Below are 56626 nucleotides of genomic sequence, written 5' to 3'. Positions count from 1 at the left end.
TGCCGCCAACTCGCGGGTCGCAGTGCCCTGCAGTTGCTGCATGAACGTCTGCTGCTAGAAGCCAAGCGCCAGCTCACCTATACCAATATGACCATTGGTCAGGTCTCCGACAGCTTAGGCTTCTCTGAACCGGCTTACTTCACGCGCTTTTTTAAACGCAATACAGCGCTTTCGCCGCGTGAATTTCGGCTGCGTCAAACGGTGGCGGTTAACGAGATCACTAAATAGGATAATGCCTTGGCCCTAGCTGCATCGTCATCCAGCGTAACTCTGTGAACTCTTCGATGCCTGCCTTACCGCCAAAGCGTCCGTAGCCGCTGGATTTCACTCCGCCGAAGGGCATTTGCGGTTCATCGTGTACCGTGGGCGCATTGATATGGCAGATACCCGTTTGTAAGCGCCCTGCCACTTTCATGGCGCGTGCGCTATCGCGGCTGAACACCGCTGATGAGAGGCCGTACTCGCTATCGTTAGCGATGCGCACTGCCTCTTCTTCACCATCAACACGGATCACTGCGACGACCGGGCCAAACGACTCTTCGCTATATAGCCGCATAGCACTGGTCACACCATCGATGACCGTGGCCTGCATCACCACGCCCTCGGCTTTACCACCCGCGGCTAAGTGCGCGCCTTGAGTGACTGCGTCATCGATGAGGCTATTTAGTTTTTCACCTGACTGCGCGTTGATTAAAGTGCCCAGGCTGTTGCTTTCATCACGTGGGTCGCCTGCTTTTAGCGCCTGAGCCCGCGCGGCAAACTTCTCCACAAAAGTATCCGCCACTTGGTTATCAACAATAACCCGCTCGGTGGACATGCAGATCTGGCCTTGGTTAAAGAACGCGCCAAAGATTGCCGCGTCCACGGCAGCGTCTATGTCGGCATCATCCAATACCAAAAACGGTGCCTTGCCACCCAGCTCAAGCAGCACGGGCTTTAAATACTTGGCCGCTTGCTCGGCAATGATTTTTCCAACGCCCGTGGAGCCAGTGAAGTTAATCCGCCGCACAGCAGGATGGGCAATTAACGCGCTTACCACGTCAGCGGCATCTTCAGGCGCGTTGGTAATCACGTTGACGATGCCCTCGCCCAACCCCGCTGCTTGTAGCACTTCACCAATTAAATGGTGTGTCGCTGGGCACTGCTCAGAAGCCTTCAAGATCACGCTATTACCACACGCTAAGGGCGTAGCAATGGCTCGCGTACCCAGAATAATCGGCGCATTCCAGGGCGCAACACCCACGACGACGCCACACGGGATGCGCACGCCCATGGCCATGCTGTCAGGCACGTTAGAGGGGATGATATCGCCCTGGATCTGGGTGGTTAACGCCGCCGCCTCACGCAGCACATCAGCCGCCACTTTAACGTTAAAACCTGCCCAGCCAAGGGTAGCGCCAGTCTCTTCTACCATCCGATCAATGAAATCCGCTTGGCGCTGCTCCATTAGTTCGGCGGCTTTCAGCAGCTTGGCGCGCCGCTCCCCAGGGCCCGTTTGTGACCATGCCTCAAACGCCTGGCCTGCGGCGTCGGCGGCCGCGTTAGCGTCACCGACACTTGCCGCCGCAGCAGTGGTCACCACTTCACCGCTTAACGGATTCGCACGGGTAAAGGTGGCTGTATGCTCGGCAGGGGTAGATTGGCCCGCTAACATTAGCTGAGTGGTGAACATGTCATAAGCTCCTGTAGTTGTGGTTGTGATCGCGCTGGCTTGAATAGTGGCAAGCGTACTTGCCGCTAGAGTAGAAACAGCGTGCTTAAAATGGGGAAAGCAATTAATAACGCCAGCCGTATCAGGTCGGAGACGACAAAAGGCGCCACCCCTTTAAATATCTCCCCCAGCCCCACGTGCGGTGCCATCGCTTTAATCACGAACACGTTCATCCCCACCGGCGGGGTCATCAGCCCCAGTTCAACGGTCAGTACGGTCAAAATACCGAACCATACCGGGTCGATACCCATCGCCTGAATAATCGGATAAACCACCGGTACGGTGATTACTAGCATGGCGATGGAGTCCATAAACATACCCAGCACAAAGTAGAGCGCCAGAATGCACAGCACCACGACGATAGGGGTTAGATCCATGCCGTAGAGCAGATCAGTAATCGAAAATGAAATACGCGACACCGAGATGAAATACCCCAGCGTTTCTGCCCCTACCAGCATAAAGAAGACTACCGCGGAAAGCGCCAACGTCTCCTGTACGCTGTGCCATAGCTGGGCACCACGCATGCCTTTTACCAGGGCGTAAATCAGGGTGGCGAACGCCCCGACACTTGCCCCCTCGGTGGGTGTAAAGGCACCAAAATAGATACCTAAAATCATCACCAGGAAAACGCCAAAGAAGGGCACTAAGCCGGTCAGCGAGAGCAGCTTCTCTTTCCAAGCAGTGGGTTCACCCGCCACGGCAAGGGAAGGACGCAGATACATGACTACCGTAATGGTCAGTGAATACATCACCAGCCCCAGCAGACCGGGAATCAGCCCCGCCATGAACATATCGCCAACGGACTGTTCGGTAAGAATGGCATAGATAAGCAGCGCGATACTGGGCGGTATCATAATACCCAGCGTGCCGCCTGCAGCCAGCGCGCCGGTCGCTAAGCCACGGTTATAGCCATAGCGCTCCATCTCCGGCAGCGCCACCCGAGTCATGGTGCTCGCCGTGGCTAACGAAGAGCCGGAGATAGCGGAGAAGATACCGCAAGAGCCCACGGCCGCAATCGCCAGGCCGCCCTTCCAGCCACCGCAAATAACCCGCGTTGAATCAAACAGCTTACCGGCCATGCCCGAATGGGCCGCCAGCACGCCCATTAAGATAAACATGGGTACGGCGCTGAAGCTGTAGTTAGAGAGCACTTCTACCGGCACTGTTTTTAACTGCGCAACGGCTGCGTCCCAACTAATGATTTGCGCAAAGCCCACCACGCCCACGATCAGCATCGTGAGGGCAACGGGCACACGCAGAATCATCAATACCAATAAAAGCCCTAGCCCGATGGCGCCAATCGCTTCACTCCCCATGAGCCGCCTCCTCACCTGTGGCATAGATCATGCCCAGCAGCGCATGCATAAAACTTCGCAACCCCAGCAGTAAGCTGAGCACCGCTGCCAATTGGAAAATGGGCCCCATAGGCAAGCGCAGATCTTGAGTGACTTCTCCGTACTGCGTGGCGGCAGCAGCAGAGTCCAGTAACCCCACAAACAGGATTAGCCCCAGCGCCGTAAAGCCCAGCAAAAATAGCCCTTGGATACGATTTTTTATCGACTGGGGTAAGCGGTGTGAGAACGCTTCCACCACCACTTGGCTTTTCTCGACATTAGCGGCCATTGCCGCCAATAGCGCGAACAGCATCAAATAGCTAACCAACTCAACACTGCCGGAAACACGCAACGCAATGGCACCTTCCGTTAGCCGGGAAAGATAGCGAGTACTGACATCGGCAATGGTCACCGCCAACAGCCCGATCAGTGCGACCCCCGCCACCAGGCGACAAACAAGGGCCAGCCAATGGCTGGCCCGATAGAGGAGTTGTTGAAAAGAGAGACTAGACTGCATGAAAACTTACCCCTCTTGGGTACCACAAGACTCGCTAGCGGCCAGTGCAGCCTCATACACCTCGCGGGCTTGGCTCAAACCACGCTCTTCCAACTGCGTTAGGTAGTTTTCGATACCGGTTTCGAGCGGCTCTTGCCAGTCAGGGTGTTGAAGCGGGTTTTCGATTTCACGAATGGTATGGCCCGCATCAACCGCTTCTTGCTTGCCTTCAACATCTAAGCGGTCGAACACGGCACCGGCGTTTTCAGCCCATTTCATGCCTGAGTTATTATCAATCACCGCTTGCTGCTCTGGGGTCAGGCCGTCATAGGCACGCTGGTTCATGGTGGCGACAAAGATCAGCGTATAGAACGGCACTTCGGTGTGATAACTGACTAGCTCATTAACGCGGAAACCTTTTAAACCTTCCCAAGGAAAGCTTAAGCCATCAATCACGCCGCGCTGCATGGAGGTGTAAATATCGGGCGCTGGCATGCCCACCGGGCTTGCACCCATATTTTCTAGCATCTCACCCGCGACGGCGGTGGGGCGACGAATGCGCAGGCCTTCCAGATCGGCAGGGGTTTGCACATCGGTGTCGATGGTGTGAATACCACCGGGGCCCGTGGTAAACATAAACAGCGGGCGGGTATCTTCGTATTCGCTATCCAAATGGCCGTCGTCATAGAGCGTTTGCAACACACACGCCCCTTGGGTTGCCGTTGAGGCGACACCTGGAAGCTCGACAATTTGCGACAGCGGGAAACGGCCAGCGGTGTAGCCCTGTGCCGTGGCACCAATATCGGCGATGCCGTTGGCAGCGGCTTCATAAATGGAATCCGGTTTGGCCAAGGTGCCGGCGGGGAACATTTGAATGGTGAGATCACCATTGGATTCTTCTTCAATGGTATCGGCCCACGCCTGCAAAACATCTTGGTTAACGCCTGAAGGGCCAGGCCAAAAGTGCGCCATACGCAGCGTCGTCTCTGCCTGGGCAGAGCTAACAGCAAGGCCAGCAATCGCTGCCGCCAACACACAACGGGATAGGGACATTTTCATTGGAGCCTCCAGGACTTTTTGGATTATTGTAAGTTCGTATAGCGAATAGTAGTTCGCTTTAAGTATTCACATTAATTCACTATGGGGCGTAGGGCTAATCGACATTCGTCTATGTTCAGGCTATGTCGCCCGGTCTTTTCAGCTTCCTGCCCCGCATCACCAGTGTTGCTGCTTTCACGCTGTCTCCAAAAGGTACAATGACAGGTAAAAGTTGGATTTTTACAAGATCAATGCCCGACCAAGGTCGAACCCAAACAAAAAAAGCGCTGCTTAAGGATAAGCAACGCCTTTTGGTTTTTATTCACAAACTTGCAGACTAAGGGACTAGAAATCGAAAAACACCGTCTCACCTTCACCTTGCAGGCGGATATCTAAACGATAACGCACCTTGCCATCCACTTCTTCACGCTTGGCGATCAGCGTTTGGCGGCGCGCCGGTGACTCAATGCGCGATAGCACCGGGCATTGGGCGTTCGCTTCTGTCTCGTCTTCAAAGTAGAGCCGCGTTTGCAGGTGAATGTTCACTCCACGGGCAAACAGCGTCAGGTTAATATGCGGTGCCATTAACTGCCCGCTAGGGTGCTCCACCGCGCCGGGCTTGATGGTGGTTAACGACCACTCGCTACCATGATCAAAGGTGGTGGCGGTGCGGCCAAAGCTATTGAAAGGTTTGCTAAGGTCGTAATCGGCTTGATAGTGGCCGTTGGCATCAGCTTGCCACGCCTCGACAAACGTATCGCGCACCAGATCACCGTTGCCGTCGATGACGGTACCGACCACTTCGATATGCTCACCCTCAGCATTGGGTTTGGCCATCTCGTTCCAGATCTCTTCCTCACGGACGGGGTTGCCTGCCGCTGCGAGTGCAAGACCAATATGCACGTAGGGGCCGGCGGTTTGCGAGGCAGTTTCACGTAGCATCAGCGCGCTGGTCGGCTGGCTGTTGGGCTGAATAGAAGGCTGTTTCATGATGTATCCTCGCCCTTATTGGTTTTCAAAGTAGGTTTGCAGCTCGCCGCGCACCACAATGTCAAAGCGATAGGCTAGGCAATCCATTGGCTTGCTGTGGGCCATATCCAACCGTCCGATCATAGTTTCAACGGCGTCAGGGTCCTTCAGCGTATGCACAATCGGGCAGAGAGGAATCAGCGGATCACCCTCAAAATACATCTGGGTAATCAACCGAGTAGAGATTGAAGGGCCGGTGACTGATACGTGGATATGCGCGGGTCGCCAGCTATTCATGTCGTTGGGCCATGGGTAAGGACCAGGCTTGATGGTACGGAAACGGTAAAAGCCTTGGTCATCGGTCAAACAGCGACCTACACCGCCAAAGTTAGGATCCAGCGGTGCCAGATACTTATCGTTTTTGTGGCGGTAGCGACCACCGGCATTGGCCTGCCACATTTCCACCAGCGTGTGCGGTACTGGCTTACTGAACTGGTCGACAACTCGGCCAAACATGATGATCCGTTCACCTTGCGGCAACCCCTGACCTTGGCTGAAATTCATCAGTAGGTCGTTGTCATGCGGCCCCATGCGCAGATGACTAAAATTGGGACCAGTCAACTCAGATACGGTCGGCTGCTGCATGCTCACTAGCGCTTGCTGCGGCGAGCGTGCCACCGAAGTTTTGTAGCCCGGCGCGTAGGCAGGCGGGTGCCAGTTGCGGTCACGGGTCACAAAGCGGTTATGATTATTTTGCATGGCAAAATGCTCTTTATGGCTACAGGGGCAGAGGGGCATTGCCCCTTTACACTTTTACTCGCAAAGTGTGACCTGCGGCTCAGCCCTTGCCAATTGAAGAGTCATCTTCGCCCATAACTCATAGGTTATGGCTTTTACGACCTTAGTTGAATGCGCTCAGCTGCCACCTGGCGTAGGGTTTCGCAAAACGCTTCACGGGGCAGCGACGTTTCCATGCTCGCATTCGTACAAATGCCCACCGAGCCACCATGGGCTTCAAACGGCAGCGCGACCTTCACCAGCTGACCTTTTTCCAATTCTTCGGCCACCGCTTCCCGAGGGGCTATCCAGAGCGCATCACTCTCCAGAGTGTAGCGATAGCTAACGGGCAGCGAGAGAGTTTCCAGCAGCCGCGGCGGCAGCTTAATGGCATGGCGCACGCAGAAACTGTCCACCTGCTGTCGCAGCGTGGTCTGCGGCGGCGGTAGCGCCCAGGGATAGGCAACCAGTTGATCCGCCGTGACCGGCGTGACGTGGGCAAGCGGGTGCTCTTTTCGCGCGACGATAACCAAAGGCTCATAATAGAGGTGTTCAAAGTAGAGATCGCCAATCTCTCGCGCCTCGGTCATCCGCCCAACCACCATATCCAGCTCGCCCAGGCGCAGGCGCGACAGTAAATAGGCGCTGGCCCCGGTCACCACCGATACACTGGTATCGCCCTGGCCCGGCGGCGCGGCGGTATGCCAGCGCTGTATCGCCACTGGCAGCAGGCGGCTCTCAACAGTGGAAAGCGCCCCGACGCGCAGCCAACGTCCGCCCCGGTGGGCATCGCCAATAGCGCTGACGCCTTCATCCAGCGCCCGTATGGCAGGGCCAGCATGTCGGAGCAGCGTCAACCCCGCTTGGGTAAGCGACACGCCTTGCGACGTGCGTTCGAAAAGCGGCGCTTCAAGAATCTCCTCAAGCTCGCGTATTGCCTTGGAAATGCCCGGTTGAGTAATCGCCAGCGCCTCGGCAGCACGCGCAAAGCTGCGCCGCTTGGCCACTTCGAGAAACGCCATCAAGTGACGTAGTTTGATTCGAGCGTTCAGCATGGCGTTCTATATCAGCGAAAAAAGATGCCCTACTTTCGCCGATTAGCGCAAACAATGAAAACGCTAAATTGACGCGAGTACGGTAAGCCGTGTGTCAGCCTGCACGCAGCTGGATATAACCAAGCTGCAAGCAAAGAGTAGCTCTTTTGCGATGGGGCATTTCATCACTTAACCCTCTTGTTGTCTTTGTTGAGGGGTACAGCACCGTCACACTGCTTTTGGCTATGCCGGGGGTATTGGTACTTCGATCAGCAATGGCTCACTCACTTTGCAAATGCATTGTTCTTAAAAAAAACAACCGTTCATGGAGCCACTAATCTACTCACCCCAGCCCAACTCCTTAGCGAGGGCAAAGGCGTGATTGGCGGCCGGAACGCCACCGTAAATCGCCACGTGCATCAGTACCTGGCGCAGTTCAGCTTCTGTCAGCCCAATCCGCTTAGCCGTTTTTAGGTGCAGCGTTAACTCTTCACGGCCAAGCGCGGCGAGAATACCGGTGGTAATCATGCTGCGCTCGCGGCGGGTTAGGTCGTCATTGGTCCAAAGCTCGCCCCAGGCCAGGCGGGTAATCATCTGCTGGAAGGGGGCGTCCAGGCTGTTGGCGTTGGCGGTAGAGCGCGCTACATGCTCGTCTCCCAGTACCTGCTTGCGGGTCTCCAGGCCTGTGGCGTAAGCCACGCCGTGGTTCGCCACGTCGCCCAAATCGGCGGCGAGCACCGTGAGTAACTTTTGTGCGAAGTGCGCCGGGGCTTCTACCGAGGGCACGTGGCCCACGCCGTCAAAAATCTCCAGTGGGACGCCGCCGAGTTCCTCAGACAGCGCTTCCAGCGTCGCGGGCGGGGTGGCCATATCTTCGCTGCCGCCAAATAGCTGCACTTCTACGTGCTTCGACGCCAACTTACCGGCAAACGTATCGCGGCCAAGCATTTCGCACAGCTGAGCGTAGGACTCATCGTCGCCACGGCCCATTTGTACGCACCATCCCGCTTGCAGCGCCGGGCTTGCCTCAAAGGCCTTTGGTGCAAACCAGCGCGGCACGATCTCTTCAGACATCGCCGCCAAGCCTTCCTGCCGCACGCGGCCTGCGCGGGTATTCCATAAGTCCGGGTTGCCGATCACTGCGCCGGTGTTGGTCAGCGTCGCAGTAAGCAGGCGGTCAGGGTGCGCCGCAATCAACTGCTGGCCGACCACGCCACCAATTGAGGTACCGGCGAAGTGAAAGCGCTCAGCGCCAGCAATATCTGCCAGCGCCAACGCTTCAGTGGCCAGGTCAGCGGGCGTAATCTGCTCACCGCTGACCGCTTGGCTTGCGCCGTGGCCGGGTAGATCCCAGGTCAGCACTCGGTAGCGGGGCAGCAGCGCGGGGATCACGTCGTCCCATACCGCTTGGCTCATGCCCAGCGGATGCGCCAGCACGATAAGTGGATTCACTTCCAAGCCGAGCAATCGGTAAGCGACGCTGCGGCCATTGATGCTATGAAATGCCATGATGGTCTCCGTTAAACGCGTTCAATCAGCGTGGCGATACCCTGCCCCACACCTACACACATGGTACACAGTGCGTAGCGCTTGCCGCTGTTTTGCAACTCATGGGCGGCGGTCAACAACAGGCGGGCTCCGGACATACCCAACGGGTGCCCCAGCGCAATCGCGCCACCGTTCGGGTTGACGCGAGGGTCGTCGTCTTTAAGACCCAGGTCGCGCATACAGGCTAACGCCTGGGCGGCGAACGCTTCGTTAAACTCAAACACATCGATCTCATCCATCGAGATACCCGTGCGCTTGAGTAGTTTCTGCACTGCCGGTACCGGGCCATAGCCCATAATCCGCGGCTCAACGCCTGCCGTGGCCATGCCGATGATTTTCGCCATCGGCTTAAGACCATGCTGTTTGACCGCCGCTTCGCTGGCCACCAGCATCGCCGCCGCACCGTCGTTGACGCCAGAAGCGTTGCCCGCGGTAACGCTGCCGCCTTCACGGAAAGGCGTGGGCAAACCTGCCAGTTTTTCCAACGTGGTTTCCCGCAGATGCTCATCCTGGTCAAAGATCAGCGGCTCCTGCTTGCGGCGCGGGATCTCGATGGCGGTGATCTCCAGGGCAAAGCGCCCGGCTTTTTGAGCGGCAGCGGCCTTCTGCTGGGAGCGCAGGGCAAAGGCATCCTGGTCTTCGCGAGAGATATTGAACTGCTCGGCGACGTTCTCTGCGGTCTCCGGCATGGAATCAATGCCGTAGGTTTTCTTCATCAGCGGGTTGATCAGGCGCCAGCCAATGGTGGTGTCTTCGAGTTTTTGACTGCGGGCGAAAGCGCTATCGGCCTTGCCCATCACGTAGGGCGCGCGAGACATGGACTCCACGCCGCCGGCCAGCGCCAGCTCCATCTCACCGGCTTTAATGGCGCGAAACGCGGTGCCCACCGCGTCCATACCCGAGCCGCACAGGCGGTTCATGGTCGTGCCGGGTACCGAAGTGGGAATGCCCGCCAGCAGCGACGACATGCGCGCCACGTTACGGTTATCTTCCCCGGCCTGATTAGCACAGCCCATGAAGACTTCTTCAATGGCGGCAGGGTCGAGATCCGGCGCTTCTGCCAGTACGGCTTTAAAAATCGTCGAGGCAAAATCATCCGGGCGTACGCTGGCCAGGGTGCCACCAAAACGTCCCACGGCGGTGCGGCGGGGATGACATAGAAAGACGTCTTGCATAATAACATTGCTCATAACAGACTCCTTATTCGCCGGCGTGGGCCCGCTCGGTGCGTGCTTTCAATTCACGCAAAATCGTCAGCTCTTTTTCGCTGGGCTCAGGGGTACACTCAAGCTGCCCAGCAAAGCGCACTTCCCAACCGGTGGCTTCAATGACGTCTTCGCGACTCACGCCGGGGTGCAGCGACACCACGACCAGCTCTTTGCTGTCCGGGTCGGGCTTCATCACGCACAGGTCAGTGATGACCCGAGTAGGACCCTTGCCGATATTGGGCACGTTATCGCGCCCTTTGCCGTCGCGGCCAAAGCCTAGCGTGGTGACGAAATCGACGTCTTTCACAAAGGCCCGCTTGGAGTGCTTCAAGGTGATAAACACTTCACCGGCATTGGTGGCGATTTCTGGTGCGCCACCGCCGCCCGGCAGGCGTACCTTAGGCGCTTTGTAATCGCCGATCAGCGTGGTGTTAAGGTTAGCAAAGCGGTCGATTTGCGCGGTGCCTAAAAAGCCCACGCTCACTTTGCCGCCCTGTAGCCAGTAGCGGAACATTTCGGGCACTGCCACGGTGGTCAGCGCTGACTCACACAGTTCGCCATCGCCGATGGAGAGCGGCAGCGTATCGGGCTTGGTTTGCAGCGTGCCGGACTCATAAATCAGCACCACATCAGGGGCGTGAGTCAGCCGCGCCAGGTTGGCGGCTTCCGAGGGCAGGCCGATGCCCACAAAGCAGGTCATGCCATTTTCAAGTGCCCGCGCAGCGGTCACCGACATCATTTCAGAAGAGGTATATTCCAGACTCATTAGGCTTTCTCCCCTGCATGATGTTGGGCAACGTTATAGACGTTGTCATCGAGCCACTGGGTGAAGGTGTCGCGGTCGCGAGCAATCGCATCCCACTCTTTATAAAAGCGGTTGCTGCGGCCGTAGTAGCCGTGGGTGTAGGAAGGCAGCGCGCCTTTCTCCGCTACCGCAACGGCGCTGATGGCCCAGCTGGGGATCACGCAGGCGTTGGGGGTAGCCCCCAGGTCATCAACAATCTCTTCCACCGTGACAATACTGTGCTTGGCGGCGAGTACGGCTTCTTTCTGTACGCCAACGATACCCTCTACCAGCACGTTTCCCTGACGATCCGCCCGTTGGGCGTGGATAATTGAGACGTCCGGACGCACCGAAGGTACAGCCGCCAGGCGCTCGCCGGTAAACGGGCACTCGATGAATTTGATTTGGTCGTTGACGCTGGGTAGCTCGCTACCGATGTAGCCGCGAAATACCGCCATCGGTAATCCCGCCGCACCTGCCTCAAAGGCGCAGGCCATGGCGGCATGGCTATGCTCAAGAATCTCGATCTTGCACGGCCAGCCTTTCTCAACCGCATCACGCAGGCGGTGTAGCGATCCCACACCAGGGTTACCACCCCATGAGAAGATCACTTTTTTAGCACAACCCGCGCCAATCATCTGATCATAGATGATATCGGGGGTCATGCGGATCAGCGTCAGGTCACGTTTTTTCTGACGGATCACTTCGTGACCGGCAGCAAACGGAATCAGGTGGGTAAAGCCTTCCATGGCCACGGTGGCGCCGTCTTGGACGTAGCGCGCTACCGCGTCATGCAAGCTGAGAAACTCGGCCATGATGGGTGCCTCTTAGCGGGTCGTTGGCGTATTTGTTAGTGAACTACAGCATATTGTTCGTTGAGCGAACATAGATCCTCTATACGAACAATCTACCGCTGAACATTCATTGGGTCAAACCCAACGGCGTCCACCTAACGGCCTACCGAATCCATCACCCCTTTCACAATCGAACTTAACGTTTTGTTTTTAAATACGCTTATTGGATTTCTAGCCATTTTCTGGCGCGCATGACCTGGACCGCGCTGCTACCAAGGTATAAAGCGGGGTCGCAGGCATTACGCAGCGCCTCGGGGTCTACGGCCCCTTTCACATCAGGATGATGGGCGAGCACATCAGAATAGGTGCGTGCTTCCCGGCGTGCGGTCTCTGCCGCTTCCGCGCTAATCGCTTTGGCTCTCTCAACGCCTAGTTTAGGCGCCAGCAAACGTGCGACAGGCTCGGCCATAATGCCACCGCCGGTAGCGGCTAAGTTGCGCTGCATTTTTCCGGGATAGACCTCAAGCCCTTCGAGCAGCACGGCCACTTGCTCCAAGGCACCCTCCACCAGCAAAGCACTCTCCATTAGCGGTGCCCACTCCGCATGCCACTCACCTAAACCGCGCTCAAGGGGTTGGGCGGCAGCGTTGATCAACACGCTGGTGTGGCCATGCACTTGCCGCGCCGCGCCGCGAATCAGCGCGCTGCGTACTGGATTACGCTTATGGGGCATGGAGGAGGACTCCCCCATCCCGGGTGCCGAGGGTTCCGCGACTTCGCCGACCTCGGTCTGGGTGAGTAGCGCCACATCCAGGGCGATTTTTTCAGCGGCACCGGCGACCGCGTCTAACCCCGTACCGATGGCATGAATGGGGTAGCGGTCGGTATGCCAAGGCAGCACCGGCACCGCCAAGCCTAACCGCTCGGCCAATGCGTCCATCCACTCAAGCCCAAGGTTATCCCAACCCGAGTGCACGCCCACCGCGCCACCAAACTGAACGGGTAGCTCAACAGCGCTTAAACGGCGGCGCGCCTGCTCCAGGCCAATTGCCCAGTGAGCCACCTTCACCCCAAAAGTAACGGGGAGTGCCTGCTGCATTAACGTTCGACCCACCATGGGCGTATCAGCGTGAGCGTTCATCAACGTGAGCGCCGCTGAACGACAGCGCACCAACAGTTCATCCAGCGCTGCCAAGCGTGGTTTAAGTAGGAGCATCAGCGCGGAGTCGACGACATCCTGGCTGGTCGCCCCTTGATGCCAGTAACGCTTGATGTCATCGGAAAGCAGCGAGCGGCTCTGCTTTACAAACGGAATCGCCACATTGCCACCGCTGGCGATGCCCGCTGCGATCTCTTCGCTATTGAAAGCCGCATTTTCCAACTGTTCGTGCATTTGCTGGCTAACCCCAGCAGGTACCGCGCCGCTGGTTTCCTGTACCTCGGCCAGGGCTAATTCAAAGGCCAGCATGGCATTCACCATGGCGTCATCGTCACACTCAGCGACGGCGCGCTGGCTCATAAAAGGATGCTTTAAAAATCCAGCAGGCATGGGCGTTACGCCTCCTATTAACGTTGTTCAGAACCAGCAAAACAGTTCATAAAGGCACGACTTAGAACAGAATTGTACATATGTTCGTCATTCGAACCATACGCTAAATAGGCCGGTACTTACGATTGCGACAGCGTGGCGTCAGTGCCCACGTAGCGCAGTACCATCTCGGTAACGTGATCTTCTAGTTTGCGCTGGTTCTCAGGCGCGGCTTGTTGCCAATCAAAAATCCGCGAAAAGGTGTGCTGGTTTGAGACATTGAAAAACGACAGCGCGCTAATCAGCCAGTGCAGTTCCCGTGGATCCAAGCCTTCGCGAAAACAGCCCACCTCTAAACCGCGAGCATAGACGTTGGTGAGCGCATCAATCACCCCGGCGTTGAGTGATTGAATCAACTCTGACTGCGCCAAAAAGCGGCCATGATGAATATTTTCGATCATTACTAGGCGAATAAAATCGGGGTTTTTGGCGTGATGGCAGAAGGTAAACCGCACTAGTCGGCTAAGCGCCTCAAGGGGGGCTAAGTGGTCAAGATCAAGCTCGGCTTCCTGAAGGCGCACTTTCTGATAGGCGGCTTCCAGGGTGTGCAGGTAGAGCGTCTCTTTATCATTAAAGTAGTAGTAAATCATGCGCTTGGAGGCGCGGGTTTTTTCGGCGATCTCATCAATCCGGGCCCCTGAGAGGCCTTTTTCGGAAAACTCTCGAGTGGCCACCGCAAGAATATCGGCGCGTACGGATTCGGGGTCATTTTTACGCCGTCGCCCCGCGGCAGGGGGACTGGCCTTGGTAGAAGGAGCTGTCATAGAGCATGCCTTTTATTGTCGTGGTCGTCTTTGGTCTAGTATGCCATAGCTTGACTGAACGTACCATTTCGTACATTGTTGATTGTGACAGGATGGAACGGCTAAACACGCCACTGCTTTAGGCTTTTCCAGACCTTATAACAACGGCCCGACAAGAGGACAACAACAATGTCTCTGACCCCTATGTTTACAAGCCCTATGTTTACAAGCCCTATGTTTACAAGCCCTATGTTTACCAACCCCAAGTTTATGGCCCCAAGGTTTACATTGAAGCAACTGCCTTTGAAACGCGCGCTGACGGCGGCCCTCGCGACGGCAACGCTGGTTGCCGCAGCGAATGCTTCTGCCCAAACGCTACGCTTTGCCCACGTCGACCCCGATGACTGGACCACCTCCAAAAAAGGCGCGGCGGGTCAGGTGTTTAAAAATCTGGTAGAAGCCGAAACAGATCTCACCGTAGAGCTCTACCCCGCCGGAGCACTAGGTGGCGAAACCGAGCTGATTGAAGGCGCTCAGGATGGCACTATCAGCATTGCGATGGTCTCCGGCGCCTATGCCAACTTCTGCCCGGCGGTCGCTGTCACGGATATCCCGTACACCTTCCCGTCTGCGCCAGTGGCGTGGCAAGTGATGGATGGCGAGTTTGGTACAGCGTTGGCCGAGCACTGCTTGCAGGAAACCGGCCTACGCACGCTGGCTTACGGCGAAACGGGCTTCCGCCACTTCACCAACTCCGTGCGCCCGATCAACTCGCCTGAGGATATGGAAGGCCTGAAGTTCCGCGTTCAAACCATTCCGCTCTACCTGGAAATGGTTAGCGCTTTGGGTGGCGAGCCCCAGGGTATTGCCTGGGGTGAAGTACCCACAGCGCTGGCTACCGGCGTAGTCGATGGCCAGGAGAACCCGATCTCCGTGATCTACGGCAATAATTTCTATGAGTTTCAGGATTATTTGACCCTGGATCGCCACGTTTACGGCGTCGATCACCTGCTGATCAACGATGAGATATTCCAGTCGCTTAGCGAAGAGGAGCAAGCTGCGGTGAAGCGCGCCGCTGTAGTCGCGGGTACCACCGGCCGTGCCATTCAGCAGTTCAACTCAGCTGAGGGGATCACCAAACTGGAAGCAGAGGGCATAGAGATCACCCAGCCCACCGCTGAGCAGATGGAGGCCTTCCGCGAAGCCGCCCAGCCGCCGGTTCAGGCGTACCTGACCGAAGAGCTTGGCGATGATGCAGAGTGGATCGAGCGTCTCTCTTCCGCTGTGGAAGAGGCGTCCGCGCGTTTCTAACCCCTGCCTAAACAAAGCGCGTTGCGAGTGGGCCTTAGGTGGCCCACTCGCGACCCTGCGTGCCTGACTATCGATCGAAGGTGCTCTTATGTCTCATCTTCTCGCCCGGCTACACCGCGGCCTGATCCTGTTCAATGGCAGCTTGGCAGGGCTTGCCATGGTGCTTATTTTCCTGCTGGTCGCGGGCAATGCCTTTGCGCGCTACACCTATGGCGGCTCCATTACCTGGGGAGAAGATACCGCCATCTATTTGATGATTTACGGCCTAATGTTTGGCATGTCCTGGGCGTACTTGCAGGACAAACATATCGGCTTTGACCTTATTCGTCGTCTACTGCCGCCGCGCTGGGTGCGCTGGCAGGCCGTGGCCGTTGACCTAGTGGTGCTTGTGGTGGGCATTGGCTTGATGTGGTCAGCCGTTGAATTTATCGCCGCGCGCGGTGGGCGCACCTCATCAAGCACGGGTATGCCGATGTGGCTTTTTCAAGCCTCCATGCTGATTGGAGGTGGGCTGCTCAGCCTCTCTGCACTGGTGATGGCGGGCCTGCGTCTGAGCAATCAACAGGACGAGGAGACATCCGCATGATCTTTATACTGCTTCTAGCCCTTATTCTGCTCGGTGTGCCGTTTGCCTTTGCCATCCTCGGTTCGCTAACGGTGCTGATGAGCACCGGCGATTTGCCCTACCACATCCGTATCGTCTCTCAGCAGTTTTTTGGCGGCATGGAGTCCTTTCCACTGCTGGCGATACCGCTGTTCATTCTGGCCGGCGAGCTGATGAACGAAGCGGGTATCACCCACCGGATTATTAATCTCGCCACCGCCATTGTCGGCCGTCTGAAAGCCGGGTTGGCACACGTCAATATCTGGGCCTCGGTGATTTTTGCTGGCCTTTCCGGCTCGGCGATTGCCGATACCTCCGCGCTTGGGCGGGTGTTTATACCGTCAATGGAGAAAGAGGGCTATCCCCGGGATTTTGCCGCTGCGCTCACCGCGGCCTCTTCGGTCATTGGCCCGATTATTCCACCCAGTATTCCGGTGATTATCTACGCGCTGACGGTGTCGGGGGTGTCGGTACCGGGGCTGTTTTTGGCTGGTATCGTGCCGGGCTTTTTGCTGGCATTGGGGCTTTCCATCTACGTCTACTTTTTTGCCGGTGACCTGGGCGCTGCACAAACCAAGAAACAGTCACGCCGCCATGCCCTTTTGCATGGTTTGCTGCCCGCCCTCATGCCGGTATTTGTGGTCGGGGCGATTCTTGCCGGTATTGTCACGCCTACTGAAGCGGCGGCCTTTGCCGTGGTCTACGCGCTGCTTCTGGGTGTGGTGCTCTACCGCAATATCAAACTGGTTAATCTGCCCGCTATCTTCGCCCGCGCCATGCGCGATAGCGCGGTGATTATGGTCATCATGGGCGCGGTCGCTGCGGCCAACTGGGTGTTAACGTTCGAGCGCGTGCCCAACATGCTCACCGAGTGGGCGCTGATGAGCATCGATACCCAGTGGACCTTCCTGATCGCCGTGATTCTGCTCCTGCTGGTGGTGGGACTGTTTTTAGAGGGTATAGCGGCCATCTTGGTGCTCGTGCCGATCCTCCACCCCATTGCCATGGCGCTGGGTATCGACCCGCTGCACTTCGGCATCGTGGTGATCTTCAATCTGATGATGGGGCTGATCACGCCGCCCATGGGACTCTGCCTATTTGTCGCCGACTCCGTCTCCGGCGTGGGTATGGGGCCGATTATCCGCCGCATTCTGCCGATGCTGGGCGTGCAGTTTTTGATCCTGCTGCTGATTACCTTCGTCCCCGCGCTGGTCACCTTCCTGCCGCGTCTGGCGGGTTACTGATATTCCTCAATGCAAGGAGCGTGATGCCATGTACTCATCCATTGCTACGGTTTGCCTAAGCGGCTCGCTGGAAGAGAAGGTAGACGCCATCGCCCAGGCTGGTTTTGAGGGGCTTGAGCTATTTGAAAACGACCTAACGGCATTTACTGGCACTCCACGGGAGGCCGGCGAGCTGATTCGCTCCCGCGGCCTTAAGCTGGTCACCCTACAGCCGTTTCGCGACTTCGAAGGCCTGCAGGGGCGCGCTCGGGAGCGGGCGCTCGACCGAGCCGAGCATAAGTTTGACCTGATGGAGGAGCTCGGCACGGATCTGCTGATGGCATGCAGTACCGTCCACCCTGATTCACTCCCGGGTTTAAGCCGCGCCGCCGATGACTACTATGAGCTCGGCGAGCGTGCCGCGCGGCGTAACCTTCGTGTGGCCTATGAGGCGCTGGCCTGGGGCCGCCACATTCACGACTACCGCGACAGCTGGGAAGTGGTGCGCCGCGCTGCCCACCCCAATGTGGGGCTGGTACTGGATACTTTCCATATTTTCTCCCGCCAGACGGAGCTGGGCACCATTGGCCGCATCCCCGGGGATCGCATCTTTCTGGTTCAGACCGCTGATGCGCCGCGTCTCTCTATGGATCACCTGTCGTGGAGCCGCCATTACCGCTGCTTCCCCGGCCAGGGCGAGCTGCAGATGGATAAGTTTATGACCATGCTGGAGGAGACCCGTTACGACGGCCCGCTCTCCCACGAAATCTTTAACGATGTCTTCCGCATGGGCCACAGCGACCAGACCGCCCGCGACGGTCTGCGCTCGTACAATTTGCTGCGCAGCATGCAGAGTGAAAGCGGCATTCCCGCGCCCCAGCCGATTGAGTCGGTCGCCTTTCTGGAAATCGCCGTTGAGCCTGCCGATTTAGCACCGCTGCGCGAGTTGCTCAGCGCACTGGGTATGGCCTGCGTGGGGCGCCACCATACGCTCAACGCCGAGCGTTGGGCCGCGGGCGACGTTAATCTGGTGCTCAACACCGAGGCGAACTTCACTGGCCGAGTACCGGGTCGCGATGCCACTGCCATCACCGCCATTGGCCTGCGTGTGGGCAACGCCTATGAAGCGTTTAAGCGGGCAGACAAGCTGGGCTACGATATTGTCGAGCCCGAAGAGGTGGGTGCCAGCCACCGTATGAGTGCACTGCGCAATGTGGATGGCAGCCTCTCCTATATTATTGACGACTCACAAATAAGCCGTACCTGGGATCGTGAGTTCACTGTCGATGTTCAGCCCGTCCCCCAGGGGGCGTTGGTGGATATCGACCATATCAGCGTAGCGCTCTCTTACCACGACTACCTCTCGCTGATGCTGCAGTACCGCGCTATTTTTCAGCTGGCGCCAACGCCCTCCTTCGATGTCACCGACCCCCGCGGGTTGATCCAGAGCCAGGTGCTGCAAAACTACAATGGCCGCTTTCGCTTGGCACTTAACGCCAGTGCCTCGCCGGATACTGCCAGTAACCGTTTCGTGCGCCAGTACGGCGGCTCGGGAATTCACCATGTCGCCCTGCGCACCAACTCCATGCGCGACACCAGTGCAGCGCTTCAGCAGGCGGGCACACCGGTGCTGCCGATTCCCGGTAACTACTACCGTGACCTGGCCGCACGCGTTGACCTTCCTGCGCAAACCCAAGCGTGGATGCAGGAGCACCACATACTCTTTGATCAAGACAGCAACGGCGACTTCTATCAGTTATATACCCAGCCCGGCCGCCAGGCGTTCTTCTTTGAGCTAGTGCAGCGTGATGGCTACCAAGGGCTTGGCGCGCCAAATGCCTTTGTGCGTGTCACCGCGCAGCAGCGTCTAGAAGCAGAAATTGATGGCATTGCTCAAAAAACGCCAAACCATGACACAGGAGAGAGCCAAGCATGATCAAACTCGGACTGGTAGGGGAAGGCATTGCCAAATCGCAATCCCCGGATTTGCACGAACGCCTGGGAGCCTCGTTGGGCGAGCCAGTACGCTACGATTTAGTTGATAGCCTGGGGGTAGCAGATTTTGACTTTCCCAACGCCATACAAAAGCTGCGTACCGAGGGCTACCGGGGAACCAACGTTACGTTTCCCTTCAAGGAACAAGCCGCGCAGTTGGCTGATATTCGCGGCGAAGGCGTACGACGGGTAGGCACCGCCAACACACTGCTGTTTGACGCTGACGGTCTGCGCGCTGAAAACACCGATTACACCGGTTTCATCAGCGCCTACCGTCACTCCTTCGGCAGTCAGTCCGCAGGCGATGTGCTGTTGATCGGCGCCGGGGGCGTGGGCCGCGCAGTGGCGTGTGCGCTGGGGGAGCTTGCCGTGAGTCACATCCACATTCTCGAACACGATGCCTCGCGGGCAGAAAGCCTTTGCCATGATCTTAACGCCATGGGTATTAACGCGGCATGCGTAACGGCTGAACAGGCACAGCGAGAACTGCCGCATTGGCAGGGCGTGGTCAACTGCTCACCCATTGGCCACATCAACCACCCTGGCTGCCCCATTGATACCAGAGGGCTTAGCGATCAGCACTGGGTCTTTGATGCGGTTTACATCCCCGCTCACACCGAGCTGTTAAACGCCGCCTACCAGGCGGGCGCCAAAACGCTTTCGGGTGTTGATCTTTTTGTGTTTCAGGGCGTGGATGCATTTCGCTTTTTCACCGCGGATTGTATCGCCCCTGAACAGATCGACCCGCATGTGATACCGCTACGTACACACTACATAGAACAGCTCGTCACGCCTTCTGCTCGCTCCGTATCATAACGTTCGGGCCTCGAAGCGCTTGTCGTGAAGTTCTGATCGTGAAGCTCTTATCGTAAAGTTCTGGCAAAATAACGTACAGTTATTCGCCATTCGAACATAACTATTTGTCTTCATGCGCTGAAGAGGCACAGATGCTCGCTATTCTTAGCATTACCACCCCCATATTCCTACTGATTGGTTTAGGGTATATAGCGAGATGGAGCGGCATTATCCAGCGCGAGCAGATGCAGGGAGTCGGCGTATTCGTGCTCTACTGCGCACTACCTGCGCTAGTGATTCGTGCGTTAAACCAGCAACCACTGGAAGAGATTTTCAAGCTCAACTACCTGGTGGCTTACGGCCTGGGCTCTATCGCCGTGTTCAGTGGGGGGTTGCTGCTCTGCTTAAAACGACAGCGCCAACCACTTAACGCCAGTGCTATGCAGGCATTAGGCATGGCCGCTTCAAACAGCGGTTTTGTCGGGTACCCCGTGGCGGCTATGGTCATCGGCTCACCTGCGGCGGTGCTTATGGCACTCAATATGGTGATTGAGACACTGATTATTATTCCCGCAGCGCTGATTCTGGCCGAAATGGGTAGCCATCAAGGTTCCAGCGTATGGATAACGGTAAAAAAGACGGCGCTTAGCCTCATCAAAAACCCGGTGCTGGTAGGCTTGCTGATCGGTATTTGCCTGGCCGTTTCTGGCATTAAAATTCCCGCGCCGCTGTTTAAAGCCATTGATATGCTGGCTGAAGCAGCGGGCCCAGCGGCGCTATTTGTGATCGGCGGCGCACTGTTTGGCTTGCAGGTTAAAGGCATGGCGAGCGACGTCGGTCAAATTGTAATCGGCAAACTACTTATTCACCCGCTAGCCATTTTCATTGCCTTCTATTTTGTTCCCGGCATTGATCCGCTCTATATGGCCGGTGCACTGCTGTTTGCTGCTGCGCCAATGATCAGCATTTACCCTCTGTTTGGCCAGCGTTATGGGTTAGGCGGCGTGAGTGCTGCCGCTATGCTGGTGGCCACTATATCCTCATTTTTTACCCTCAGCCTGTTTATCTGGCTGATGACATTGTCGGGTTTGCTGTCCTTCTAAAAACGCTTTGCTTTTCAGATATGCACGAAACCACCAGAGCTTTCGTCTTGCCAGACAGTAAGAAAAACAAGCAGCAATGGTGTATAACTATAAAGCTATACAGTGGCTACCGGGGTAACGGGTGAGCCGATAGCGCCTGGTAAACGCAGTGGCGGAGCCGTTAGTAGGAACCGCGTGCGTCCACGGCTATGCAACCACTCAGCGACGTCTTTCAGATACCACAGCTCTGCCAGTGGCAGGCCAAGTTTAAAAAGACAGTGATGGTGCAAGGGAAGCTTGGAGCAACAGCCTGGTTCCAATTCACGATCCAGGTTCTCTACGGCGTAATTATCCGCACAGATTGCCGCTATGCCGCTCTCGGTAATCCATTCCAATAAAGCCTGGTCGCTACCGTCGAGCACAGCGCCGGTATTTTTCAGCACATCTGGCTGCGGACAACCCTGCATATCCAGCAACGCTTCAGCGAAGCCCGTGCGTAATACCAGCATATCTCCACGTTCAATCACCACATTCAGATGCTCAAGCGCATCCATCAGCGCAGCATACCCTACCAGCGTTCTTCCCGCGCCGAACACCCTTACCAGATCCACCAGCACGGCCCGACCCTGCATACCGTGGACCGCCAGTGTCTCGATACCCAGTCGCTGAGCATAAGAGTCATGCTGCTGGTTGGGTTTGTGGCTCAAGTTGAGGACATCCTGCCCGGCCAAAAAGCCGTTGTAATAGCGACATTCTGGCTTACCGTCGTCATCACCATCAAACAAAGCGCCGACGTGGGCAAGAGAGTCCCACTGGGTGGAGTACTGCAACGAGATATGAACCTGATCATCACTGATAACGTCACGCAGTGTGGGCGTATGAGTGGCCAAAGGAAAATTGATGTATTGGTCATCACCGAGTGCCGTTGGCGACAGCTTCGGTGGCGAACGGCGAGGATTCAGTACCTTGCCACCTGGGATATCCAATGGCAGTGATAAGCAGAACGTAATGCCTTCGTGGACTTCCTTGACGCCTTTGAGTACCTGCTCAGGTCCGATAAGATTGACCCGCCCCAACTGATCGTCGGCGCCGAAATCTCCCCAGTTGCTCCCTTCGGGACGCTTCTTCCAACGTGGCTGATTCATGACGCGTTTCCCTTAGCATGCTGGGTGGCAATATCGATAATGCGCTGCAGACTTTCCCGTTCCTGGGCTTGGTGTTGCTCACGCGACTCGTCGCTCCAGCGGTAGAAACCTCGTCCTGACTTGGCACCTAAGCGCCCTTGAGCAACGTAGTCTTCAAGAAGTGCCGCTGGTTTATCGCGCGCATCAAGATCCGGGTAGAGGTAACGAGCGATATTGAGGTGGGTATCTAGCCCGTTGAGATCGCGCTGGCACAAGGGGCCGTTTAACGCCATGCGTACACCGATGGAATACTGCACGATGTCATCCAGTGCCTCGGGCTCTACAACGCCTCTCTCTAGCAGGGCGAGACACTCACGCATCACCGCATGCTGGATTCGGTTGGCGACGAAACCGGGCACACAGGTATTTAGAATCGCAGGACGTTTTCCCAACTGCTTCAGCCAACGGCACGCCGTTTCTACTACCGACGCCTTGGTATGGCTACCTGGAACCACCTCAACTGCGGGAACGATGTCTGCTGGGTTGAAGAAATGAGAGCCTAAAAACCGTTGAGGTAAACGCATGTTGGAGGCGATCTCATCGATCAGGATTCCCGAGGTATTCGTCATGATGATGGTGCTATCGGCCACGCTGACCTCGATTTGGGCGATGACCTTCTGCTTGACCGCGACGTCTTCAGTCACGCTCTCGATCACAAAATCGGGACACTGACCCGCCGTTAATTCTGAGGCAAAGCCAACAGCTGCAGCGCTCTCTCCCATACTCAGGCGACTGGTTTCCAACACGTGCGGGTTGGTATCGACCACGATAACGTTGACACCCTGCGCCGCTATCAACTTAGCCAAGGTGGTGCCCATGGTACCAGCGCCCACCACTACGGCGTGTAGTGCATCGTCCTGCATCAGTTTTCCTTCCTATTTCACTTGCCTCGCGCCGTATTTACACCGCCCCTAGACAAATGTCGCATTGAATAAAATCATTCGCGGGTTAACTATCACGGCAATAAACGAACTTGTGTGCGCTATGCGCACATAGTAGACAATGACAACCACGCCGACAATACGAGGCTGCTTCTAATGAATGCGCTGGCAAATTTCTTCACCCGGCTCGTCAATCGCTATATGCCCGACCCATTGGTCATTGCCATCTTTCTGACCATTCTCACCATGATGTTAGCGGTGCTCATGCAGGGTACTAGCCCGCTGAATGCGGTACGTTATTGGGGCGACGGATTCTGGAACTTGCTGGCGTTCAGCATGCAGATGACGATCATCCTTCTGGCGGGCTACATCCTGGCGAAGACCCCCTTGGTAGATGGTGCTCTCAACCGTATCGCTGCACGTGTCAAGACGCCCTTCGTCGCTATTGTGGTTGCTACCCTGGTGGGGGGGATTGGCAGCTGGTTAAATTGGGGCTTTGGCCTCGTCATCGGTGGGATCGTTGCACAGAAGCTGGCGCTCAACGTGAAAGGATTGCATTACCCTTTAGTGATCGCCGCTGCGTATTCAGGGTTTGCTCTTTACGGTATTGGCCTATCGGGCAGTGTGCCGCTATTGATCGCTACCGAAGGGCACTTCCTGCAAGATGCGATTGGGCTAATACCGCTAAGCGACACCATTTTTTCCCCTATTCTTTTGATCACCAGTGCCCTCATTCTTCTCACCTTGCCACTTTTCAATGCTTGGCTTCACCCTAAGAAAGCCGAGGATATAGTCGAAATCGATCCGGCCTCGGTAGCGGTGCCTACTGAAGCTCCCCTTTCCAGCGGCGAAAAAATCACCATTGCCGAGCGTTTGAATCGTAGCCGGTTCGTGGGCATCGCTATTGGCTTGCTCGGCATGCTGTACATCGCGCTATACGCGTTGGACGGTGGCTCACTGAACCTTAATACCGTCAATTTCGCCTTCCTGTTCCTGGGTATCTTGCTATTTGCCTCGCCCTCCCATTACTTGGCCGCCTTGGCAGATGGAATTCGTATTGTCTCCGGTATCGTCGTGCAATATCCCTTCTACGCAGGGATCATGGGAATTCTGGTGAGTTCAGGCTTGGTAGTGTCATTCGCCAATGTCTTTGTTGATATATCCAGCGCGCAAACGCTACCCATCTGGTCGTTCATTAGCGGTGGCATCATCAACCTGTTAGCCCCCTCCGGTGGCGGCCAGTGGGCAGTTCAAGGCCCAGTCATGGTGCAAGCTGCCGCAGAGCTGGGCGCCTCTCAGGCAGCCACGGCGTTAGCAGTGCAGATTGGTGACCAGTGGACCAACATGGTTCAGCCGTTCTGGATACTCCCGGTACTGGCCATCTCCGGCCTGAAGCTGCGCGATGTGATGGGCTACATGGTCCTCATCCTGATATATCTGGGAATTATCTACGGCAGTGCCATGCTGATCTGGGGCTACATCGGTGCCTAACCACGCATATCAACACAGGATGTTTACATGCCTTTTCTGATCGAAACGTTCGACAAGCCCGACCGCCAGGCCCTGCGCCTGGAGGTACGCCCCGCTCACCTGGATTACCTGGACGCCAACGCGAATCTCTTATTGGCTTGTGGCGCCAAACTTTCCGACGACGGCGCCACAGCGTCAGGCGGCATTTACTTGGTCGACCTGGAGAGCCGCGAAGAGGCCGAACGCTTTATTCAAGCCGACCCATTTCATCAGGCAAAGCTATTCGCCGAGGTTCACATTGTGCGCTGGCGGCAGGCCTACCTAAATCGGCAAAACACTTTATAACGTCATCAGATAGGAGCAATGCAATGCTGTTTCAAGTGGAAATGGTAGTGAAACTGCCACCAGACATGCCGGCCGAGCAGGCAGCTGACATCAAGGCGAAGGAGAAAGTCTACGCTCAGGAATTACAGCGGCAGGGCAAATGGCGCCACCTATGGCGAGTCGCTGGCAGTTACGCCAATGTCAGCATATTCGATGTCACTGATAACGCCGAGCTTCAAGACCTTATTAGCGGCTTACCCCTATTTCCTTACATGGATATCCAGGTAAAGCCTCTATGCCGTCACCCTTCTTCAATACGCGAGAATGACGCTTAATAGAAGGCCTTGCTAGCACTTCACGGTGCTTGATTGGTGCAGAGTTGCCCTACCAAAGGGAATGCCTACTCGACCTAAACACGCTAAGGATATCTGAATGAGTCAAGACGCTGCTCAACGCCCTAATACTCAAAAACATGTTGCTGTTGTTACCGGCGGAGCTAGGAACATCGGTCAAGCGATCGCCTTACGTCTTCAGCAGGATGGCTATCAAGTCATTGTGGTGGATATCGTCGAGCCCGAAGCGAAATCTTTGCAAGCAGATGCGCGCCAGGTCGATCTTGCCGATGCCGACGCCACCCAGCGGGTAATGACGGAAATCGCCGAGCACTATACGGTGACCCGGTTGGTCAATAACGTAGGCATTGTTGCCCCTGCGCTGATTGAAGAAGCGCGGCTTGAGGACTTCGACAAGTTAATGCATTTGAACGTACGTTCGGCATTGGTCTGCACCCAGGCGCTGCTACCTGCTATGAAGGCAAATGGCATGGGCCGCATCGTACTGAATACTAGCCGTGTGGTGCTGGGCAAAGAGGCACGCACCATCTATAGCGCTACTAAAGGCGCGCTGCAATCCATGGCCCGAACGTGGGCACTGGAGTTGGCTGAGCACGGCATCACGGTCAACTGCGTTGCCCCTGGGCCTATCGCCACCAGCGCCTTCTGGCAGAACAATCAGCCCGATTCCGAACGCGCTCGGCGCATCATCGATAATATCCCGCTACAGCGCATGGGTCAGCCTGAAGACGTGGCCCAAGCCGTCAGTTTCTTCTGCGACGAACGCAGCGGCTTTATCACTGGTCAGACCCTTTTCGTGTGCGGCGGTGTAACGGTCGGCTAGGCAAACCAACAGCTTATTTCACTACGCCCTTTTGGCGTAAGTTACTAATTTCCCCAGCGCCTTTGTGCAATAAGCGCTCCAACACGCTATCGGTATCTTCACCCAGTCGCGGTGGTGGTTTGTGATACTCCAGCGGAGTTCTGGAGTATTTGATCGGATTGGCCACGCCAGGCACTGCGCCAGTGTTGGTTTCCAGCTCAATTTGCATGTTTCGCGCTTGAACCTGGGGTCATCAAAGACCTGGGCAATATTCTGGATCGGCCCGCAGGGCACACTAATGGCGCCCAGCATCTCTATCCATTCATGGCTGGTACGACTCTGGGTAATCTGCACCATAAGCGGAATCAACTCGAGTCGATGTTTGACCCGCTCGGGGTTGGTGCTGAAACGGGGATCAACGGCTAGCTCGGGCCGCCCCACTGCTTCACAGAAACGCTTGAACTGACCATCGTTGCCCTCTTTATCTTTTAACCAGAAAGGCACCCAATGGCGCGTATCGTCACCCAGCAGCGGGTGCTCAATTTTAATCACTTCGGCGCCCATATCGGCCAGTATCTGCGTACACCAGGGGCCAGCCATTACACGGCTTAAATCCAGTACCCGCAGCCCTGTCAGTGGTCCCGCCATTGCACTTCTCGGAAGAACATCAAACTTCTTGTGATTTGGCGGCAGCATTGCGCGCTTCACGGCGCGCGGAAATAAAGCGGTAGAGTGCCAGGGAAATGGAGCCCACCGTCAATGCAATGAAAGCCCAGGTAATGGGGCCGCGCACGAAGATCGACAGATCGTTATGTCCGATCAATAAAGAGCGGCGCAGATTATCTTCGAACATTGGCCCAAGGATAAACCCGATCAAAAAGGGCGCAGCCGGTATCGCGGCGCGATTGAAGATATAGCCCATGACGCCAAAGGCCATCATCACCCATATGTCAAAGGTGTCGTTATTAACGGCGTAAGCGCCATAAACGCAGAACATCAATACGATGGGAAAGAGGACTGATTTAGGGATATCAGCAATCAAAGAGAAATACTTGATGGCCACATTACCCACCAGCAGCAATACCACCGAGCTAAACATAATGCCCATAAACAGGGCATAGATCAGGGATAGATTCTCTTGGAACATAAGGGGTCCAGGCGTAAGCCCATGAACCATAAAGGCACCAAGGATAATGGCCGTGATGACATCTCCTGGAATACCCAGCGATAACAAGGGAATCATCGTCGCCCCGGCGACACCGTTATTACCAGCCTCGGCGGCAGCAACACCCTCTACCTCGCCTTTACCAAAGTTAGCTCTGTTGGGAGAACGCCTGCGTGCATCGCTATAGGAAATAAAGGCAGCCGCAGTAGCGCCAGTACCTGGGATTGCCCCAATAATCACGCCAATCAAACTGCCCCGCACAATGGTGGTCAGGCAGCGCTTCAGTTCGGAAAAGCTAAGCCCTGCACCGCTGGCCTTCGCCTTAATATGAGGAAGCGCTTTTTTGCGGTAGAACTCGATAATCTCAGGGATGGCAAACAGACCAATCAACAGCGGGATAAAGGAGATGCTGTCCATCAAGTTGTAGTTGCCAAAGGTAAACCGTTGAGAACCGAAAACTTCATCCAGCCCCACCAGGGAAAGCAGAATACCCAATAGCGCAGCCATCAACCCCTTGATCATAGAGCCGCTGGCCAAAGAAATAATGATAGTAAGCGAAAAACAGATCAGCCAGAAAAACTCTGGCGCGCCAAAGTTCAGAGCGATTTTTGCTAAATAGGCGGCAAAAAAGATGAGGGCAATATTAGAAATAAAATCGGCAATCACCGAGGAATAAAGCGCTGCCTTGAGTGCCTTCTTCGCATGCCCCTGTTGCGCCATGGGATAGCCGTCCAACAAGGTACAGGCAGAGGCAGGTGAGCCGGGGGTTCTGATTAAAATGGCCGTAATTGACCCGCCATACATTCCGCCTTTATAGATACCCACAAGCAGCAAGATAGCGGCGACCGGCTGCATAGAGAAGGTGAAGGGCAGCGCCAGCGCCACCGCCATCGTAGCAGTCAATCCGGGAATCGACCCCACGACCACACCGATGACGACTCCAATAGCGATGGCCAGGAAGTTATCTAAACTAAAGAATATCTCTATGACTTCCGAAAAATTTTCCATAGATCACCCAGAAGAATAAGTAGCCAATCAGAAACCGATTGGCGCTATCGGAAGCGGCACATTCATGACTTCTACAAATATGAATGTCACAGCGATAGGAAACACAAATGCCATGCTATAGACCCACCAAGTGCGAACGGGGTGCGCCACAAAAAGCACCAGCGTCGCGAGAATGCCGGTAAACACCGCACCCATGGACTCAAACAAAGCGACATATATCAACAGGGCGACCACCATCAAAACAAAGCGCCGTGTCGAACCCTTCTCAATATTTCGCTCGTCCTCCTCACTGCTTCTGTCTAACAAGAAGCCTTGCAGGATGAGCAGGATAGAAAACAGCAGTATCAACCAGCCAACAATTTCCGGCAGCCAACGAGGCGACATCATGGGGTTTTGCAGGATGGGCGGTTCATTGATGTAGTTCGGCACCAGATAAAAGACCAGCACAATGGAAAAGCAAAGCAGAATAATTCCCGCCACTACGTCACCCGGGTCTTTAACCCTGCGCTTAAAATCCGAGGTAGTCATCACTGCCTTCTCCAAAGAACCAAGTGATATAGAGCAAACAAGAGAGGCGAGGACGCTTGCCCTCGCCTCTCCGTTGGATCAAAGGCTGCCTTGCTTACTGGCTAATACCCGCCTGCTCAGCTACGTCTTCCCAACGCTTCAAGTCTTCAACAATGAACTGCTTGAACTCTTCTCCAGCAACCTGGCCTGGCTCAGCGCCTAACTGCTCGGCGAAATCCAGAAACTCTTCACGCTCCATCACGTTGGCGAGTGCTTCTCGCATTTTACTCTGTGCTTCTTCAGGGAAAGAGCTATGAGCAATCAGGCCAAACCAAGCAGTCGTGATGAACTGGTCTAGGTTGTATTCACCAATTTCTGACAGTGTCGGTACATCGGGAAGATATTCAGAGCGTTCGGCAGAAGTGACCGCGAGCGCGCGGAGATCGCCGGAACGTATATGTGAAAGTACCGTTGGCATGTTCTCGAATGCCACATCAACATCGCCGCCCAGCAACGCCGGAAGCGCCGCGCCACTGCCGGCAAAAGGCACCGCCGTCAGGTTGGTATCAGTCAAGGTCTTGAACAGTTCACCAGACATGTGGATGGAGCTGCCCACGCCACTGTGGCTAAAGGTCATGTTCTCTTCTTTCGCTGCTTCGACGAAATCAATGACATTTTCGTAAGGACTGTCTGCCGGTACCACCATGACATTAGGAATATCGATCATGTTTTGTAGAAAAACGAAATCTTCTACCGGGTCATAAGTGAGATCAGGATAGATCGCGGCCCCGATGGTGTGGCCCGGAGAGGCCATTAAAATCGTGTGATCAGCATCACGCCCACCACGGGAGAGACGACCGGTGCCTACCGTAGAACCAGCGCCGGGGCGATTTTCCACAATGACGTTGGCGTCAAGTTCTTGCTGAAGCAGATCGGCAACGCGACGCGACAACACATCGGTAGTGCCACCGGGGGCATAAGGCACGACTAAGCGCACATCGTTAGTCGGCCATTCATCAGCGCTGGCAGAGGAAACAGTGAGCCCAAGCGCCAGAGCGCTGGTGCAGGCAGCCAAGTAGGCAGAGCTAAGGAGTTTGTTCATTTTTCTTCCTGTGCGTGGTTAAGTTATTATCATGCTTAATTATTGTTCGTAATACGTACAGATATTCGCAATTTGATAGCTGAGATTACTTGGTTGCCAACCTATTAAAAAACACAACTTTAGTAGCAGGGAGTTACAAACTCCATTTTACGGGATGACAACAACCTGTCGTTGCCAGCGCTTTCATGTCGCAGAAGTTCGCAATGCGAACATTTTTGCGTTAATCTTTTCTATCAGACGTCAAGGTAATGGATGATAACAATGCAGGAAGAGAAGTTGAGTGAAGATAGCCGTGATTTTGTAACAGCGTTAGCTAGCGGTTTAGAGGTTATACAGGCATTCGATCACGAACACCCGCGTATGACATTAAGCGAAGTTGCTGCACGAACAGGTATGAACAGAGCAAAGGCTAGGCGTTTCTTACTCACTCTACATTCCCTAGGGTATGTCCGTAAGCAGCAGCGCCATTTTGAATTGGCGCCCCGCGTCCTTCAACTAGGTTATGCTTTTTTATCAGCTAATAATTACAGAGACGTTATTCAACACTATTTAGAAGATATTACCGCTGAAACGGGGGAGTCATCGTCGCTTGGCGTGCTAGATGGTAATGATGTTATCTATGTTGCCCGCTCGGCAGCCAAACATCGCTTAATGGCCATCACACTTTCAGTGGGCACCCGACTGCCAGCAGCTCATACTTCTATGGGGCGCATACTTCTTGCTCAGCTCAACGATCAGGCTCTTGATCATTTTCTATCGTCGATTACTTTAGAGCCCTACACCGATAAAACAGTCACTGATGTCAATGAATTGCGCAGACAAATAGTTAACGCACGGCAACAAGGCTATGCGATTTCTGATCAGGAGTTGGACTCTGGGTTACGCTCTATCGCTGTTCCAGTTTTTGATGCCAAGCAGCATTTAATGGGGGCGATCAATATCAGTACCAACGCGGCTCGGGTCGACCTCGACACGTTGGTTAATATTTACTTACCAGTGCTACAAAACAAAGTCGCGCAAATACGTTCGCATATTAATTGACCATTACCGCGTCTAATGCCGCACGATAACCTTGCACACCTAAGCCGGCAATCACACCATCAGCACGCAGTGAAACGTAGGAATGGTGCCGGAAGGCTTCACGTTTGTGCACATTGGATAGATGCACTTCAATCACTTTGCCATCAAAAGCATTGAGTGCATCCAGGATTGCCACTGAAGTATGGGTGTAAGCAGCGGGATTGATAATGATTGCTTGGGTGCCATCAAGACGCGCGGCGTGAATGGCGTCGATTAACTCACCTTCGTGGTTGCTCTGAAAGCAATGTATATCCCAGTCGGCCATCACCGCTTTCTCTCGCAGAATGTTATTTACATCCTCTAATGTCTCGTAGCCGTATATCTCCGGCTGGCGAGTCCCCAGCAAATTTAGATTGGGCCCATGTAATACCAATACCTTGCCTTGACTCATGACTTCTCCGCTCTGTGTCTTGCTATCTAAATTGGCTAGTTAGCTAAATTGAATAACTGCATTAATCGATCAGCTGTTCTATCACTTAACCCGCCAACTGCGCCAGCGCCTGTTCAAGCGATGCTTGCTGGCGCTGGGCATACAGCTCAATCTCATCGATTACTTTAGCCCCTAAAGCCTGCTCAAATTGCTGTTGACTTGCACTGCTAGCGTAATTTTCATGGCTACTTCCACCCAAGTTGGACTGGAAAATACCGGCCGCGCTAACGGGTAAAAAGTCTTCATAAATCATGGGTGTTATCTTGAGAGCGCCTTGTTCGATCAGGCTTTCCACCTGCTCTAACGTCACTGATCCTGCTACAGATGCACCCTGGGCCGCCTGATAATGAAAAAACGCTAGCCCGTCACGATGTAGCGTAGCGTAATCATCAGGGAAGGCCTTAAACACTTCGGCTAGATGCGCCTGATGGGCGTCGTTATCCGCAGCCGTCGGTGCATTTTCTCGGGCAGCCGCTAGCAGGCGATCATAGAGTGCACGCCCCTTATGGGTTAAGGCGATACCGCGCTGTTCGATTTCACCGAAGCGGGCAGTGTGCTTACCTTCGGCTGCGTCTGCGAAGGCGATCGTCTCCTCCAGCGCTTTAAAGCTGGTTTGACGCAACAGTATCGGGCAATTGCGACGAGGAGGTCCTTCGATAGTCGCTTTAGGGTCAATGCCGACACTGGGCATAAGCCGCTGCACTTCATCAATATCTAACGTCCGCGGCGTTAGGTGATTAATGTGGGGGCCGCGGAAACAGACCACATCGGCAATCAGGCGATGCTCATCATGCAAACGCTCGTAGGTCGTCCAATCGACGGTTGCTTTGTCATGCCAGCGGAACGTTTCCAACGCTTCCTGCACAAACTGCTCGGCATCCTCTGCGTTGAGTCCGCCCTGCTGTTCGAAACGCTCAATCAATATTTTCACGTTAGCGGTGAAGATATCGCGATCACTTAAAATAGCGCTCGCCTGCTCCTGAAGTTCGGTTTTTTCGATCAGCTCAAGGCGCAGTAGCGAGGTAAAGACACGAAAAGGATTCCGTTTGAGTGCACGATCAGCGACCGGCCGAAACGCCGTGGAGTGCACCGGCACGCCCGCCGCCGCCAGATCGTAATAGCCAACCGGCTCCATCCCAATTACCGCGAACATGCGCCTTAGCATGGCAAGCTCGCTCGCACTGCCCACGCGAATCGCGCCGTGGCGTTCAACGTTGATGCGGGCCAGCTCATCGCTCTTCTGCAGCGTACTGTTAAGCGCAGGATTAGCAGCTAACACCTCTTGATTGACGGTCTCAACCAGTGAGAGCAAAGTGCCGTATTGTGGCACTTCCTGCCGATACATCGCTGACATCGCGCTGGAAAATTGGTCGCGGATTTCATCACTGCTAACGTACGCTGAACTCATGGAATTGTCCTATTTATAAACGGCTATATCTGCCCATAAAAGGCTATACCTACATAGTAGCGCTATCGGTGCCTTAACAATTTCACTTTTTCCGCACCTTGCTACACCTAAAAGCCCCCTCACCTTAACGAGTAGGTATTTTAAACTGTTACATTAGCGCTTGACCTTATGAACCTAGGCACGCCATCAATGACGCTTCCGCTTTATTTAGGTTTGCCCATGTGGGCCAATCAAGACTGGCTCGGCAGTCTTTATCCGCGCCATGCCAAAACCGAGCTATTAAGCGATTATGCCGCGGTGTTTTCGAGCGTTGAAGGTAACACTACGTTTTATAGCGGTATTCCAAAACCGGAAACAGTCGCCGCTTGGGCACGCCAGGCGCCACCCCACTTTCGTTTTTGTTTTAAATTACCGGCAACCGTCACTCACGATCAACGGCTTACCCATTTAGAAGACGCATGGGCATTTTTAGCCGCCCTTGAGCCGCTGCACGATCGCCTGGGGCCCACCATGGTGCAACTACCGCGGGATTTCGGCCCCCAAGAGCTTCCTCAGCTGGAAGCGCTGCTCGCGGCTTGGCCTGCCCATCTACCTTGTGCAGTCGAGGTTCGTCACCCTGAGTTTTTCCACAAAGGAGCCGCCGAAACAGCCCTTAACCGCCTGTTGATAACTTATTCGGCTAACCGCGTAATGCTCGACGTGCGCCCGCTCTTCTCAACCCCGGCCAATAGTCATATGGGCCTGGCCCACGCCCAGCAAGAAAAGCCGAAACTCCCGCTACACGTGCTTTCCACGGCAAATTATCCGGTGATTCGCTTTATTGGCCATATTGACAAAACAATAAATAGTGACTACTTCACCGCTTGGAAGGCTCGTCTAGAGCTGTGGATAAATCAGGGGAAAACCCCTTTCTTATTTGTGCATACTGCAGATAACCGTGAGTCTCCCTACATGGCTCGCCTACTTTACAACGCGCTGGGAGAAGTGACGCCATTACCTCCGTTAGCGCCTTTCGCAGGTGAAAAGCAAAGCCAGCTGTTTTAGCGCGTATTTTTAGGTTAGCTAACTGGCATGCAAGCAATTGATCAGATAAATTGCGCTTACTTTTGGAAAAGAACGTCAGCAATGACTCCATTTTCCGAAAACTAGCGTGCTCAACACGCAGTGACTTACACAACAATCGACTTAATGGGTGATGTATGGCGAAGCTTGCGCATGCGCAGTGGTCATCGCGAATGACCTTTGTGCTGGCCGCCGCTGGTTCAGCGGTGGGTCTAGGGAATATCTGGAAATTTCCGTATATGGTGGGTGAAAGCGGCGGCGCTGCTTTCGTCTTTGTGTATTTACTTTGTATCGCGCTGATTGGCTTGCCCATTCTCGTCTCCGAATGGCTACTGGGGCGGCGTGGCCAGAAGAACCCTGCCAGCACGATGTCAGAACTGGCCCGCACCGCGAACAAGCCAAAAGCATGGGCCATTGTCGGCATTAGCGGCATTGTTGGGGCCTTTTTGATTTTGTCGTTTTACAGCGTGATTGGTGGCTGGTCGCTCTACTACACCGTTAACTCCGTGAGCGGTGCCTTTAGCGGCCAAGACGCCGACGGGATTGGCGCCCTCTTTAATGGCATGCTGAGTAACCCAGGCTTACTGCTGCTGGGCCATTCGATCTTTATGCTACTGGTGATTGGCATTGTCGCCCGCGGTGTTACCAAAGGGCTTGAAGGGGCTGTACGCATTCTGATGCCGGTACTCGCGCTGCTGCTCGTTGTGCTGATCGGTTACGGCATGTCGACCGGCCACTTTGGTGAGGCGTTGACGTATATGTTCAACCCGGACTGGAGCAAGCTCAGCGCAGAAACCGTGCTGGCCGCCTTAGGTCACGCCTTCTTCACCCTCTCACTGGGTATGGGCATCATGATGGCTTACGGCTCTTACTTGGGCAAAGAGATCAACCTGCTGCAAACCGCCCGCACGGTCATCATCATGGACACCGTCATTGCCCTAGGCGCCGGTTTAGCCATTTTCCCGATTGTGTTTGCCAACAACCTGGATCTTGCCTCAGGCCCTGGGCTGATTTTCGTCACTCTGCCGCTAGCATTTGGCAATATGGATGGTGGCTTGATCCTAGGCTTGATGTTCTTCTTGCTGCTTACGTTTGCGGCGCTGACTTCGGCGATTTCACTGCTTGAGCCCGTAGTTGAGTTTATTGAAGAGCGCACGCCGCTCAGCCGTGTCATGGCAACTGTTGTGGCCGGCGTGGGGGCTTGGTTGCTCGGCATTGCGGCGCTGCTATCGTTCAACGTATGGAGCGAACCGCTCATGTTTGGGCTGGGCGTGTTCGACCTGCTGGACACGCTGACCAGCAAAATAATGCTGCCGCTAACCGGGCTAGGCGCGATTCTCTTCGCCGCTTGGTGCCTGGATCGCAAAAGTGTCGAAGCTGAGCTTGAACTTTCAGCGACCGGTAAAAGCGTATGGAACATCATCGCGCGCTATGTAGCGCCCGCTGGCGTTATTGCGGTGTTCGTGACAGGGCTTATTTAAGGTAAGCCGTCACTTCCCTGCTGTTTGCTAACCTCAGTGCAATTCGCTCTCTTGCCGATCTTCGTCGGGCAAGGGGGCGATATCCCGCGATAATTTTTGGAACTCCCTGTGCAGCTCAATACCACGGCGCGCTCTCAAGCTACGCTGGGCAGCACTTCGCTGGCGCTGAGCATGCTCATCCACTTGCAAACTCATAAAAATGTCGAGCAATTCGCTTTTAACCGAGGTGATTCGTTCGACGTTTCTCATAATCGACGTTCCTCCAGATGAATATGCCTTCGTCCACCTGCATCCGTGACGACTGTTATGATGCAGTGCGGCACTTCAATTATTACTATAACCTACTTGACAAAATGATGACCAATCTTAAAAAAACTGGCTAACGACCTTTAAACGCTGACGAAACACGGCCCGATAGTTAGTGGCCCTATCCACTCATTGAGGCATACTGTGAACATCAGCATTGAATGTACGCAAAGCATAACAATGAACAGACAGACAGAAACGGCCGTTTCAAACGACCGTATACTGACGTACTGTTGAATATCTGTTGGTTGAGCACCCAAGGAGCTGAACGTGAGTCGCGCCCTGTTCGATGAAATGAGACGCCGCATGGAGCACTTTCGACGCTCCGAGCAAAAAGTGGCGCGGTTTGTACTGCGCAACCCCGAAGAGGTCATCCACATGCGAATTGTGGATCTGGCCACCGAAGCCACCGTTAGCGAACCCACCGTGGTGCGCTTTTGCCGTGCGCTGGGGTGCAATGGCTTTCAGGACTTCAAGCTACAGCTGGCGCAAATGCTCGCCAGCGGCAGTCAGTTTGCCCAGTTCTCCATGAACGATAGCGACTCGGTCGCTGAATTTTCCCACAGCATCTTCGACTCGACCGTGGGTACGCTGCTCTCTGTGCGTGACCGGCTGGATAACGACGCCCTGGGCCGAGCGGTTAATGCGCTAGCGATGGCCAACCGGGTCGAGTTCTATGGCTTTGGGGCTTCCGGAGCCGTGGCCTTTGATGCCCAGCACAAGTTTTTCCGGCTGCAGATCTCCACTTCGGCTTACGCCGACCCGCATATGCAGAATATGTCGGCAGTAACCTTAAACGATGGCGACGTGGTGGTGGCCATTTCGCAAACGGGTCGCACCAAAGCGCTGGTTGCCAGTGTGCGGCTCGCCCGTGAAGCTGGTGCCACAGTGATAGGGCTATGCCCCAGCGGTTCACCGCTCGCTGAAGAGGTCAGCCTGCCACTGTATATCGATGTTCATGAAGACACCGAAATCTATACCCCCCTTAGCTCGCGTATAGCGCATCTGGTGCTGATTGATGTGCTCGCGGTCGGGGTCGCTAAAACCCGCGGCCCAAAACTCGCCGAACAGCTTAAAGCCGTTAAAAAGAGCCTCAACACGCTGCGCTTTCCTGAAGAGTCCTAATCGTTAACCTGTATACACAGCCAGTTTGCTGGCTGTGCTAGACTAGCCGCCTATTTTTTGATCCGGCAGCGGCTACTATGGACGACGTCACGGCGATTCTCGATCAGCTCAACTCCGCCCAGCGCGAAGCAGTGAGCGCCCCCCAAGGTAATCTGTTGGTGCTCGCAGGCGCAGGCTCGGGCAAAACCCGCGTGCTGGTTCATCGCATTGCCTGGCTGATGCAGGCCGAAGGGCTTTCACCCTACGCGCTGCTGGCGGTCACCTTTACCAATAAAGCCGCCAAGGAGATGCGCACCCGCCTCGAGGCGCTGCTGAGCATCTCGATGCGCCATGTATGGGTAGGCACCTTTCACTCCATCGCCCACCGCCTGCTGCGCACCCACTGGCAGGACGCCAAGCTGCCGCAACACTTTCAAATCATCGACTCCGACGATCAGTTACGCCTGGTCAAACGGCTGCTGAAAGATTACGCCATCGACGACGAACGCTACCCGCCCCGCCAAGTGCAGCACTTTATCTCCGGCTGCAAAGAGGAGGGACTGCGCCCGCACCAGGTCAATGTGGATGGCGATGCCTACATGGGCCAGATGGTTGAGCTCTACGAGCGCTACCAGCTCACCTGTGAGCGCGGCGGTCTGGTCGATTTCGGCGAGTTGCTGCTGCGCAGCCTGGAGCTACTGCGCGATAACCCGGCGCTGTTAAATCACTACCAGGAGCGCTTTGGCCACGTGCTGGTTGATGAGTTTCAGGATACCAATACCCTGCAATACGCCTGGCTAAAACTGCTCACCGGCATGAAAACGCCAATGACCGCCGTCGGTGATGACGACCAGTCGATCTACGGCTGGCGCGGCGCCAAGGTGGAGAATATCAGCCGCTTTGAGCAGGAATTCCCGCAAACCCATACCGTGCGTCTAGAGCAGAACTATCGCTCCACCAGCGCGATTCTGGAAGCCGCCAATACGCTGATCAGCCATAACAGCGAGCGGATGGGTAAAAACCTCTGGACCGACGGCATCGAAGGCGAGCCGATCTCGATCTACGCCGGGTTTAACGACCTGGAAGAAGCGCGCTATATCGTTGACACCATCAAAGAAAAGGTCGACGAAGGCTTTAACCGCCGCGATATCGCCATTCTCTACCGCTCAAACGCCCAGTCGCGGCTGATGGAAGAGACGCTGATTCGCCAAGGCATGCCCTACCGTATTTATGGCGGTCACCGCTTCTACGAGCGCCTGGAAATCAAGAATGCCCTGGCCTACCTGCGCCTGATGCTCAACCGCGATGACGACGCCTCGCTAGAGCGGGTGATTAACGTACCCACCCGCGGCATCGGCACGCGCACGGTCGAGATTGTCCGCCTGCGCGCTCGTGAACAAGGCATTCAGCTGTGGCAGGCACTCCACGATGCGATTAACGACGGTACCTTGAAAGGCCGCTCGGCCAATGCCGTACAAACCTTCGCCAACCTGATTGAACAGCTTGATAACGATGCCTCGGGTATGGCGCTGCACGAGATCATCGATCACGTTACCGTTCATACCGGTTTGATAGAGCATCACAAAAGTGAACGCGGCGAGAAAGGCCAGGCACGGGTCGAGAACCTGGAAGAGCTGGTTAACGCTGCCCGCGCCTTTACCCAAGGCGATGTTTTTGAAGCCCCTGAAGCGGGCGAAGGCATGGCCGCACTGGAAGCGTTTCTTTCAGAAGCCGCCCTTAATGCTGGCGACCATGAAGCCGAAGAGTTTGAGGACAGCGTACAGCTGATGACGCTGCACTCCGCCAAAGGCCTGGAGTTTCCCGTGGTGTTTATTGCTGGGGTCGAAGAGGGACTCTTCCCGCACAAGATGTCCCTGGAAGAGCCGGGTAGGCTCGAAGAGGAGCGCCGGCTGTGTTACGTCGGTGTCACCCGCGCCATGCAGAAGCTCTACCTGACCCACGCCGAAACCCGCCGCCTACACGGCAAAGAGGTGTTTCCACGCCCCTCGCGCTTTCTGCGCGAGCTGCCCCCGCACCTACTGGAAGAAGTCCGCCTGCGCGGGCATATTTCCCGCCCGGTGACGGCATCGCGCACTTCCTTTGCTCAGCAAAGCGTCGAAAGCGACGGCGACATACCCAGCCTGCACGTCGGCCAGGGGGTTGAGCACCCGGTATTCGGCGAAGGGATTATCCTTAACGCGGAAGGCGAAGGCGCGCGTGCCCGGGTTCAGGTCAGCTTTGAAGGCGAAGGCGTCAAATGGTTAGTCCTCGGCTTTGCCAAGTTGACGCCGCTTTAAGCCCAACGCTGTCACTCAACAGGTAGACGATCATGAAACAACGCTTTAAACGCCTATTTCCCGAAGTGAGTAATGGCTGGCAAACATTGAGTGGCTATCAGCGCTTTGAACGTTTAATTTCACTGGTGCTCACCCTCGCCATCGGTGGAGCCGTGCTAGTGGCCATGTATTATTTGGTCATTCACGTGATCCAGCTGCTGTTTATTCAAAGCCGTGACCCCTTTGACTACCGCGTATTTCAAGCGCTATTCGACATGATCCTTACCGTCTTGATTGCCATGGAGTTCAATAACTCCATCATCCGCACAATGACCAGTGGCAAAGGCTTTATCCACGTCGAAATAGTGGTGTTAATTGCCATTATGGCGCTGGTACGCAAGTTTATGGTGCTGGATATGGAAGTTATCGACCCTTGGCAAATTGGTGCGCTTTCGATGGCAGTCTTAGCGTTAGGCGGCTGCTATTGGCTGGTGCGCCACGGCAACAGTATGAAAGACGCGGCGGATGATTGATCAGAAGGCTTGCGAGCTAAATTCGCTATAAAGCATACTAACCAGCGAACATGGCGCACTCAGCGCCTTATAACAACAGTATGATTACTTTTGGAGTTTTGCTCACATGCAACGCCGTAACTTTCTCAAAACCGTTGGCCTAGGTGCCGCCGGTGTCGCTGCTGCCCCCTTTGTAACCACCTCTAGCGCACGCGCTCAAGAGACCTTTACCTGGGACATGGTCACCTCGTGGCCGAAAAACTTTCCCGCCCTAGGCACCGGTGCGAATGACTTCGCCCGTCGGGTCGAGCAGCTTTCTAACGGCCGCATGCAAATTCGCGTCCATGGCGCAGGTGAGCTGGTACCTGCGCTTGAAGTATTCGACGCTGTGGCGGCGGGGACCGCTGAGATGGGTCACTCTGCGTCGTATTACTGGCGCGGCAAAGTCGCTGCCTCGCAGTTTTTCACCGCTGTACCGTTCGGCATGACCACCACCGAGATGAACGCCTGGTTGTACCATGGCGGCGGTCAGGAACTGTGGGATGAGATCTACGCTAATCACAACCTGAAACCCTTTGCCGTCGGTAACACCGGTACGCAGATGGCGGGCTGGTTCAAGAAAGAGATCAACTCGTTAGACGATATGCAGGGGTTGAAACTTCGTCTTCCTGGCCTCGCAGGTGAAGCGATGAACGGCATTGGCGTCAGTACCGTTAATATGCCGGGTTCGGAAATCTTCACCTCTCTGCAAACCGGCGCACTGGATGCCGCTGACTGGGTAGGGCCGTATAACGACTTGGCATTTGGTTTGCACCAAGTGGCTGACTATTACTACACCTCGGCGTGGAACGAGCCCTCTGCCGTACTGGAAGGCACGATTAACCTGGATGCCTGGAACTCTCTGCCGGAAGACCTGCAGAACGTAGTCCGTGAAGCGGCACGGGCTTCTAACCTGGCCATGATCAGTGAATTCGCCTTCCGCAACGCCCAGGCCCTGGAAGCGCTGGTCGATGAGCATGGCGTTCAGCTGCGCACCTTCCCTGAAGACGTGATGGCAGCGCTTTACACCTCCTCACAGGAGGCCATTCAGCGCCAAATCGAGGACGATGAAGAGTCCCGCCGCGTGTATGAGTCTTACTTGGCGTTCCAGAAATTACTGCGTCCGTTTAGCGACGTGGGTGAATACGCCTATCTCAAGAACCGCGACAACGTAGGTGCCTGATTATCCAGGCAGGTAAGCAGCAATTACGGCAAAGGGCGCACTGAGCGCCCTTTTGCTATTTTAGGCGGGAACATTGAAAGAGTTGATAAGAAAGAGCTACTCGCTGTGTACCGCTCGGATCCGCCCATTATCGTCTAATGCGACCATTACAAAACGCGCCTCTGTCACCTTTTGACGCTCTTCAATCCGCTGCCCATGGGGCGGGCGTACCCATACTTCTACATCAATTTTGATTGAGCTATGACCGATCTCTTGTACCTGGGTGTAGACACTGACCATTGAGCCGACGCGCACAGGGCTCAAAAAGTCCATGGCTTCAATCGCCACGGTGGCCGTTCGCCCTCCTGCTTCGCGGCAGGCTGCAAGCTCAGCTGCCTGATCCATTTGATTGACTAGCCAACCACCGGGTATATCACCATAAAGATTGGTATCTTGGCGGGAAGCCAGTAATTTTAAAGTAAGCTGCCCTTGAGGGGCCGGTACGTCATCCAAATCGGTTTCCAGAAGAGTCATGGGTTCGTCGCTTAGTCAGTTTATTGTTGTAAAGGTTGCAGTAAGGCACATTGCCAAGGGGCGTTGCTGCGTCGCAACACAAGTGAATGGATTCAGTTAACCATAAGAGGACGCTTGTTTGAATACTCTTTCATCTCATAGAAGCTACCTTTTATCGCTACGGCACACCGTAGGTTGCTGGGTGATGATGGCCCTACTGCTGGTAACGCCGCCTACTTGGGGGCAATCACTGCCGATAACCGGCACGTTAGGTGCCGTCGGTTCTGACACCATGGCTGGGCTCATGCTGCGCTGGGGCGAAACACTGACTTCCCGCTACCCAGAGGTAAAGCTGCAATTTCAAGCCAGCGGCTCGGCCAGCGCGCCAACCGCGCTAATGGCAGGTACCACCCGGCTGGGGCCGATGTCCCGCCCGATGAGCACTGAAGAGCGTGATAACTTCATTGAGCGCTACGGCTACCCGCCGCTGGAGTTAAAGGTCGCCCGTGATGCGCTGATTGTGGTCGTCCACCGCCATAATCCGCTGCGCGCGCTCACCCGCCAGCAGGTCGATGCGATTTTCTCGACTTCGCGTGCCTGTGGCGCCGAGGCGTCGATACGGCGCTGGGATCAGCTCTCGGCAACGCGTGACTGGTCATTTGGCAGTATTGCGCTCCATGGGCGTAACCTTGCCTCCGGCACCCATGGCCTATTTCAACAACGGGCGCTGTGCGGTGGCCTCTTTCGCAACGATATTAGCGAACACCCAGGCTCATCGGCCGTCGTCGCTGCGGTGGGCGAGTCTGCCAATGCAATGGGGTATGCCGGGTTTAACCACCTGACGCCAGCCGTGCGCGCAGTAAGCCTTTATGACGATGACGGCATCGCCATAACACCCGATGAAGCAGCGATACAGAACGGTGATTATCCGCTGTCGCGCTACCTGTACCTATACGTGAACCTGCCGCCCGGGGCATCCTTGCCGCCCGCCGAGCAGGCTCTACTGGCGTTGATCATGTCCGATGAAGGCCAGCAAATTGCACGCGCATCCGGTTTTGTCCCCTTAACCCCAAGCGTCCTTGACGCACAGCAAAGGTGGTAAGCCGCTGTCATCTAATTGACACATAATCGTCTTAGAGTAGGAAGTCATTCTATGCACCGTTTTCACTATAAGCTCTCTTCACGACCCACTCTTTCAATACATGCTGGTCAGTACTGTGATCACCCCGGTTTTGCCATGCCTAGTTTTGTCATGATAGCGACATGACCCCACCTCGGTTAACCTCTTCTCGGCAGCCATTGCGCTTGCTTCAGGATCGTGTGGCCACCGGGTTAATCACCGCTGGTGGTGTCGGGGTGCTGCTGGCGATTCTCGCTATCGGCGTTTTTCTGATATGGGAAACGCTGCCACTACTGGCGATTGGAGAGAGCTTGGCCCTGGCCAAGCTCTCTCCTCTGGCGTGGGGCACCCTTAAAGCTGCGCTGGCTGCGCTGCTGTTTGCGATTCCCGTCGCCTTAGGGGCGGCGATCTACTCTGCGCTGTTTATGTCAGCGCGCTTGCGCACGCGCATCAAACCCGCACTCGAAATGATGGAGGCCATTCCGGGCGTGGTGGTGGGCTTTATTGCCGGGCTCATTTTGGCACCGTGGGTAGAGCGACACTTGGCCAGCGCTTTAGTGCTGATGGTCTGGCTGCCGCTCAGTGCCGGGCTTGCGGGCTTGCTCTGGCAACTGGCCAAAGCCCGCCTCCAGCGCCGTTTGTCGCTCTCCTGGGCAGGTCTCTGGCTAATACCGTGGCTTGCTCTGATGGTGGTGATAGCGCTATGGCTTGCGCCGTGGATGGAACAGCTGTGGCTGGGCGGGGATCTGCGTCAGTTGCTCGACCAGCGCTTTGGGATGGATTACGCCACCCGCAATGCCCTGATTGTCGGCCTGGCGATGGGGTTTGCCGTTATCCCCAGCATCTACTCATTGGCAGAAGATGCCCTTGCCGATGTGCCTTCGACCCTGATAGAGGGCGCCCAGGCGCTGGGTGCCAGCCGTTGGCAGGCGCTGTGGAAGGTGGCACTGGCGGCGGCGGGCCCAGGTATTTTCTCGGCGGTGATGATCGGCGCGGGCCGTGCAGTGGGCGAAACCATGATTGTACTGATGGCCAGTGGCAACACCGCTCTGTTTAGCGCCAGCCCTTTCGAAGGGATGCGCTCCATGGCAGCGGCTATTGCCATCGAGCTTCCTGAAGCGTCACCTGGCGGCCAGACCTATCATCTGCTGATTTTTGCCGCGCTGGTGCTGTTTATCTTCACGTTCCTGGTTAACACCCTAGCCGAGGTTGTCCGCCAGCGCCTGCGCCGCCGTTATCGCCAGATGGGAGGCACTTCATGAAAGCTGGCAAGGTCAACACCGCCTCTCGCCGCCCTCGTTTTAATTGGTTAAATGATTTATGGCCCTGGCTATGCGCGGCCAGCGTAGCGCTCTCCTTGCTGATGCTGGGTGCTCTACTGGCGCTACTATTAGTGCGTGGGCTTGGACACTTCTGGCCCGCAACGCTTGAAGAGGTCACTCTGCGTTCGGGTGACACCTTTGCTGGCCATGCCGTGCGCGAGGTCGAGCTCCCCCAGCAAGCGGGAGATGAACGGCTGTACTTTACCGGCAATCAGGACATAGAGGGCGCTCGCTGGCGCTGGGTGACGATTGAGGAGATTGCCGAACGCGCACAGCCAACCGACTTGATTCGCCTGGAGCGAAGCCCTTGGGGGGATTTTATTGGCCGCTTGTCGGCCATTGAGCAAGACGGCCAGCGCTGGGAGGGTGACGCTGCCTGGCACCGGTTAGCGACTTTATTGGCGCTCCCCGCCAGCCAACGCCAAGAGAGCCAGCTACTGCTCACCACCGTGGATGGCCAAACCTTGCGCCAGCCGTTGGCCAGTGTCGTCAGCGCTCAAGCCCCAAATGCGATGAGCTGGTGGCAGAAAACCCATGTCTGGGGCGATGGGGTATGGCGGTTTCTCAGCGAAGGGCCTCGAGCAGCCAATACCGACGGGGGCGTGTGGCCGGCGATATTTGGCACCGTGCTAATGGTGATTTTAATGTCCGTCATGGTCACGCCATTTGGCGTGCTGGCCGCTATTTATCTTAATGAAATTGCTCACCAGGGGCGGCTGACGCGCCTGGTGCGCATTGGCGTGCGTAATCTAGCGGGGGTGCCGTCCATTGTGTATGGCGTTTTCGGCTTGGGAGTGTTTGTTTACGGCATTGGCGGCTCGCTGGATGAGTGGTTTTTCAGCGATACGCTGCCCTCGCCCACGTTTGGCACCGGCGGGCTGCTGTGGGCCTCGTTAACTCTCGCCCTGCTAACCCTGCCCGTCGTGATCGTGGCAACCGAGGAGGGGCTCGCGCGTATTCCTGAGGCCCAGCGCGAAGGCGCCGTGGCGCTCGGGGCTACTCGCCTGGAGATGCTTACCCGCATCGTACTGCCCATGGCGGCACCGGCCATGCTGACAGGCGTTATTTTAGCGGTCGCCCGCGCGGCAGGCGAAGTGGCGCCACTGATGCTTGTCGGCGTTGCCAAGCTAGCGCCACAAATGCCCATTGATGGCGAATTTCCTTACCTACATTTAGAGCGCAAGTTCATGCACCTTGGCTATCATTTATTTGATACCGCCTTTCACGGCGAAGATGTGCAGGCCGCGATCCCACTGGTTTACGCCACGGCGCTACTTTTAGTGTTGATTGTGCTAGTGCTTAATCTAACTGCCATATTTCTGCGTCATTATCTTAGGCGTCAACGGGGAAACGAATGCTAGCGCCTTTACATTCAGCCAATACCGCTCAGGTACCAGTGGCGCACTTTTCGTCCGAGCACAGCTGCCTGAGCATTGATCACTTAAGCCTCGCCTATGCGGGGAAAGCGGCGTTGCGCAACTTAACCCTCAGTGTTCCGCGACATCGTGTGACGGCCTTCATTGGTCCGTCGGGATGCGGTAAGTCAACGCTGTTACGGGCAATTAATCGGCTGCACGATCTCAATGAGACAGTGACCCATAGCGGCAAAATCACGTTGGAAGGGCAGGACATTCACGACCCGCAAACGAACGTGACCGAGCTGCGGCGGCGAGTAGGAATGGTGTTTCAAACCCCCAATCCCTTCCCTATGTCGATCTATGAAAACGTGGCCTTTGGCCTGCGTTTACAGCAGCGCCTTCCCAAGCGCAAAAGGGACGATATTATTGAGTGGGCATTAACCTCCGCCGCGCTATGGGATGAAGTGAAAGACCGCCTGCACCGCTCCGCCTGGCAGCTTTCCGGTGGACAGCAGCAGCGCCTAGTCATCGCCCGCACCTTAGCAGTACAGCCCGATGTGCTGCTGCTTGATGAACCCGCGTCAGCGCTAGACCCGATTTCAACGCTCAAAATTGAGGAGTTAATCCGTAATCTCAAGTCGGAGCTAACGCTGGTACTGGTTACTCACAATATGCAGCAAGCGGCGCGTGTATCGGATTACACCGCCTTTTTGCATCAAGGTGAGCTGGTTGAGTACGGGCCTACCGATCAGGTCTTCACCAACCCCCGTTTGCAACACACCGAAAATTACATCACCGGCCGCATTACCTAGGCCTTAGCGACTGAAACGTCAGGAGTGCTCCATGGATATTACTAGCGACTCTCACAGCCAGCATATCTCTCGCCAGTTCAACCAGGAGCTGGAAGAGCTAAAAACCCATCTGATGGCCATGGGCGGTCTGGTAGAGAAGCAAGTGCAGGATGCCGTCTTTGCGCTTCTGGAAGGCGACACCCGCCTAGCCGAACAAGTGCGCGACAATGATCGTCAGGTCAACGATCTGCAGCTGCAAATCGACGACGAATGCACCCGGGTACTGGCGCGGCGACAGCCTGCGGCGTCTGATCTACGCCTAGTGCTGGCCGTTATTCGTGCCACGTCTGATCTTGAGCGCATCGGCGATGAGGCCAGCAAAATCGCCCGTAACGCCCTGCTGCTGAGTGAAAGTACCAGCACCATTCGTGGTTTGGTGGAAGTACGGCACATCAGCGAGCATGTGCGCAAAATGCTGCGCGATGCGCTCACCGCCTTTGCCCGCTTTGACACCGACTTAGCCATGCAGGTAGTACGTGAAGACGAGCTGGTGGACGACGAGTACAGCAGCGCGATGCGCTCACTCATGACGTTTATGATGGAAGATTCTCGCTCCATTACCTCTGTACTCAGCATCATGTGGGTTCTGCGCGCCCTCGAGCGTGTCGGTGACCATGCCGATAACCTTGCCGAGTACGTGGTTTATCTTGTCAAAGGGTTGGATATTCGCCATAGCGACCCCGACAACCTTGACCCGCAGGTACTAAAAAAGTCTTGACCTGAAAGGGGTTTCCTCCTGCAATACGTCCAGGCTGTTAAGCGGCCTGGACGTTTGAATCACAAGGAGTCTCCCCCACCATGCTGGATGCTGTCACTGCGCTTAGCCGAGGTACACGCTGCGTGTATCAGTCAGGTATGCGACGCTATGTTTTTCTGCCTATTTTAGTCAACCTGATTGTTTACGTCAGCATGTTCAGCTTCGTGCTCAACCGCTTCGGTGGTTGGCTAGATCATTGGATGAACATGGTGCCAACATGGCTTGATTGGCTCTCCTGGCTTATCTGGCCTCTTTTCGTGATTAGCCTGTTAGTAGTAGTGTTTTTTACCTTCACGCTGGTGACCAGCCTGATCGCCGCGCCTTTTTACGGTTTTTTGGCCGCTAAAGTCGAAACCCAAGTGACTGGCCGTGAACCGATTGATGACCGCAACCTTACTAAAACAGCCATTGATGCCATTGGCCGCGAATTTGTTAAGCTCGCCTATATTTTGCCCCGTGCCGCCGGTCTGTTTGTGCTTAGCTGGATCCCAGGGCTGAACTTAGTATCCCCCCTGCTGTGGGCGCTATTCTCCGCCTGGATCATGGCCATTACTTATCTAGACTACCCAATGGATAACAATAAGGTGACGTTTGCCGATATGCGCCAACGGCTCTCGAAACGCTGGTGGCAAAGCCTCAGTTTTGGAGGATTAGTCACGCTAATCACCTGGATTCCGCTGGCCAATCTATTTCTGATTCCCGGCGCTGTCGCGGGTGCCGTACTACTCTGGGATGATCATTACCGAAATGTACATGGTGATACACGCGGCATCACACCGCAGTAGGCGCTTATTACCCAGGCGACACCACTTTGCTACCTTTATGGTTTGTTCGTCTATCCTGGACTCAATTAACAACAAAGGAATTACCGCATGCTAAAACCGACGGCTTGGCTGGGTGGCATACTCTTGATTAGCGCTATGTCTATTTCGATGGCATCTATGGCCGTAGCCCACGACGTAAAAACTAAGGCTCTGCGCATTGCGCATCCCTTCGCTACCCCTACCCCACCGGGGGCGGTAAACGGCGCAGCCTACATCGATATCACCGCCTTTTCAGACCCTATTACTCTTATCGGCGCGAGCAGCCCTGTGAGCAGCAACGTTGAGCTGCATGATATGCAAATGGACGGCGATATGATGCAGATGCGGCATGTGGATGAGATTCGTGTCGAGGCAGGGGAGACTTATACCATGCGGCCGGGTGGCGGCTTTCACTTAATGCTGATTGGCCTAAGCGAGCCGTTAAAGGAGGGTGAGCGGTTCCCTCTCACGCTCACCTTTGCAGAACAAGACGATGTGGATATTGAAGTCTGGATACAGAGCGCCCAGGAAGGCAGCGAAGCTGCTGATGGGCATCACCACTGATGTGGGCTGCAGTTAACATATAGCAAAAACCCCGCTTCGGCGGGGTTTTTAGCGAGCAACGATTACATTAGCAGTTACACTTATTCCATTATTTACCAGTCGGTACTATCGCCTTCACCCCGGTTGAGTTCCCCTGAAGTGTAACCCTCTTGGCGAGAAGTAGACCCTTCTTCAGCCGTAGAAGGACGGCTACTGGAGGGCGAAAAGTCCAAGCTCTCGCTTTCATCACGGTTCAAGTCGCCCGCCGAGACATGAGATTGTTTTGAAGCGGCATGTGACTCAGGTTTGTCGATGACACCCTGACCAGCGGTACGGTCTTGGTTCAGCTCAATAGATGAGTGCGCCATCGCCAGAGGGCTCGCGACCAGACCAAAAGCAATACCTACCAGGGCGACATTTTTGCTCATTTCTTTTAGCAGCATGGTGTTCTCCTCATTATTCATGGATTCCGTTCGATGATGATTAGAACGGCTGTTACGCTTTACGTTGCACATTAGGCGACAAAAAAGACATATAAATTATTATTTAATAATTAAACACTTACACCAAAATATCGCTTAAAAATAATTAACCAACCCTTTTGTACCCAAAATGATTGTGCATTAATTACTCATATGGCTGCTATCTATACATAGCGACGCAATGAAATTAGGCTCCCCTAGAAAGCAGCACCTTAAACGAGAGAAAAATGGTTTGAGAGAGTGTGGGATGTCACAAAAAATCAGACCCCGCATCAGCGGGGTCTAAGGACACAATACTTTGACAATGACTAGCGCTAGCTTCCTTTCCTTTTGCGGGACTGCTCCAACCTTGGAATTTAACCCTGACCAGCGCTCTGATTGTCGATTGATTCACTCCTTGAATCGACCTGCATCCCTATCGGTGTGACACGCATCTGCGTGATTAACTCACACCTCAAACGTAATACATTCCGCTTAATTGCAAACTTTTGTTACCAAGCGTTGCCATCGCCTACGTCATGCGTCAAATCTTTAGCGGTATATTCTGCTTGAACACTAGTACGATGGGATTCTGCCTTAATAACATTAGGGCGATCACCTACGTCGTACATCAAATCAGATGAGGTAAAAACTGCTTGTTCATGTGTGCGCTGTGATTGAGCCTGAATTGGTTCATCATTAACAGACAGATCTTGATTAGCTTTGATGGAAAAATTTGCGAATGCAACTGGGCTCGCCAGCAAACCGAATGCAAGTCCTACAACAGCTGATTTTTTAAAAAGAACGTTAAACATAGTATTACTCCAAATGACTGCTTAATACCGCTGAAGTGAAGAAAGAAGGGCCTGCTGGCTTGCTTCTCTCTGCGGTGACTTCACTGCCCTGATAAAGCAGTTACCGTGCCAACCTCCACTATATTTAATAAAATTAAATAAAAACAATCACTTATTAATTATCAATTGCGCACAATATTAAGCCACTAAAAACAAAAGCACGCAAAATACATGTGCACAAATGACACATGCGCAAAATTGTCTGTGCCTTTATGGCACACTCATCCTCAAACGCTAATATTAAGAATTACTTTTAAAGCTAACCTCATCGCGCCTGTGCTACGTTATCGAGTAGTAGACTTAGGCTTTGTACGAAAACTGCCTGCGCTCGACAATACGGCGTTAAAAATCGCCTCGAAATGCTCATTTACACCTCGTAAACTCCGCTTTCTCGTTAATTTTGCCTTGTCTAGTCTTCGCACGCCGACTTTTCGTACAAAACCTAGACTACTCATGGATGAACTAGACTACTCATGGATGAAAGGGGCGAGAGTAGCTCACGATATGCACTCAAAAAGGTAGGTAGGTAGGTAGGTAGGTAGGTAAAAATAGGGAAATGCAGTAGAAGAAGCCCACAAAAAGCAGGCAGCAAAAAATCAGACCCCGACTGGCGGGGTCCGATATCAGAATAGGCTATAGGTAATAACTAACGTTAGCTTCCACTCCTTGTAGCGGACTCCAGCCTTGGAATTAACCCTGACTAACGTTTGATTTCCTAGTGATTCATCCTTGAACCTGAAAAGCATCCTTGCCTTTATAACATCCTATCAATTACCTTTTCATCCGTTGAAAAGACGTTCTTTGATATCTAAATGATAATTAACAATTAACTACCGCTGTTTTCTTCTACAAGCTCATCGTCGTCATACTCAGCGTCATCTGAGTGATCGCTTGACTGAGGATCCATGTCGCTGGCTCCATCACCTTCGTCATGGGTTAAATCGTTAGTCATGTCTTTAGTATCATGACCGTCTGAACTATCAGTACCTTGGGGATCCATTGGTTGCTCTTCAGCTGTAATTCCCTGATTTTCATCAATAGCTGAATTTTCATCTGTTTGAGCAAAGGCTAACGGGCTTGCCATCAAACCAAAAGATACACCTAAAATGCCAGCTTTCTTGAGTAAATCCTTGGACATCATATTCCACCTCCGATCGCTGTTTATTACCGCTTGGTTAAGAAAGAAGGGCTTATATACAAGCCAGCATTTCCTGCGGTCGTCTTCCTTTTTTTTAACAATGCAGCGGGCATGCCAAAAACAAAAAAATAAAATTAAACAAATAAAAATCAATGACTTAATTAAAACAAGTTAAGCTATATCACTCTGTTAACATCGAAATACCAAGCCTAAAAACTGTATAAAAATGGCACATGAGTAAACTCTTACCAACCTCACATGCCAATATTGCACACCTTTACAGGTATGGTGCGAAAGGTCGCTTACTGAGACCTATACAAGACGTGAAGCGGGAAATGAGCAGCGAAAAAGCGCCCCTTTACCCGGGTGGGATTCAATCTGTAATTGCGCATCGTGGCGTAATAGTACGTGCTTGACGATTGCCAAGCCTAAGCCAGTGCCGCCAGTTGCGGTGCTGCGGCCTTTGTCGACACGGTAAAAACGTTCGGTTAGTCGGGGAATATGGACAGGATCAATCCCTTCACCATTGTCTTCCACATCGATATAGCCGCCACCAGTCGCGCTAGCTTTCCAGCGTAATGTGATGTGGCTACCTGCTGGCGTATAGCGAACGGCATTGAAAGCGAGGTTAGAGATGGCGCTACGAATTTCCTGTTCACTACCCAGCAGGCGTGCATCGCTTTCAAGCGCGACTGTAATGGTATGACGCTGATTCGACAGCGCCAGCGCATCATCACAAATGCTTTGTAGCAAAGGCCCTAACGACAGCGGATGGTGATCTTCCCCCCCCTGGTCGATTTCCAACCGGGAGAGCAGCAATAGATCATTGACCAGGTTTTGCATTCGCTGCGTCTGTTCCTGCATCTGGTTGATGCTTTTGCCCAAACGCGGCGGCAACTGGTCAGCAATATCGCTGTAGGTTTCCAGATAGCCGGAAAGGACGGTTAGCGGCGTGCGCAGCTCGTGAGAGACGTTGGCAACAAAGTCGCGCCGCATCTGTTCCAGGCGGTGCAAGCGCGTGATATCCCGGGCCATTACCAGCCGTTCATCGTCGCCGTACAGGGTAATTTGATACTGCAGGATTCGACGCTCGTCAATCGGCGACGTCAGCGTTAGCGGCTCGCCATACTCCCGCGCATTGAAATAGCGGATGAAACTTGGCTCGCGCAGTAGGTTGGTAATGTGTTGACCACGATCATGGGCGGTTTGTAGCCCCAGCATGTTCGTTGCAGCACTGTTCCACCATTCCAGATCACCGTGGCGGTCGAGCATGACCACACTGTCGCGCATCGCTTCAGACGACTCTTGAATACGGGCCAAGGTAGCGCGCAGCCGACTTTGCGTTATACGCTGGCTTTTCTGATAGCGGTATAAACGATCAAACAATTCACCCCACATACCGTGAGCGGCAGGCGGCTCATCGTGAGGATGTAGGGTTAGCCATAAATAAAGTTCGCGTAGCTGCCGCAAGTGATAGAACAGACATACTGCAAGCCCTGCCGCAAGCCCTAGCCCTGCTGAGCCCAATAACCAGCCTAAGCAAGTACCCAGTGTGGCCAGCCACGCTAGACGCCACAGTTCACGGCTCCATAGGCGCACATTTACACCCGTGCAGAGAAACGGTATCCGGTACCCCGAACCGTTTGAATCAGGTTTTGATGCACATCGCCCAGCGCTTTTCGTAAGCGGCGAATATGCACATCGACCGTGCGCTCTTCAACGTAAACATTGCCGCCCCACACTTGGTCAAGCAGCTGGCTGCGTGTGTAAGCGCGCTCTTGGTGAGTCATAAAAAACTGCAGAAGACGATACTCGGTCGGACCCATTTCCAACGCTTTGCCGTGAGCGCTTACCCGGTGACTTACCGGGTCAAGCAACAGGCCATTAATCTCAATTGGGTCCTCAACGCCACGGGGCGTCGCGCGGCGCAGCACTGCTTTTAACCGTGCCACCAATTCGCGGGGCGAAAAGGGCTTGGTGATATAGTCATCGGCGCCAGCTTCAAGCCCTTGGATCTTATTATCCTCTTCGCCTTTAGCGGTGAGCATAATAATCGGGATCTCGGCGGTAGCTTCTTCGCGCTTCAAGCGCCTAGCCAGCTCAATACCGCTGGTGCCAGGCATCATCCAGTCAAGCAGCAATAAATCAGGTTGGTGGTCAACCACCATGGCATGAGCATCCTGGGCGTTATCTGCTTCGAGCACACGGTAGTCAGCCATTTCCAGCGCTACCGCGATCATCTCGCGAATCGACGATTCATCATCGACAATCAGAACGGTTTTGGCGGTCATACCAGAGCCTCACGGTGTGCAAAAAAGCCAGTTCAAAGAAAAACAGTTCAATGACATGTCAGTGACGATAACACCATGACTTGATGACAGTTACATGACAATGGCAGTTACTGACCCGCCGCAGGCCACCAACTTAGCGCAATACCCGCAAAAATCAGCAGCCCCGACCAGTGATTATTCAGAAACGCCTGGAAACAGAGATCCCGCTCCTGATAACGAATTAAGCGCTGCTGATGCAGGAAAGTTGCCGCCATTGCAGCGAGCCCTAGCCAAAAGAACCCACCTAACCCAACCCGCCAGCCTACCCATGCCAGCAACCCCAGGGTGGCTACCTGGAGTAGGCCGATTATTAGGCGATCCGCGTCGCCAAACAGCACAGCTGTCGATTTAATACCAATTTTTAAATCATCGTCGCGATCGACCATGGCGTATTGCGTGTCGTACGCCACCGTCCATAGCACGTTTGCACCGAAAAGCAGCCACGCTTCCAACGGCACATGGCCCAGCACGGCGCCAAAGGCCATTGGAATTGCCCATGAGAATGCCGCCCCCAGCACCACCTGGGGAAAGTGCGTATAACGCTTCATGAACGGGTAAATAACCGCCAGAAATACTCCGCCCAGCGAGAGCAGCACCGTAAACCAATTAGTCAGTAGCACCAAAATAAACGCTGTGGCCACCAAACCAATAAACAACAATTGAGCCTCGGTTTCGCTGATTCGACCGGTGGCGAGCGGGCGATGCTTAGTGCGTTTCACATGGCCATCGAAATGGCGATCTGCATAATCGTTCACCACACAGCCAGCCGCGCGCATGACGTAAACACCGGCCACAAAAATCAGCAGTACATCACGGCCGGGTACCCCTTTAGCGGCAATCCACAGCGCCCAAAGCGTCGGCCACATCAACAACCAAGTGCCAATGGGTCGATCCAAACGCATCAGCTGTATAAAATCTGCCACGCGAGCCCATCCCTTCGGCCGCAACAGTGAACGATCCATGCTTACCTCACGAAAAATAAGATGCAGGCGCTAGCCTAGCGCGATGGCAGGTCAAGGTCATCCGCCATCGCACGCAAAAAATACTCCTGCACCAACAACGACAGTCCACCGTGCTTACCGCCGTGATAAAACACTGAGCGTCGGCCCCAGGTACAGTCGCTCTCGATACCGTTCATACGAGCAAATAAGGGGGATTGGGTAGTGGCTTCAAGCGGCCCGCGAATTAAACCTGGCTGACGAAATAACCAACTGCCTAGCGAGCGCTCACCTAACCCTTCCAAACGCTGGCCCTTTAACTGCGTAAGCGGGGCGACGGAGCGCGCTACCACCCACGGTGTTTCATCCAAGCACAGCGCGACTTCACGCAGCCATGCGTAGCGCTTGGGAGCAATGCCCAACGCCCGTGCCTCATCCTCTCGCGGCCAGCCTACGCCCTGGCGTAGCAGCCGCACCCGAAACTGTTTCTCACCACCAGCGGTTATTAAGCGGGCGGTTAACGAGTCGGTAGAAGCAACCCACTGCCACCAGGAAGGGCTCATGACAGGCCGCGCCGCAGCAACGGGACGCCAGCTCGAAAAGTGAGAAGTTTGCCGAAAAGCTGCAGGCGTCACCAAGTTCTCCAGGGCAATAAACGGATCGACTAGTGTAACATGCAGCACTAACAGGCTTTTGTTTCAGCGACTTTTTTGGTGTCTGCATGCCCACCTCACAACCAGAGCTCTCTTCATCCCACGCTGCGCTGGTCATTATTGGCACGGGAATGGCCGGGATTGGCTTAGCCCGGGCACTACGCCGTCTCGGTGACCAGCGTTCAATCACGTTGATTAGTGCTGACAGCGGTGACGATTACAGCAAACCGTTACTCTCCACCGGCTTCGCTAAAGGCCTAGCGCCCGACAAACTGGCCCAGCGAAACGCTGCCGAGCTGGGCGATGAGTTAAACGTCCGCATCATTACCCACACCCCCGTGGCGGCACTGGATGTGGATAACCGGACACTTCTTCTCGACGTTGGACAAGCGCCCAACTATGAAAAACTAAGCTCTGAAAAACTAAGCTCTGAAAAACTAAGCTACGAAACACTGGTATTAGCCACTGGCGCTGCGCCCAGGGTGCCATTCAGCATCGACCCCAGCGTAGCCCCACGCTGTTTCACCATTAATGACTTAGACGACTACCGACGCTTTTATCAGGCGTTAGGCCAAGGCCCAGCAAGGGTGGCGATTGTTGGCGCCGGGCTGGTCGGCTGTGAATTTGCTAATGACCTGTACGCCGGAGGTCATCACGTCAGCGTCATAGCGCCTGAAGCTACGCTACTGCCCCGCCTGCTGCCCATACCGCTGGGCAACGCCCTGGGCGATGCCTTCAATGAGGCAGGCATCCGACTCTGCTTAGGCCGCACGATAGATTCACTAACACCCAGCAGTGGTGATGACATCGTATTACGATTGGATAACGGCGAGGCTATCAGCGCCGATCTCGTACTAATGGCAACTGGCCTAACGCCGCGTACGGCGCTTGCCGAAGCCGCGGGTCTTAGCGTATCGCCGAGCGGCATACAAGTTGACCGCCAACTGCGTACTTCACACCCCGATATTTACGCCCTGGGCGATGTCGCCTGCGTCGATGGCGTTAACGCCATGTACGTGCAGCCGCTGCAAGCGAGCGCCAAGGCATTGGCGGCAACGCTTGCGGACACTCCCACGTTGGTCAGCTTTGGCGCTTGGCCAATAGTCGTTAAAACACCCCTGCTGCCAGTGGTCGCCTACCCGCCAACCACCCCACCTGAACGCTGGCGAATTGAAGGCGAAGGTGGCGATATCAGTGCGTTAGCCGAAAATAAAGACGGACGTTTGATTGGTTTTGCGTTGACAGGGGGCTGCGTGAGAAGGAAAGTGGAGCTTTCCAGAGCAGCACCTACGCTGCTAGGCTGATTTTCGTCGCGTTCACGACTAGGCTAGAGAAGCTACCTAGTGCTAATGACGCGCCCAACAACCTGCATTTGCTTTACGCTCGATTCTTTAACAAAAGTTCGATTGTTTACTAAAGGGAGATTTCTTATGCGCAAACCTGAACTCGCTGCTGCCATCGCTGAAAGTGCCGACCTGTCAAAAGACAAAGCAGGCCAAGTACTGAACGTTATTTTGGATGAGATCACTAACAGCGTTGCTAAGGGCGAAGATGTCGCTCTGATCGGCTTCGGTACCTTTACGGTACGTGAGCGCGCAGCACGTACCGGTAAAAATCCACAAACCGGTGCCCCACTACAAATTCCGGCCAGCAAAAATGTTGCCTTTAAGCCAGGCAAAGGACTTAAGGACGCCGTTTCCTAATGAAGCTCAAGCTGACGCTGTGGCTGCTGGGCATATTGCTCAAACGTGCCCTGCGCCGCAAGCCGCGCTTTCGTGAACAGTTAGAACGCATGCGCGGCCTGGACTGGGGAATCGCCACGGAAGATCTAAGCATCGCCCGCCACTACCGGATGACGCCGAAAGGCATCAGCACCGGTAAAGGGCTGCCCGTCGACTTAGACCTTGAACTGCGTTTCCGAGACCAAGCCACTGCGTTAAAAGTGCTCAAAAAGCCAACTCAGCAGGCCTTTCTTGACGGCATGATGAGTGGCAACGTGCGTTTAGTGGGCGACTCCGCCGATATGAACAAGCTGCAGAAGCTGCTCAAATATTTGTAGCCCAGTATTTGCAGTATTGAGCGATCAGCAAAGGGTAAACCAGGCAGAGGTATAACAGCTATCGATGGACATACCTCATCAACGCTTAGTGTACTTCCGCGTTACCCTGGAGTCTGGTTCAGTGCGCCGTGCTGCGGCGCGTCTGGACATTGCTCCCTCGGCGGTCAGCAGGCAAATTTCGCTGCTGGAGGAAGCCTTGGGAGCCACCCTCATGGAGCGTCAGCGCGACGGCATTT

The 56626-nt window shown here is 54.8% G+C and carries 59 protein-coding genes and 1 pseudogene (2 of these 60 running past the window's edge); 29 read left to right on the top strand and 31 right to left on the bottom strand.

Annotated elements, in window-relative coordinates:
• Window positions 1–228, top strand: partial view of a helix-turn-helix domain-containing protein gene (locus tag KO116_RS00845; RefSeq protein ID WP_045812027.1) — the 3' end only. 690 nt of this gene lie to the left of the window's left edge; only the last 228 of its 918 coding nucleotides appear in the window; the start codon falls outside the window, past its left edge; it ends in the stop codon at window positions 226–228.
• On the opposite strand, the gene KO116_RS00840 is transcribed toward KO116_RS00845, so the two are convergent.
• From KO116_RS00840 to KO116_RS26230, 14 genes are all read right to left on the bottom strand, one after another.
• Complete coding sequence (locus KO116_RS00840) at window positions 221–1672, bottom strand: aldehyde dehydrogenase (RefSeq protein WP_035556087.1); 1452 nt, start codon at window positions 1670–1672, stop codon at window positions 221–223. The genes KO116_RS00845 and KO116_RS00840 overlap by 8 nt on opposite strands.
• 65 nt (window positions 1673–1737) lie before the next feature.
• The gene (locus KO116_RS00835) at window positions 1738–3027 is read right to left on the bottom strand and encodes a TRAP transporter large permease (RefSeq protein ID WP_035556089.1); all 1290 of its coding nucleotides are present in this window, start codon (window positions 3025–3027) and stop codon (window positions 1738–1740) included.
• Complete coding sequence (locus tag KO116_RS00830; protein WP_035556091.1) at window positions 3017–3562, bottom strand: TRAP transporter small permease; 546 nt, start codon at window positions 3560–3562, stop codon at window positions 3017–3019. The genes KO116_RS00835 and KO116_RS00830 overlap by 11 nt, the downstream gene beginning before the upstream one ends.
• A gap of 6 nt (window positions 3563–3568) precedes the next feature.
• Entirely contained in the window at window positions 3569–4600 is a 1032-nt protein-coding gene (locus KO116_RS00825; protein WP_035556093.1) for a TRAP transporter substrate-binding protein, read from the bottom strand.
• Between the two features lie 324 nt (window positions 4601–4924).
• On the bottom strand, window positions 4925–5569 hold the full coding sequence (gene pcaG / locus KO116_RS00820) for a protocatechuate 3,4-dioxygenase subunit alpha (RefSeq protein ID WP_200897121.1): 645 nt from the start codon (window positions 5567–5569) through the stop codon (window positions 4925–4927).
• A gap of 15 nt (window positions 5570–5584) precedes the next feature.
• Window positions 5585–6307 carry a protocatechuate 3,4-dioxygenase subunit beta gene (gene pcaH, locus KO116_RS00815; protein WP_035556096.1) on the bottom strand — a complete coding sequence of 241 codons (723 nt, stop codon included), beginning with the start codon at window positions 6305–6307 and terminating at the stop codon, window positions 5585–5587.
• 134 nt (window positions 6308–6441) lie between these two features.
• The gene (pcaQ, locus tag KO116_RS00810) at window positions 6442–7380 is read right to left on the bottom strand and encodes a pca operon transcription factor PcaQ (RefSeq protein WP_009286274.1); all 939 of its coding nucleotides are present in this window, start codon (window positions 7378–7380) and stop codon (window positions 6442–6444) included.
• A 318-nt stretch (window positions 7381–7698) separates the two neighbouring features.
• The gene (pcaDC, locus tag KO116_RS00805) at window positions 7699–8868 is read right to left on the bottom strand and encodes a bifunctional 3-oxoadipate enol-lactonase/4-carboxymuconolactone decarboxylase PcaDC (protein WP_035556098.1); all 1170 of its coding nucleotides are present in this window, start codon (window positions 8866–8868) and stop codon (window positions 7699–7701) included.
• An 11-nt stretch (window positions 8869–8879) separates the two neighbouring features.
• Window positions 8880–10082, bottom strand: a complete 1203-nt coding sequence (gene pcaF / locus KO116_RS00800) for a 3-oxoadipyl-CoA thiolase (protein ID WP_035556447.1) — start codon at window positions 10080–10082, stop codon at window positions 8880–8882.
• 25 nt (window positions 10083–10107) lie between these two features.
• A complete protein-coding gene (locus tag KO116_RS00795; RefSeq protein ID WP_035556100.1) occupies window positions 10108–10881 on the bottom strand; it encodes a CoA-transferase subunit beta in 774 nt (257 codons plus the stop codon).
• Window positions 10881–11714 (bottom strand): CoA transferase subunit A, encoded by an 834-nt coding sequence (locus tag KO116_RS00790; protein WP_035556102.1) that lies wholly within the window; start codon window positions 11712–11714, stop codon window positions 10881–10883. Before KO116_RS00790 ends, KO116_RS00795 begins: the two co-directional genes overlap by 1 nt.
• 199 nt (window positions 11715–11913) lie before the next feature.
• Window positions 11914–13212 (bottom strand): class-II fumarase/aspartase family protein, encoded by a 1299-nt coding sequence (locus KO116_RS00785; RefSeq protein ID WP_235272464.1) that lies wholly within the window; start codon window positions 13210–13212, stop codon window positions 11914–11916.
• A gap of 149 nt (window positions 13213–13361) precedes the next feature.
• Window positions 13362–14045, bottom strand: coding sequence for a TetR/AcrR family transcriptional regulator (locus KO116_RS00780; protein WP_035556106.1), 684 nt, complete (start codon window positions 14043–14045; stop codon window positions 13362–13364).
• Between the two features lie 101 nt (window positions 14046–14146).
• Window positions 14147–14437: a pentapeptide repeat-containing protein gene (locus KO116_RS26230; RefSeq protein ID WP_144408545.1), complete on the bottom strand. Its 291-nt coding sequence runs from the start codon at window positions 14435–14437 to the stop codon at window positions 14147–14149.
• Here KO116_RS26230 and KO116_RS00775 point away from each other — a divergent pair.
• The 6 genes from KO116_RS00775 (at window position 14328) to KO116_RS00750 (ending at window position 21055) form a co-directional block, all read left to right on the top strand.
• On the top strand, window positions 14328–15335 hold the full coding sequence (locus tag KO116_RS00775; protein ID WP_235272462.1) for a DctP family TRAP transporter solute-binding subunit: 1008 nt from the start codon (window positions 14328–14330) through the stop codon (window positions 15333–15335). The two genes, KO116_RS26230 and KO116_RS00775, sit on opposite strands and share 110 nt — an antisense overlap.
• Before the next feature lie 88 nt (window positions 15336–15423).
• Complete coding sequence (locus tag KO116_RS00770; protein WP_035556109.1) at window positions 15424–15921, top strand: TRAP transporter small permease; 498 nt, start codon at window positions 15424–15426, stop codon at window positions 15919–15921.
• Window positions 15918–17183 (top strand): TRAP transporter large permease, encoded by a 1266-nt coding sequence (locus KO116_RS00765; protein WP_035556110.1) that lies wholly within the window; start codon window positions 15918–15920, stop codon window positions 17181–17183. The genes KO116_RS00770 and KO116_RS00765 overlap by 4 nt, the downstream gene beginning before the upstream one ends.
• 28 nt (window positions 17184–17211) lie before the next feature.
• On the top strand, window positions 17212–19098 hold the full coding sequence (locus KO116_RS00760; RefSeq protein WP_045812026.1) for a bifunctional sugar phosphate isomerase/epimerase/4-hydroxyphenylpyruvate dioxygenase family protein: 1887 nt from the start codon (window positions 17212–17214) through the stop codon (window positions 19096–19098).
• Entirely contained in the window at window positions 19095–19973 is an 879-nt protein-coding gene (locus KO116_RS00755; protein WP_052703693.1) for a shikimate dehydrogenase family protein, read from the top strand. The genes KO116_RS00760 and KO116_RS00755 overlap by 4 nt, the downstream gene beginning before the upstream one ends.
• A gap of 131 nt (window positions 19974–20104) precedes the next feature.
• Window positions 20105–21055, top strand: coding sequence for an AEC family transporter (locus tag KO116_RS00750; RefSeq protein WP_035556112.1), 951 nt, complete (start codon window positions 20105–20107; stop codon window positions 21053–21055).
• A gap of 95 nt (window positions 21056–21150) precedes the next feature.
• Here the strand turns inward: KO116_RS00750 and KO116_RS00745 are convergent, their stop codons facing one another.
• The gene (locus KO116_RS00745) at window positions 21151–22179 is read right to left on the bottom strand and encodes a cyclase family protein (protein ID WP_035556114.1); all 1029 of its coding nucleotides are present in this window, start codon (window positions 22177–22179) and stop codon (window positions 21151–21153) included.
• The gene (locus tag KO116_RS00740) at window positions 22176–23081 is read right to left on the bottom strand and encodes a 3-hydroxyacyl-CoA dehydrogenase NAD-binding domain-containing protein (protein WP_035556116.1); all 906 of its coding nucleotides are present in this window, start codon (window positions 23079–23081) and stop codon (window positions 22176–22178) included. Before KO116_RS00740 ends, KO116_RS00745 begins: the two co-directional genes overlap by 4 nt.
• A 174-nt stretch (window positions 23082–23255) precedes the next feature.
• Between KO116_RS00740 and KO116_RS00735 the strand changes: the two genes are divergently transcribed.
• The 4 genes from KO116_RS00735 (at window position 23256) to KO116_RS00720 (ending at window position 26069) form a co-directional block, all read left to right on the top strand.
• Window positions 23256–24590 carry a short-chain fatty acid transporter gene (locus KO116_RS00735; RefSeq protein ID WP_035556118.1) on the top strand — a complete coding sequence of 445 codons (1335 nt, stop codon included), beginning with the start codon at window positions 23256–23258 and terminating at the stop codon, window positions 24588–24590.
• Window positions 24591–24617: 27 nt separating this feature from the next.
• Window positions 24618–24914, top strand: coding sequence for a YciI family protein (locus KO116_RS00730; protein WP_035556120.1), 297 nt, complete (start codon window positions 24618–24620; stop codon window positions 24912–24914).
• Between the two features lie 23 nt (window positions 24915–24937).
• Window positions 24938–25228, top strand: coding sequence for a muconolactone Delta-isomerase (gene catC / locus KO116_RS00725; RefSeq protein WP_035556122.1), 291 nt, complete (start codon window positions 24938–24940; stop codon window positions 25226–25228).
• Between the two features lie 97 nt (window positions 25229–25325).
• On the top strand, window positions 25326–26069 hold the full coding sequence (locus KO116_RS00720; RefSeq protein WP_035556125.1) for an SDR family NAD(P)-dependent oxidoreductase: 744 nt from the start codon (window positions 25326–25328) through the stop codon (window positions 26067–26069).
• A 13-nt stretch (window positions 26070–26082) separates the two neighbouring features.
• Here KO116_RS00720 and KO116_RS00715 read toward each other — a convergent pair.
• The 4 genes and pseudogenes from KO116_RS00715 to KO116_RS00700 form a co-directional block, all read right to left on the bottom strand.
• Window positions 26083–26696 (bottom strand): annotated as a pseudogene (locus tag KO116_RS00715) (CoA transferase).
• A 19-nt stretch (window positions 26697–26715) separates the two neighbouring features.
• Window positions 26716–28221: a tripartite tricarboxylate transporter permease gene (locus KO116_RS00710; RefSeq protein ID WP_035556127.1), complete on the bottom strand. Its 1506-nt coding sequence runs from the start codon at window positions 28219–28221 to the stop codon at window positions 26716–26718.
• A gap of 27 nt (window positions 28222–28248) precedes the next feature.
• A complete protein-coding gene (locus tag KO116_RS00705; RefSeq protein ID WP_035556131.1) occupies window positions 28249–28749 on the bottom strand; it encodes a tripartite tricarboxylate transporter TctB family protein in 501 nt (166 codons plus the stop codon).
• A 94-nt stretch (window positions 28750–28843) separates the two neighbouring features.
• Window positions 28844–29830 (bottom strand): Bug family tripartite tricarboxylate transporter substrate binding protein, encoded by a 987-nt coding sequence (locus KO116_RS00700; protein WP_035556133.1) that lies wholly within the window; start codon window positions 29828–29830, stop codon window positions 28844–28846.
• A 261-nt stretch (window positions 29831–30091) separates the two neighbouring features.
• Here KO116_RS00700 and KO116_RS00695 point away from each other — a divergent pair, with 261 nt between their 5' ends.
• Window positions 30092–30871 carry an IclR family transcriptional regulator domain-containing protein gene (locus tag KO116_RS00695; protein ID WP_035556135.1) on the top strand — a complete coding sequence of 260 codons (780 nt, stop codon included), beginning with the start codon at window positions 30092–30094 and terminating at the stop codon, window positions 30869–30871.
• Here the strand turns inward: KO116_RS00695 and aroQ are convergent.
• Window positions 30864–31301 carry a type II 3-dehydroquinate dehydratase gene (gene aroQ, locus KO116_RS00690; protein WP_035556137.1) on the bottom strand — a complete coding sequence of 146 codons (438 nt, stop codon included), beginning with the start codon at window positions 31299–31301 and terminating at the stop codon, window positions 30864–30866. The genes KO116_RS00695 and aroQ overlap by 8 nt on opposite strands.
• A gap of 85 nt (window positions 31302–31386) precedes the next feature.
• Window positions 31387–32748, bottom strand: a complete 1362-nt coding sequence (hglS, locus tag KO116_RS00685) for a 2-oxoadipate dioxygenase/decarboxylase HglS (RefSeq protein ID WP_035556139.1) — start codon at window positions 32746–32748, stop codon at window positions 31387–31389.
• A 189-nt stretch (window positions 32749–32937) separates the two neighbouring features.
• Here hglS and KO116_RS00680 point away from each other — a divergent pair, with 189 nt between their 5' ends.
• Window positions 32938–33792, top strand: a complete 855-nt coding sequence (locus KO116_RS00680) for a DUF72 domain-containing protein (protein ID WP_035556140.1) — start codon at window positions 32938–32940, stop codon at window positions 33790–33792.
• A 155-nt stretch (window positions 33793–33947) separates the two neighbouring features.
• Complete coding sequence (locus KO116_RS00675) at window positions 33948–35291, top strand: sodium-dependent transporter (RefSeq protein WP_035556143.1); 1344 nt, start codon at window positions 33948–33950, stop codon at window positions 35289–35291.
• Window positions 35292–35324: 33 nt separating this feature from the next.
• On the opposite strand, the gene KO116_RS00670 is transcribed toward KO116_RS00675, so the two are convergent.
• Window positions 35325–35540, bottom strand: a complete 216-nt coding sequence (locus KO116_RS00670) for a PA3496 family putative envelope integrity protein (RefSeq protein ID WP_035556145.1) — start codon at window positions 35538–35540, stop codon at window positions 35325–35327.
• 327 nt (window positions 35541–35867) lie between these two features.
• Here KO116_RS00670 and hexR point away from each other — a divergent pair, with 327 nt between their 5' ends.
• The 4 genes from hexR (at window position 35868) to KO116_RS00650 (ending at window position 40711) form a co-directional block, all read left to right on the top strand.
• A complete protein-coding gene (hexR, locus tag KO116_RS00665; RefSeq protein WP_022521119.1) occupies window positions 35868–36722 on the top strand; it encodes a transcriptional regulator HexR in 855 nt (284 codons plus the stop codon).
• A gap of 77 nt (window positions 36723–36799) precedes the next feature.
• On the top strand, window positions 36800–38998 hold the full coding sequence (gene uvrD / locus KO116_RS00660) for a DNA helicase II (RefSeq protein WP_035556147.1): 2199 nt from the start codon (window positions 36800–36802) through the stop codon (window positions 38996–38998).
• 32 nt (window positions 38999–39030) lie between these two features.
• Window positions 39031–39510 carry a phosphate-starvation-inducible PsiE family protein gene (locus KO116_RS00655; protein ID WP_035556149.1) on the top strand — a complete coding sequence of 160 codons (480 nt, stop codon included), beginning with the start codon at window positions 39031–39033 and terminating at the stop codon, window positions 39508–39510.
• 106 nt (window positions 39511–39616) lie between these two features.
• Entirely contained in the window at window positions 39617–40711 is a 1095-nt protein-coding gene (locus KO116_RS00650) for a TRAP transporter substrate-binding protein (RefSeq protein WP_035556151.1), read from the top strand.
• Window positions 40712–40807: 96 nt separating this feature from the next.
• Here KO116_RS00650 and KO116_RS00645 read toward each other — a convergent pair whose 3' ends face one another.
• Window positions 40808–41224 (bottom strand): acyl-CoA thioesterase, encoded by a 417-nt coding sequence (locus KO116_RS00645; protein WP_008956467.1) that lies wholly within the window; start codon window positions 41222–41224, stop codon window positions 40808–40810.
• A gap of 184 nt (window positions 41225–41408) precedes the next feature.
• Here KO116_RS00645 and KO116_RS00640 point away from each other — a divergent pair, with 184 nt between their 5' ends.
• The 7 genes from KO116_RS00640 (at window position 41409) to KO116_RS00610 (ending at window position 47978) form a co-directional block, all read left to right on the top strand.
• Window positions 41409–42305: a PstS family phosphate ABC transporter substrate-binding protein gene (locus KO116_RS00640; protein WP_035556153.1), complete on the top strand. Its 897-nt coding sequence runs from the start codon at window positions 41409–41411 to the stop codon at window positions 42303–42305.
• A gap of 161 nt (window positions 42306–42466) precedes the next feature.
• A complete protein-coding gene (locus KO116_RS00635; RefSeq protein ID WP_035556155.1) occupies window positions 42467–43585 on the top strand; it encodes an ABC transporter permease subunit in 1119 nt (372 codons plus the stop codon).
• On the top strand, window positions 43582–45006 hold the full coding sequence (gene pstA, locus KO116_RS00630; RefSeq protein ID WP_035556158.1) for a phosphate ABC transporter permease PstA: 1425 nt from the start codon (window positions 43582–43584) through the stop codon (window positions 45004–45006). The genes KO116_RS00635 and pstA overlap by 4 nt, the downstream gene beginning before the upstream one ends.
• Window positions 45000–45815 carry a phosphate ABC transporter ATP-binding protein PstB gene (gene pstB / locus KO116_RS00625; protein WP_035556160.1) on the top strand — a complete coding sequence of 272 codons (816 nt, stop codon included), beginning with the start codon at window positions 45000–45002 and terminating at the stop codon, window positions 45813–45815. Before pstA ends, pstB begins: the two co-directional genes overlap by 7 nt.
• 31 nt (window positions 45816–45846) lie before the next feature.
• Window positions 45847–46572: a phosphate signaling complex protein PhoU gene (gene phoU / locus KO116_RS00620; protein WP_008956462.1), complete on the top strand. Its 726-nt coding sequence runs from the start codon at window positions 45847–45849 to the stop codon at window positions 46570–46572.
• 80 nt (window positions 46573–46652) lie between these two features.
• Window positions 46653–47396, top strand: coding sequence for a sulfate transporter CysZ (gene cysZ / locus KO116_RS00615; protein WP_035556162.1), 744 nt, complete (start codon window positions 46653–46655; stop codon window positions 47394–47396).
• Between the two features lie 87 nt (window positions 47397–47483).
• Window positions 47484–47978, top strand: coding sequence for a copper chaperone PCu(A)C (locus KO116_RS00610; RefSeq protein WP_035556165.1), 495 nt, complete (start codon window positions 47484–47486; stop codon window positions 47976–47978).
• A gap of 92 nt (window positions 47979–48070) precedes the next feature.
• On the opposite strand, the gene KO116_RS00605 is transcribed toward KO116_RS00610, so the two are convergent.
• The 7 genes from KO116_RS00605 to KO116_RS00575 form a co-directional block, all read right to left on the bottom strand.
• Window positions 48071–48400, bottom strand: a complete 330-nt coding sequence (locus KO116_RS00605) for a hypothetical protein (protein WP_052703691.1) — start codon at window positions 48398–48400, stop codon at window positions 48071–48073.
• Window positions 48401–48930: 530 nt separating this feature from the next.
• Window positions 48931–49233 (bottom strand): hypothetical protein, encoded by a 303-nt coding sequence (locus tag KO116_RS00600; RefSeq protein ID WP_035556167.1) that lies wholly within the window; start codon window positions 49231–49233, stop codon window positions 48931–48933.
• Window positions 49234–50098: 865 nt separating this feature from the next.
• Window positions 50099–50413: a hypothetical protein gene (locus KO116_RS00595; protein ID WP_035556169.1), complete on the bottom strand. Its 315-nt coding sequence runs from the start codon at window positions 50411–50413 to the stop codon at window positions 50099–50101.
• Between the two features lie 309 nt (window positions 50414–50722).
• Window positions 50723–52009 carry a phosphate regulon sensor histidine kinase PhoR gene (gene phoR, locus KO116_RS00590; protein ID WP_035556171.1) on the bottom strand — a complete coding sequence of 429 codons (1287 nt, stop codon included), beginning with the start codon at window positions 52007–52009 and terminating at the stop codon, window positions 50723–50725.
• A 2-nt stretch (window positions 52010–52011) separates the two neighbouring features.
• Complete coding sequence (phoB, locus tag KO116_RS00585; protein WP_008957133.1) at window positions 52012–52701, bottom strand: phosphate regulon transcriptional regulator PhoB; 690 nt, start codon at window positions 52699–52701, stop codon at window positions 52012–52014.
• Window positions 52702–52808: 107 nt separating this feature from the next.
• Window positions 52809–53702, bottom strand: coding sequence for a 4-hydroxybenzoate octaprenyltransferase (gene ubiA, locus KO116_RS00580; RefSeq protein ID WP_035556174.1), 894 nt, complete (start codon window positions 53700–53702; stop codon window positions 52809–52811).
• A 35-nt stretch (window positions 53703–53737) separates the two neighbouring features.
• Window positions 53738–54361, bottom strand: a complete 624-nt coding sequence (locus KO116_RS00575) for a chorismate--pyruvate lyase family protein (RefSeq protein WP_035556176.1) — start codon at window positions 54359–54361, stop codon at window positions 53738–53740.
• Window positions 54362–54399: 38 nt separating this feature from the next.
• Here KO116_RS00575 and KO116_RS00570 point away from each other — a divergent pair, with 38 nt between their 5' ends.
• The 4 genes from KO116_RS00570 to KO116_RS00555 all read left to right on the top strand — a co-directional run.
• A complete protein-coding gene (locus KO116_RS00570) occupies window positions 54400–55635 on the top strand; it encodes an NAD(P)/FAD-dependent oxidoreductase (protein ID WP_035556178.1) in 1236 nt (411 codons plus the stop codon).
• 126 nt (window positions 55636–55761) lie between these two features.
• On the top strand, window positions 55762–56034 hold the full coding sequence (locus KO116_RS00565; protein ID WP_007112276.1) for an HU family DNA-binding protein: 273 nt from the start codon (window positions 55762–55764) through the stop codon (window positions 56032–56034).
• The gene (locus KO116_RS00560; protein WP_008957129.1) at window positions 56034–56390 is read left to right on the top strand and encodes a hypothetical protein; all 357 of its coding nucleotides are present in this window, start codon (window positions 56034–56036) and stop codon (window positions 56388–56390) included. The genes KO116_RS00565 and KO116_RS00560 overlap by 1 nt, the downstream gene beginning before the upstream one ends.
• A 64-nt stretch (window positions 56391–56454) precedes the next feature.
• Window positions 56455–56626, top strand: partial view of a LysR family transcriptional regulator gene (locus KO116_RS00555; protein WP_045812024.1) — the start only. 743 nt of this gene lie beyond the right edge of the window; the window shows 172 of its 915 coding nt (coding positions 1–172); the start codon lies at window positions 56455–56457; the stop codon falls past the right edge of the window.

It is taken from the genome of Halomonas sp. KO116, assembly GCF_000734975.2.
Classification (GTDB): Bacteria; Pseudomonadota; Gammaproteobacteria; order Pseudomonadales; family Halomonadaceae; genus Vreelandella; species Vreelandella glaciei.
This window is presented reverse-complemented; position numbering and strand designations above follow the sequence as displayed.

Coding starts and splice junctions, on each gene's coding strand:
- KO116_RS00840 (WP_035556087.1), bottom strand. CDS start 1,672: ATGTTCACCACTCAGCTAATGTTAGCGGGCCAATCTACCCCTGCCGAG.
- KO116_RS00835 (WP_035556089.1), bottom strand. CDS start 3,027: ATGGGGAGTGAAGCGATTGGCGCCATCGGGCTAGGGCTTTTATTGGTA.
- KO116_RS00830 (WP_035556091.1), bottom strand. CDS start 3,562: ATGCAGTCTAGTCTCTCTTTTCAACAACTCCTCTATCGGGCCAGCCAT.
- KO116_RS00825 (WP_035556093.1), bottom strand. CDS start 4,600: ATGAAAATGTCCCTATCCCGTTGTGTGTTGGCGGCAGCGATTGCTGGC.
- pcaG (WP_200897121.1), bottom strand. CDS start 5,569: ATGAAACAGCCTTCTATTCAGCCCAACAGCCAGCCGACCAGCGCGCTG.
- pcaH (WP_035556096.1), bottom strand. CDS start 6,307: ATGCAAAATAATCATAACCGCTTTGTGACCCGTGACCGCAACTGGCAC.
- pcaQ (WP_009286274.1), bottom strand. CDS start 7,380: ATGCTGAACGCTCGAATCAAACTACGTCACTTGATGGCGTTTCTCGAA.
- pcaDC (WP_035556098.1), bottom strand. CDS start 8,868: ATGGCATTTCATAGCATCAATGGCCGCAGCGTCGCTTACCGATTGCTC.
- pcaF (WP_035556447.1), bottom strand. CDS start 10,082: ATGCAAGACGTCTTTCTATGTCATCCCCGCCGCACCGCCGTGGGACGT.
- KO116_RS00795 (WP_035556100.1), bottom strand. CDS start 10,881: ATGAGTCTGGAATATACCTCTTCTGAAATGATGTCGGTGACCGCTGCG.
- KO116_RS00790 (WP_035556102.1), bottom strand. CDS start 11,714: ATGGCCGAGTTTCTCAGCTTGCATGACGCGGTAGCGCGCTACGTCCAA.
- KO116_RS00785 (WP_235272464.1), bottom strand. CDS start 13,212: ATGAGCCAGCGCGCCGTCGCTGAGTGTGACGATGACGCCATGGTGAAT.
- KO116_RS00780 (WP_035556106.1), bottom strand. CDS start 14,045: ATGACAGCTCCTTCTACCAAGGCCAGTCCCCCTGCCGCGGGGCGACGG.
- KO116_RS00770 (WP_035556109.1), top strand. CDS start 15,424: ATGTCTCATCTTCTCGCCCGGCTACACCGCGGCCTGATCCTGTTCAAT.
- KO116_RS00765 (WP_035556110.1), top strand. CDS start 15,918: ATGATCTTTATACTGCTTCTAGCCCTTATTCTGCTCGGTGTGCCGTTT.
- KO116_RS00760 (WP_045812026.1), top strand. CDS start 17,212: ATGTACTCATCCATTGCTACGGTTTGCCTAAGCGGCTCGCTGGAAGAG.
- KO116_RS00755 (WP_052703693.1), top strand. CDS start 19,095: ATGATCAAACTCGGACTGGTAGGGGAAGGCATTGCCAAATCGCAATCC.
- KO116_RS00750 (WP_035556112.1), top strand. CDS start 20,105: ATGCTCGCTATTCTTAGCATTACCACCCCCATATTCCTACTGATTGGT.
- KO116_RS00745 (WP_035556114.1), bottom strand. CDS start 22,179: ATGAATCAGCCACGTTGGAAGAAGCGTCCCGAAGGGAGCAACTGGGGA.
- KO116_RS00740 (WP_035556116.1), bottom strand. CDS start 23,081: ATGCAGGACGATGCACTACACGCCGTAGTGGTGGGCGCTGGTACCATG.
- KO116_RS00735 (WP_035556118.1), top strand. CDS start 23,256: ATGAATGCGCTGGCAAATTTCTTCACCCGGCTCGTCAATCGCTATATG.
- KO116_RS00730 (WP_035556120.1), top strand. CDS start 24,618: ATGCCTTTTCTGATCGAAACGTTCGACAAGCCCGACCGCCAGGCCCTG.
- catC (WP_035556122.1), top strand. CDS start 24,938: ATGCTGTTTCAAGTGGAAATGGTAGTGAAACTGCCACCAGACATGCCG.
- KO116_RS00720 (WP_035556125.1), top strand. CDS start 25,326: ATGAGTCAAGACGCTGCTCAACGCCCTAATACTCAAAAACATGTTGCT.
- KO116_RS00710 (WP_035556127.1), bottom strand. CDS start 28,221: ATGGAAAATTTTTCGGAAGTCATAGAGATATTCTTTAGTTTAGATAAC.
- KO116_RS00705 (WP_035556131.1), bottom strand. CDS start 28,749: ATGACTACCTCGGATTTTAAGCGCAGGGTTAAAGACCCGGGTGACGTA.
- KO116_RS00700 (WP_035556133.1), bottom strand. CDS start 29,830: ATGAACAAACTCCTTAGCTCTGCCTACTTGGCTGCCTGCACCAGCGCT.
- KO116_RS00695 (WP_035556135.1), top strand. CDS start 30,092: ATGCAGGAAGAGAAGTTGAGTGAAGATAGCCGTGATTTTGTAACAGCG.
- aroQ (WP_035556137.1), bottom strand. CDS start 31,301: ATGAGTCAAGGCAAGGTATTGGTATTACATGGGCCCAATCTAAATTTG.
- hglS (WP_035556139.1), bottom strand. CDS start 32,748: ATGAGTTCAGCGTACGTTAGCAGTGATGAAATCCGCGACCAATTTTCC.
- KO116_RS00680 (WP_035556140.1), top strand. CDS start 32,938: ATGACGCTTCCGCTTTATTTAGGTTTGCCCATGTGGGCCAATCAAGAC.
- KO116_RS00675 (WP_035556143.1), top strand. CDS start 33,948: ATGGCGAAGCTTGCGCATGCGCAGTGGTCATCGCGAATGACCTTTGTG.
- KO116_RS00670 (WP_035556145.1), bottom strand. CDS start 35,540: ATGAGAAACGTCGAACGAATCACCTCGGTTAAAAGCGAATTGCTCGAC.
- uvrD (WP_035556147.1), top strand. CDS start 36,800: ATGGACGACGTCACGGCGATTCTCGATCAGCTCAACTCCGCCCAGCGC.
- KO116_RS00655 (WP_035556149.1), top strand. CDS start 39,031: ATGAAACAACGCTTTAAACGCCTATTTCCCGAAGTGAGTAATGGCTGG.
- KO116_RS00650 (WP_035556151.1), top strand. CDS start 39,617: ATGCAACGCCGTAACTTTCTCAAAACCGTTGGCCTAGGTGCCGCCGGT.
- KO116_RS00645 (WP_008956467.1), bottom strand. CDS start 41,224: ATGACTCTTCTGGAAACCGATTTGGATGACGTACCGGCCCCTCAAGGG.
- KO116_RS00640 (WP_035556153.1), top strand. CDS start 41,409: ATGATGGCCCTACTGCTGGTAACGCCGCCTACTTGGGGGCAATCACTG.
- KO116_RS00635 (WP_035556155.1), top strand. CDS start 42,467: ATGACCCCACCTCGGTTAACCTCTTCTCGGCAGCCATTGCGCTTGCTT.
- pstA (WP_035556158.1), top strand. CDS start 43,582: ATGAAAGCTGGCAAGGTCAACACCGCCTCTCGCCGCCCTCGTTTTAAT.
- pstB (WP_035556160.1), top strand. CDS start 45,000: ATGCTAGCGCCTTTACATTCAGCCAATACCGCTCAGGTACCAGTGGCG.
- phoU (WP_008956462.1), top strand. CDS start 45,847: ATGGATATTACTAGCGACTCTCACAGCCAGCATATCTCTCGCCAGTTC.
- cysZ (WP_035556162.1), top strand. CDS start 46,653: ATGCTGGATGCTGTCACTGCGCTTAGCCGAGGTACACGCTGCGTGTAT.
- KO116_RS00610 (WP_035556165.1), top strand. CDS start 47,484: ATGCTAAAACCGACGGCTTGGCTGGGTGGCATACTCTTGATTAGCGCT.
- KO116_RS00605 (WP_052703691.1), bottom strand. CDS start 48,400: ATGCTGCTAAAAGAAATGAGCAAAAATGTCGCCCTGGTAGGTATTGCT.
- KO116_RS00600 (WP_035556167.1), bottom strand. CDS start 49,233: ATGTTTAACGTTCTTTTTAAAAAATCAGCTGTTGTAGGACTTGCATTC.
- KO116_RS00595 (WP_035556169.1), bottom strand. CDS start 50,413: ATGATGTCCAAGGATTTACTCAAGAAAGCTGGCATTTTAGGTGTATCT.
- phoB (WP_008957133.1), bottom strand. CDS start 52,701: ATGACCGCCAAAACCGTTCTGATTGTCGATGATGAATCGTCGATTCGC.
- ubiA (WP_035556174.1), bottom strand. CDS start 53,702: ATGGATCGTTCACTGTTGCGGCCGAAGGGATGGGCTCGCGTGGCAGAT.
- KO116_RS00570 (WP_035556178.1), top strand. CDS start 54,400: ATGCCCACCTCACAACCAGAGCTCTCTTCATCCCACGCTGCGCTGGTC.
- KO116_RS00565 (WP_007112276.1), top strand. CDS start 55,762: ATGCGCAAACCTGAACTCGCTGCTGCCATCGCTGAAAGTGCCGACCTG.
- KO116_RS00560 (WP_008957129.1), top strand. CDS start 56,034: ATGAAGCTCAAGCTGACGCTGTGGCTGCTGGGCATATTGCTCAAACGT.